At 39.4% G+C, this 47,198-nt stretch carries 20 protein-coding genes (1 of these 20 only partly in view); 6 read left to right on the top strand and 14 right to left on the bottom strand.

Annotated elements, in window-relative coordinates:
- The 4 genes from AC4IF5_RS16855 to AC4IF5_RS16840 all read right to left on the bottom strand — a co-directional run.
- Positions 1-27,113 (bottom strand): non-ribosomal peptide synthetase (locus AC4IF5_RS16855; protein ID WP_490736513.1); only part of this gene is annotated, 27,113 nt, incomplete at its 3' end.
- Between the two features lie 340 nt (positions 27,114-27,453).
- Positions 27,454-29,217: a phage tail-like protein gene (locus AC4IF5_RS16850; protein WP_490736511.1), complete on the bottom strand. Its 1,764-nt coding sequence runs from the start codon at positions 29,215-29,217 to the stop codon at positions 27,454-27,456.
- Between the two features lie 263 nt (positions 29,218-29,480).
- Positions 29,481-30,053 carry a phage tail-like protein gene (locus tag AC4IF5_RS16845; protein ID WP_490736509.1) on the bottom strand — a complete coding sequence of 191 codons (573 nt, stop codon included), beginning with the start codon at positions 30,051-30,053 and terminating at the stop codon, positions 29,481-29,483.
- Positions 30,054-30,225: 172 nt separating this feature from the next.
- Positions 30,226-30,816, bottom strand: a complete 591-nt coding sequence (locus AC4IF5_RS16840; RefSeq protein ID WP_490736507.1) for a 4'-phosphopantetheinyl transferase family protein — start codon at positions 30,814-30,816, stop codon at positions 30,226-30,228.
- Between the two features lie 303 nt (positions 30,817-31,119).
- On the opposite strand from AC4IF5_RS16840, the gene AC4IF5_RS16835 reads away from it, so the two are divergent.
- Complete coding sequence (locus AC4IF5_RS16835) at positions 31,120-31,623, top strand: superoxide dismutase family protein (RefSeq protein ID WP_490736506.1); 504 nt, start codon at positions 31,120-31,122, stop codon at positions 31,621-31,623.
- Between the two features lie 51 nt (positions 31,624-31,674).
- Here the strand turns inward: AC4IF5_RS16835 and AC4IF5_RS16830 are convergent, their stop codons facing one another.
- Positions 31,675-33,804 (bottom strand): carboxy terminal-processing peptidase, encoded by a 2,130-nt coding sequence (locus AC4IF5_RS16830; protein WP_490736504.1) that lies wholly within the window; start codon positions 33,802-33,804, stop codon positions 31,675-31,677.
- A gap of 419 nt (positions 33,805-34,223) precedes the next feature.
- Between AC4IF5_RS16830 and AC4IF5_RS16825 the strand changes: the two genes are divergently transcribed.
- On the top strand, positions 34,224-34,394 hold the full coding sequence (locus tag AC4IF5_RS16825) for a lmo0937 family membrane protein (protein ID WP_490736502.1): 171 nt from the start codon (positions 34,224-34,226) through the stop codon (positions 34,392-34,394).
- A 168-nt stretch (positions 34,395-34,562) separates the two neighbouring features.
- On the opposite strand, the gene surE is transcribed toward AC4IF5_RS16825, so the two are convergent.
- From surE to AC4IF5_RS16805, 4 genes are all read right to left on the bottom strand, one after another.
- Positions 34,563-35,351 carry a 5'/3'-nucleotidase SurE gene (gene surE / locus AC4IF5_RS16820; protein WP_490736500.1) on the bottom strand — a complete coding sequence of 263 codons (789 nt, stop codon included), beginning with the start codon at positions 35,349-35,351 and terminating at the stop codon, positions 34,563-34,565.
- Positions 35,352-35,557: 206 nt separating this feature from the next.
- Positions 35,558-36,961, bottom strand: coding sequence for a radical SAM protein (locus AC4IF5_RS16815; protein ID WP_490736498.1), 1,404 nt, complete (start codon positions 36,959-36,961; stop codon positions 35,558-35,560).
- A gap of 18 nt (positions 36,962-36,979) precedes the next feature.
- Positions 36,980-37,207 carry a hypothetical protein gene (locus AC4IF5_RS16810; RefSeq protein WP_490736496.1) on the bottom strand — a complete coding sequence of 76 codons (228 nt, stop codon included), beginning with the start codon at positions 37,205-37,207 and terminating at the stop codon, positions 36,980-36,982.
- On the bottom strand, positions 37,204-37,959 hold the full coding sequence (locus AC4IF5_RS16805) for a prolipoprotein diacylglyceryl transferase (RefSeq protein WP_490736494.1): 756 nt from the start codon (positions 37,957-37,959) through the stop codon (positions 37,204-37,206). The genes AC4IF5_RS16810 and AC4IF5_RS16805 overlap by 4 nt, the downstream gene beginning before the upstream one ends.
- A gap of 61 nt (positions 37,960-38,020) precedes the next feature.
- Between AC4IF5_RS16805 and AC4IF5_RS16800 the strand changes: the two genes are divergently transcribed.
- Positions 38,021-39,061 (top strand): GMP reductase, encoded by a 1,041-nt coding sequence (locus tag AC4IF5_RS16800; RefSeq protein ID WP_490736493.1) that lies wholly within the window; start codon positions 38,021-38,023, stop codon positions 39,059-39,061.
- A gap of 46 nt (positions 39,062-39,107) precedes the next feature.
- On the opposite strand, the gene AC4IF5_RS16795 is transcribed toward AC4IF5_RS16800, so the two are convergent.
- From AC4IF5_RS16795 to AC4IF5_RS16775, 5 genes are all read right to left on the bottom strand, one after another.
- Complete coding sequence (locus AC4IF5_RS16795; protein ID WP_490736491.1) at positions 39,108-40,424, bottom strand: hypothetical protein; 1,317 nt, start codon at positions 40,422-40,424, stop codon at positions 39,108-39,110.
- A gap of 4 nt (positions 40,425-40,428) precedes the next feature.
- The gene (fabG, locus tag AC4IF5_RS16790) at positions 40,429-41,172 is read right to left on the bottom strand and encodes a 3-oxoacyl-[acyl-carrier-protein] reductase (protein ID WP_490736489.1); all 744 of its coding nucleotides are present in this window, start codon (positions 41,170-41,172) and stop codon (positions 40,429-40,431) included.
- 319 nt (positions 41,173-41,491) lie between these two features.
- Complete coding sequence (locus AC4IF5_RS16785; RefSeq protein ID WP_490736487.1) at positions 41,492-41,647, bottom strand: WG repeat-containing protein; 156 nt, start codon at positions 41,645-41,647, stop codon at positions 41,492-41,494.
- A gap of 14 nt (positions 41,648-41,661) precedes the next feature.
- Positions 41,662-42,336: a 16S rRNA (cytidine(1402)-2'-O)-methyltransferase gene (gene rsmI, locus AC4IF5_RS16780; protein ID WP_490736485.1), complete on the bottom strand. Its 675-nt coding sequence runs from the start codon at positions 42,334-42,336 to the stop codon at positions 41,662-41,664.
- Positions 42,337-42,338: 2 nt separating this feature from the next.
- Positions 42,339-43,820, bottom strand: coding sequence for a DUF8457 domain-containing protein (locus AC4IF5_RS16775; RefSeq protein WP_490736483.1), 1,482 nt, complete (start codon positions 43,818-43,820; stop codon positions 42,339-42,341).
- Positions 43,821-43,881: 61 nt separating this feature from the next.
- On the opposite strand from AC4IF5_RS16775, the gene AC4IF5_RS16770 reads away from it, so the two are divergent.
- The 3 genes from AC4IF5_RS16770 to AC4IF5_RS16760 form a co-directional block, all read left to right on the top strand.
- The gene (locus AC4IF5_RS16770; RefSeq protein ID WP_490736481.1) at positions 43,882-44,469 is read left to right on the top strand and encodes a thymidine kinase; all 588 of its coding nucleotides are present in this window, start codon (positions 43,882-43,884) and stop codon (positions 44,467-44,469) included.
- Positions 44,470-44,678: 209 nt separating this feature from the next.
- Positions 44,679-47,126, top strand: a complete 2,448-nt coding sequence (locus tag AC4IF5_RS16765; protein ID WP_490736479.1) for a bifunctional UDP-N-acetylmuramoyl-tripeptide:D-alanyl-D-alanine ligase/alanine racemase — start codon at positions 44,679-44,681, stop codon at positions 47,124-47,126.
- A gap of 2 nt (positions 47,127-47,128) precedes the next feature.
- A protein-coding gene (locus tag AC4IF5_RS16760; RefSeq protein ID WP_490736478.1) for a patatin-like phospholipase family protein crosses the window boundary here: on the top strand, positions 47,129-47,198 show its 5' end (the start). The gene runs 2,090 nt beyond the window's last position; only the first 70 of its 2,160 coding nucleotides appear in the window; it begins with the start codon at positions 47,129-47,131; its stop codon lies off the right edge, out of view.

Below are 47,198 nucleotides of genomic sequence, written 5' to 3'. Positions count from 1 at the left end.
AGGCTGATCCTCTTCTCTCCGATGTATTGCTGTAATGCGGACAGATCAGTCTGGGTTTCTTTATCCAACAAATAGATGCTGTGACCGTGAGTGATCACAGGATACAATTCCCAGACATGCGCATCAAATACATAGTTCGCATACCATAAGCAGTTCTTATGGACTTCTCCGGTAAGACCAAATTCTTTTGCTTCCTGATAGATCAGATTCGAAACATTTTGATGCTCGATCATTACTCCTTTGGGAAGGCCTGTTGTTCCACTGGTGTAAATAACATAAGCAAGATTATCAGGTCCTGCTTTGGTAACAGGATTATTAGCGTCAACTGTTTCAAGCAATGCTTGAAGCGTAATTTCATCTAAGGAAATCACTGCCAGACCTGTATCTTTTAACTTTTCCAGTGTACTTTCCTGACCAAGAATCAGGCGTGCTCCGGTATCACGAAGGATGTGCTCTATCCTTTCCAAAGGATAGGATGGATCCATGGGAACATATGCTGCTCCGGATTTTAACACAGCAAGCATCGCTACCAGCATATTTTCCGAACGATCCAGACATAAAGGAACCAAATCATCGGGCCTAAGATCATACGTCTGAAGAAAGTAATTCGCCAAACGGTTGGATCTTGCATTTAACTCGCTATATGAAAGCTTAATGTCCTGATACACTAATGCGATAGCATCCGGTGTTCTTTCAACCTGATCTTCAAATAACTGATGAATCGTTTTATCCGATGGATATGTTGTTTCTGTTGTGTTCCAGTCTTTTATTAATTTTTCACTGATGGCCGTAGAAATCAGATCAAGGCTGCTGAGCTTAGTGTTTTCCAGCCTTAATTTATTTTCTCCAAAAATCTGCTCAAGAAGGTATAGATAAGTTTCGATCATATCATTGACCGTTTGTTTTGAGAAAACTGCTTTGGCATAATTGAACATTCCTCTGATGGTTTCCCCACTATCATCAAACATGGTTGTCAGGTCAAATTTTGCCACCTGATAATCTACCTCATCACCGAAAGGATAAAACATTGCTTCGTCATGATCAGGCTCGCTGCCAAAACTCTGAAGTCCAAACATCACCTGAAAAACAGGGTGACGGGACATATCCTGCTCCACTCCCAATTCTTCCACCAACTTCTCGAATGGCAGATCCTGATGGGATTGTGCTTCTGTTACCGATTGTGAAACCTGAAAAATGAAATCTTTAAGATTTTGTTCTGGATCTAACTTTTCTCTTAAAGCTAATGTATTGACAAAGAACCCTATGAGCTCTTCAAGGCCTGGATGATGACGGTTGGCAATAGGGCTTCCTACTACGATATCATTCTGGCCGGAATAGGCTGAAAGCATCAGATAATAGCCACTCAACATGATGCTGTACAGGCTTACCCCAAGTTCTCTGGAAGCTTCTCTGAGTCCCTGGACTACTTTTGGATCCATTATAAAGTTGATGGTTTCTCCTTCGTAAGATATCTGGGAAGGCCTTTTGAAATCTATAGGCAAATCCAGATTCTGGAAGTCATCAAGCTTTTCTTTCCAGTATCTGATCTGATTATTGAGACGGTCTCCGGTAAGGTAGTTTCTCTGCCATAAGGCAAAGTCCTTATACTGAATCTTTAATTCCGGAAGCTGGTGTACTTCCCCTTTAATTAGCGCTTCATAAATCGCTTGTATTTCTTTTAAGAATATATCTGTAGACCAGCCATCAAAAGCAATATGATGAATCACCACTGAAAGATACCTGTTGATTCCCAGCTTAAAGATATTAACGGCTATCGGAAGTTCTTCATCCAGACGGAAAATTTTATTTGATATGCTGTTGACAGCCTCAATGAGCTCTTCTCTTGTATCTACTTCATGCTGATGCATATCAGGTCCGTTATTGAGTACTAACTGGTATCCTTTTCCTGAGCTTGAAGTACGGATAACACTGCGTAATATTTCATGACGCATGATTATAGTTTCAATCGCATTGCACAATACTGAAATATCGATGTTCTGATTCAGGCGAACTGCCATAGGAACATTATACGCATTGCTTCCGCCTTCATATGTTTCAATAAACCATAGTCTTTCCTGAGCAAAAGATAAATATTGTTCTTCAGGGGAAGATACAGGTACAGGAGCAATTACAACCTGTTCGCTGATATTGTTTTCATCTGCTAAGGCGTTGGCTAAAGATACCACTGTTTTATGTCCAAATACTGTTGCTACGCTGGCCTGTATGCCTAGAACTTTCCTGATGCCACTGATCAGTTTGATCGCCATAATACTGTTTCCTCCGAGTCTGAAGAAATCATCATGAATGCTGATCGAATCACTTTCTAATCCTAATATTCCACTATAGATTTTTACCAGCTGCTTTTGCAGTTCATTTTCAGGAGCTGTGTACGCTCTTCTTCCGGTAAATCCGGGCTCGGGAAGCTGCTTTCTATCAAGCTTTCCATTGATCGTCAATGGAAGTTCCGTCACATGAACAAATGCCGCAGGTACCATATATTCAGGAAGTGTTTCTGACAGATATTCTGACAGGAAAGAAGAGTCTATATCAACATCAGACACGTAGTAACCCGCCAGATATTTCATTCCTGCATTATTTTCTTTAGCCAAAACTGCCGCCTGCTCAATTCCCGGATACTGAAGCAGCCTGTTTTCAATCTCTCCAAGCTCAATTCTATACCCTCTGATCTTCACCTGGAAGTCATTTCTGCCAATATATTCTATATTTCCGTCAGGAAGGTACCTCACCAGATCTCCTGTTTTGTAGATGCGGTTGTTTTCCCCGGCATCTTTTTGTTTTGGAGTCTGGAAAGGGTTATTGAGAAAGCGCTCCTGCGTCAGTTCTGTCCTGTTCAGGTAACCACGGGCTACACCAGCCCCACCGATGTAGAGCTCGCCTACCGCCCCTACAGGTACCGGATTATGCCATTCATCCAATATATACACACTTGTATTCCTGATCGGGAACCCAATTGTATTGATTTCGCTGTTGGTATTAATCAGGGAAGTAACCGTTGTTTCTGTAGGACCATAGGAATTCACAAACCTGAACCTACCTGCATTCAGTTTTTCATGTAAATCTTTGGTTAAGGCTTCTCCTCCTGAGTTTAATATCCGCAGGCTTTCAATCCGTGCAAGATCTATATTTTGTATGACTGAAGGGGTAAAATGTAAATAAGAAGCTTTATGCTCTGTCAGTTCTTTTATAAATCCTTCTTCATCTACTATTTTTTGCTTTTCTACAAAAAGTAAGGTATTCCCGTTTAATAGAGCCAAGAATATCTGTTCTACTGAAGCATCAAATACATAATTGGCAAACTGAAGAACAACGTCTGTCCCGTGGAGTCCATATTTAAAATATAAATCATCAATTAAGTTAGCCACATTTTTGTGCTCGATCATTACTCCTTTTGGAAGACCTGTTGTTCCACTTGTGTAAATAACATAAGCGAGGTCTCCTGCCTTTACTCCGGTAACAGGATTACCTGAAGATGCTGTTTCGAGTATACTTTTAATTTTAGTATCATCCAGTAAGAGCCTACCTACATTCTCTTTTGCTTCTATCTTAGCTGCTGATTGTTCTTCGGTAAGTATTATTTTCGCCCCTGTGTCTTTCAGGATATGTTGTATTCTGTCTGACGGATATGACGGGTCCATCGGAACATAGGCTGCTCCGGCTTTTAATACCGCCAGAATAGCGATCAGCATATTTTCGGAACGTTCAAGACATAAAGGAACCAAATCATCCGGCTGAAGACCATAGGTTTCAAGAAGATAGTTCGCCAGACGATTTGATCTCTCGTTCAGCTCTTTATAAGAAAGCTTAGCATCCTGATAAATCAAAGCCGTGTGGTCCGGTGTTCTCAAAACCTGGGCTTCAAATAATTCATGAATGGTTTTATCTGATGGATATTCGATCCAGGTATTATTCCAGTCTTCTGTAAGTTCCTTATATTGTTCCTTTGAAAGATGAGACAGGTCAGCCAATCTGATTTCAGGGTTTTCAAGCAGTTGATTTAATACTGTCTGCATTCCTTTGATCAGCTGATGTATTGTTTTTTCTTCAAATAAAACTCCTTCAAAATTGATGTTTACTGTGACCTCATCTCCGCTTTCATAGGCAACGATCCCCAATGGGTAGTCAAGCCGTTCTACAGAACCTTTAAAGACAATAGACAATTCATTGTCATCATCCCCTTTTGGAGTAGGATAATTTTCGTAAACAAATAAGCTGCTAAACATGCGTCGCCCGTCATGCTGAAGGCTGGCCAGGTTTACATTGCTATGGGTATTAAGCTCACTGATCCGTTGCTGAATGTCTGCTATGGTCTCTTTAATTTTTCCATCTGTATGACTGACAATCAATGGAAGCGTATTAATATAAAGTCCCACAGAAGATTCTATATCATCTACCGGAAGGCTGCGTCCCGATACCGTCATTCCTACCACAGTTGTTGCCACACTGCTGTAAATGCTTAGTTGTTTGTGCCACAGATATTGGAGTACAGCATTGATGGTAAACCCATTTTCCGAAGTAAAGTTTTTCAATTGCTGATACTGCTCTCCGGTTATCAGCATTTTTAAGGTCCTGTGATCTGTAATCTGTTTATATTCTGACAGATCAGTTTGTTTTTGGGTCTCTTTGAGCAGGCTGCTCAGGTCTTCACGGTCTTCAAGAAGTCCTATATAATCCTGCCAGAAACTGCTATTGTCGTCTTTATTTTCCTGGAGGTATTTCTGAGCTTTTGCATAGGCTGTATCCGGAGCAGGCAAAAGGGGCTGCCCTTTTAACAACTTAAGATAGGCCTCATGAATAAGAGTCAGGAATACAGGCATACTCCATCCGTCGAGAATGGCATGGTGATTACTGAAAAGGCAACTGTAATGCTTCTCTGAACGCTTGAATAGATAAATTCTGAACAGGCTTCCTTTTGCCAGGTCATAGACTTCGAAACGGTCTTTCCGGGTAGCTTCACTGATGATGCTCTCCTGAGTTTCTCCATCCATTTCGCTTAGATCAAGATAACGCCAGTCAAGCGTTCCTTTTCTGTCTATGACCTGAACGATTTCTTCGCTCCAGTCAAATCTTAATCTTAGAGAAGGCAGCTGATCCTGTGTATAGAACCATGCCGCTTTGAGCTGATCCCTATTCATTACGGAAAAATAATCCCACATCACCTGCACTCTGTACGCATCATCTGTTTCCCCCTGATTCAAAGCATGATATATAAATCCTTCCTGTAAACTATTTGCCAAATAAACTCCTTCTATTTCTCCTGTCCTCTGAATATTGTATAGTTGGTCCTGACTTACAATAGAGTCTACATCAGATGGGGTAAGGAAACTTCTGCTTTCTTCTGACAGATTGTCAATAAGGGCTACCAAATGTTCCTTAAAGCTTTCTGATAAACGGGTAATCTGGTCCTGGGACAAGTAACCCGATAATCCGAAACGAAGCTGCCCATCTACCACAGCCCCATTGATACTGATCGTATAGCTGTCACGGTTTGATTTTCCAATGGTCGTTCCACTATTTTCAGCTGCGATAACCCAGCTTTTCTCTGCTCCTTTTTCTTCCTGATCAAGCTGCCCAAGATAGTTGAAACTGATCTTTGGCAAGGAGTTTTGTGTATAGCCTACAAGACTACCATACCCGATTCCGTTGTTTGGGATGCTCCTTAATGCTTCTTTGGTCAGAATGAGGGTATTTTCTGCATTGCTTCCTCTTTCCAGCAATAATGGATACATGGATGTAAACCAGCCTACAGTCCCTGTAATATCCATATTATCAAAAACGTCTTCACGACCATGCCCTTCAAGAAGAACAGCGTGCCGGGATTCTCCTGTAAGATCTGACAATGTGGAAGCCAGTGCTGCCAGTAATATATCATTGATCTGAGTATGGTATACGTGATGCACTTCCCTGATCAGCTTTTCTGTATGTCCTTCCTCCAGAATAAGGTTGGCAAAATGATAATCCGGAATGGATAATGATTCCAGAATAGTATTGCTTTGCGCAATGATATCCTTAGTATTATTCCAGTAGGTCAGTTCTTTTTCTCTGGATTCCGGATTTTCCTGCTTATATCCTTTTATAGCATTAATCCATTGACGGTAGCTGCTTCCTTTCGGAGAGGCTTTAAATTCTCCTTCCTTTTCAAGGGTCTGGTAGATATTTTTAAGATCTTCAGTAATGATTCTCCAGCTTACCGCATCGATGATCAGATGATGGAGAGCAAAGTAAATTCTTGCACTGCCATCCTCATATCCATCAATGTATCCGATCTGATATAACGGTCCGTTTTCTATCTCAAAATGGGACTGCCAGTCTGTAAAGATGTTGGACAGTTCTTCCTGGTTCAATCCGGAAGCGTTCAGGTAATTGATATTTACAGCTGTATTTCCGCTGTATTCCTGAATGTAAGCTCCGGCTTTTTTATGATATTGGAGCCTAAAAGCATCATGTTTGTCAATTAAATAGTGTACAGATTTTTCTAATCTTTCTTTTTCAAGCTCCGGAACGTGGATTAAAAAGGCCTGATTCCAGTGGTTAATATCCCCTATAAAGCCTTCTTCTATCAGATTGAAGAACCACTCCTGGATAGGAAGGAAAGCAAGGTTTCCTTTTAGCAGTCCCTGCTCTGTCAAAATATGGGTCTGCCCTTCTTTTTCTTTGATCTCTATCACTTCGGAAAGCTTCTGTACGGATTTTGACGTAAAGATATCTTTAACGCTTACTCTGATATCCAGACGCTGTCTTATTCTGCTTACCAGCTGGATGCTGATAATACTGTCTCCTCCTAACCTGAAGAAATCATCATGAATCCCGATAGCTCCGGCATCTAAGCCAAGAATTTCTCCATAGATTTGACAGAGTTTTTCCTGCAGTTCATTTTCCGGTGCTGTATATTCTTTTCCACCTGTAAACTCAGGTTCCGGCAGTTGTTTTCGGTCAAGTTTTCCATTAATGGTTAATGGAAGTGCTATCAAATGAACAAATACTGCAGGGACCATATATTCCGGTAGTGTCTCTGACAGGAACTCTGTAAGCTGGCTCTGATCCAAAGATCTATCGGATACATAATAGCCTGCGAGATATTTCATTCCTGCTTTATTTTCTTTGGCCAGAACTACGGATTGTTTCACTGCTTCAAATTCCTGAAGTCTGTTTTCAATTTCACCCAATTCGATTCTGTAGCCTCGAATCTTTACCTGAAAGTCATTACGCCCGATATATTCTAATTCTCCATTAGCAAGATAGCGGACAAGATCTCCTGTTTTGTAAAGGACGCCGTTTTTGTTTTTATTTTTTTCTTCTACGGTCTGGAATGGATTGCTGATGAAACGCTCTGCTGTCAGCTCCGGTCTGTTCAGATATCCTCTTGCAATTCCCGCCCCACCGACATACAATTCTCCGACAGCTCCCACAGGAATAGGACGAAGATTTTTATCCAGAATATACATTCCCTGATCCGGAATATTTTCTCCGATCAAAGAGGCTTTATCCAGATCTTCAACGCTGAGCTTTTTATAGGTTACGTGAACGGTTGTTTCCGTAATCCCGTACATATTGATCAATTCCGGCGCGGAACTGTAACGTTCATACCAAGGTTTTAATGAAGCCAGATTCAATGCTTCCCCGCCAAATATCACATAACGAAGGGCGTTCAGCTGTTCTTCCCGATGAAGTGCCGTGTCTATAAACTGATAGAAGGCTGTGGGAGTTTGATTCAGTACGGTAAGTCCTTCTTTAAGGCATAAACTGAAGAATAAATGGGTATCTTTTGTCTGCTCATATGATGGGATCAAAAGCTTTCCGCCATAGAACAATGCCCCCCAGATCTCCCATACGCTAAAATCAAATACATAGGAATGAAATAAACTCCATACATCCTGATCATTAAAGTGATACCAATGGTCTGTAGCACTAAAAAGGCGGGCCACATTACGGTGTACCTGCATCACTCCTTTAGGAAGACCCGTAGTACCGCTCGTATAAATTACATAGGCAAGATGATCAGGAGATATTTTGGTAACAGGATTGGAGCTCTTACTATTTTCGAGGATTGTTTTAAGTTCTGAATCGTCCAATGCAAGAACGGATGTTGCTGTCTGACCGCATGCTTCACGAACAGAAGATTCTGAGCTTCCCTGGGTCAGCACTATTTTTGCCTCCGTATCTTCAAGGATGTGTTTTATTCTGTCTACAGGATAGGAAGTATCCATAGGAACGTAAGCTCCACCTGCTTTTAATACCGCCAGAATAGCAATAATCATATCCCCGGAACGCTCAAGGCATAAAGGAACTAAATCATCCGGTTGAAGATCATACGTTTCAATAAGGTAGTTTGCCAGACGGTTTGACCTCTCATTAAGTTCACGATAAGACAGCTTTATATCCTGATATACGATGGCAGTATGATCCGGCGTTCTTTCAACCTGAGCTTCAAATAGGCTATTGATTGTTATATCATCCAGATAGTTGGCATCCGATGTCCATAATTTTGACACTTCTTTTTGCTGTTCCTGAGGAATAAGGTTAAGTTCGGATAAGGTAAGATATTCCTGCTGATCAATTTCTGCGATCTGCCCGAGTATGAACAGATACGTATTCATCATATTTCCGGTGGTCTCTTTTGAAAATACCGCTTTGGAATAGTTGAACATTCCCTGCAACGCATCACTACTATCGTCGATCATAGTGGTGAGGTCAAATTTAGCAACCTGATAATCTACATTTCCATTAAAAGGATGAAGTATCGTATTGTTTTCCTGTGAGAACCCGCCGAAATTCTGAAGCCCAAACATGACCTGGAAAATCGGATGGCGGGAGGAATCCTGCTCTACATTCAATTCTTCTACGAGCTTCTCAAACGGAAGGTCCTGATGGGATTGTGCTTCTACCACCGACTGAGATACCTGAACAATAAAATCCTTTACTTTTTGCCCCGGATCACTCATATTTTCTCTCAATACCAGGGTATTGACAAAAAATCCTACCATATCTTCAAGCCCCGGATGGTGTCTGTTAGCAATCGGGCTACCCACGACAATATCCTCCTGTCCGGAATAAGCAGAAAGCATAAGGTAATACCCGCTTAATAATATACTGTATAAGCTTACTCCCAGATCTTTAGACAGATCTCTCAGTTTTTTAGTATGATCCACATTCAGGTCAAAGTAAATACTTTCGCCTTCGTAAGATATCTGAGACGGCCTTTTGAAGTCTGAAGGCAGATCAAGATGCTGAAATCCATTCAATTTACTTTTCCAGTAACTTACCTGGGTATCAAGACGTTCTCCGGTAAGATAATTCCGTTGCCATAAAGCAAAATCTTTGTATTGGAATGCCAAAACAGGAAGTTCGGGAGTTCTCTCTTCTGTAAGTGCGTTATAAATATCGATCAACTCTTTTAAAAAAACACCCATAGACCATCCATCGAATGCAATATGATGGATCACAACAGACAGATAGTACTCCTCTTTCATCCTGAAAATATTGATGTCTATAGGAAACTCCTCTTCCAAAAGGAATACTTTACCTGCAAGACTGTTTATTCTTTCTTCAAGTTCAGCCGTTGTCGTGACATGATGTTGATGTATTTCAGGAACGTCATCTATAACAGACTGCCAGCCTAAACCTTCATCTGTGGTACGGATAACGGTACGGAGTGCTTCATGCCGGATCACAATAAGATCCAATGCTTTACAAAGTACCGACAGATCTGTTTTTATATCCAGATGGAAAACCATTGGAATATTATAAGCACTGCTTCCTCCTTCATAGTTTTCTATAAACCAAAGTCTTTCCTGAGCAAAAGATAATCTCTGTTCTTCAGGAGTGTTTACTTGTTGCGGACTAATGACAATCTGTTCTTCTGTATGGGCTTCATCAGCCAAAAAATGTGATAAAGAAGCGATCGTTTTGTGGCTGAAGATCATGGCCACTCCTATCTGTACATCTAAGATCTGTCTGATCTTACTGATCAGTTTCATCACCATGATACTATTTCCACCCAATTTGAAGAAATCATCGTGAATACTAATGATTCCCGGGTTAAGCCCAAGCACTTCACTATAAGCAATGCTCAGCTTTTCCTGAACATCATTTTCAGGGGCTATATATTCTGATATTCCTGTAAATTCAGGCTCAGGAAGCTTCTTCTTATCAACTTTACCATTGATTGTCAAAGGAATAGAATGTTGATGTACAAATATGCTAGGGATCATATAATCCGGAAGTGTTTCCTGCAAAAACTCAGAAATCATATGAGGATCTATTGCGGATTCGGAAACATAATACCCAATAAGGTACTTCATCCCACCCAGACTTTCTTTGGCAAGAACCACAGCCTGCCTTATCCCTGGATATTCGATGAGATTATTCTCGATTTCTCCAAGCTCAATTCTATAGCCACGAATTTTCACCTGGAAATCATTTCTGCCGATATATTCAATATTGCCATCAGAAAGACAGCGTACCATATCCCCGGTTTTATAAATGCGGCTGTTGTATCCGGTTTCTTTTTGTTCCGAAGTCTGGAAAGGATTATTAATAAAACGCTCCTGTGTCATTTCAGGATTATTCAGGTATCCTCTTGCAATACCTGCTCCACCTACATAGAGCTCTCCGACACCACCCGGAGGAATCAGTCGAAGATGAGCATCTAAAACATATACTGTAGTACTGGTAACAGGAGTTCCAATCGGTATCGTTACGGTTTCCGCAGAAGGAAGTTCCTTACAGTCGTATCCCGTAGCATATGTAGTGCTCTCACTAGGTCCATACATATGTAATAACTGAACATGGCTGTATTCGGATTTAAATTTATGTACATGGGATACGGAAACCTTTTCTCCGCCAAACAAAACACATTTTAATCCTGATATCCAGTCTCTTTTCTCTTCAACCAAAGAATTGAAAAGTGCTGTCGTTACAAAAAATATAGAAATATTTTGCTCTGTAATTGCCTTTCCTAAGCTGTCAACATCTAATACGGTTGCAGCTGGTTGCAGCACCAGAGTTGCTCCGTTGCAAAAAGCACCAAAAATATCAAAAACAGAAGCATCAAATACAAAGCTGGATACATTCAGAAACCGATCGTTCTCCCGAATAGAAATATAGTTGGTATTTTCTACCAGCCTGTTTATGTTTTTATGCTCAATCATTACCCCTTTAGGCTTTCCTGTAGTTCCACTGGTATAGATTACATAAGCAAGGTTGTTGACTGTAACTTTTGTGAAAGGATTTGTTTTGTTATTGTTTTCGTTGATTTCCTGCTGTATTATAGGATTATCCAAGGCAAAAATGTTGACTTTCTTATCTCTCAGGCAACTAAGAAGATGAGCGCTATGTTCTTCATTACAGATCACAATATCAGCATTGGTATCTTCCAGCATATGAATTATTCTGTCTGAAGGATATGACGGATCTACGGGAACATATGCCGCCCCTGTTTTTAGTACAGCAAGGAGGGCTATCAGCATATTTTCGGACCTATCTATGCATAAAGGAATCAAATCATCAGGTTGAATATCATACTGTTTCAGCAGATAATTAGCCAGACTGTTGGCTTTTTCATTAAGCTCTCTGTAGGAAAGTTCCGTTCCCTGAAATACTAAGGCAATATGATCCGGATTTTTTTCAACCTGATGTTCAAACAAGCCATGAATGGTCATCTCTGACTGGCTTGCTCTATATTTATCGTTCCATTCTTCTGCAATTTCTTTCTTCAGATCTTCCGGGATGAATTTTAATCCTGAAAGCTCAATATCCTGCTGCCCATCATACATGGCTATCTGACCAAGTAAAAACAGATAAGTATTCATCATACTATTGGCCGTCTCTTTTGAAAAGATAGATTTAGCATAATTAAACATTCCCCGGATTGTATCTCCGCCATCATCGATCATGGTAGTGAGGTCGAATTTAGCTACCTGATACTCTACTTTGCCATCAAAAGGATAGAATAAGGATTCTTCATCATCTGCAGACAAAATGTCTCCAAAGTTCTGAAGTCCAAACATAACCTGAAATAAAGGATGTCTGGAAGAATCATGCTCTATACCAAGCTCATCAACCAATTTTTCAAATGGAAGATCCTGATGCGACTGGGCATCAGTTATCGATTTTGATACCTCCAGAATGAAGTCTTTCAGATTCTGCTGTGGATCTATTTTTTCCCTCAAAGCAAGCATATTCACAAAGAAGCCGATCACATCTTCGAGACCTGCATGGTGACGGTTAGCAATCGGGCTGCCTACCACAATATCATCCTGCCCCGAATAAGCGGATAACATCAGGTAATATCCACTCAGCATCACACTGTATAAACTTACCCCAAGGTTTTTAGAAAGGGTTCTCAGTCCATTTGCCTGATCTGTATCCAGATCAAAGTATAAATTCTCTCCTTCATAAGATATCTGAACCGGTCTATGAAAATCTATAGGTAGCTCAAGGTTCTGGAAGTCATCCAATCTATTTTTCCAGTAGCTGATCTGCTTGTCAAGACGTTCTCCCGTAAGGTAATCACGCTGCCATAGCGCAAAGTCTTTATATTGAATCTTTAAGGACGGCAGCTCCGGTATCTCTTTTCCGGTTAGCTTCTCATAAACTGTAGTAATCTCGTTCAGGAAAATATCTGTAGACCAACCATCAAAGGCGATGTGATGGATGACAACGGATAAGTAGTAATGCCTTTCAAACCTGAAAAAATGGACATCTACAGGGATTTCTTCATTCAGACGGAAGATTTTGCCTGCCCGCTTATTGATATATTCTTCTAATTGTTCTCTGGTCTCTGCTTCCGTCATTCTGAATTCCGGAATACTATCAATAACCAACTGATAGCCAATACCATCCCCTGTAGTTCTGATGATAGAACGCAATATTTCATGCCGTCTTATTACCGATTCTAACGCCTTTTGAAAAAGTTCCAACTGTATATTTTCATTCAGTTTCAGGGTTACCGGCACATTATACGCACTGCTTCCCCCTTCATAAGACTCTATAAACCAAAGCCTTTCCTGTGCAAATGACAATCGTTGTTCCTCCTCGGAATTCACCTGTACCGGAGCAATATGTATTTCTTCTTCAGCAGTGATCCCACTGCTCAGAATACCTGCAAGAGAAGCAATTGTTTTATGATTAAATACCATAGAAACATTTACCTGAATATCCAGAACCTGTCTGATCTTACCGATAAGTTTGATCACCATGATACTGTTCCCGCCCAATCTGAAGAAATCATCATAGATACTTATATTACCTGCATCAATATTCAATACTTCTCCATAGATCGTACAAAGTTGTTGCTGAACTTCATTCTGCGGTGCAATATATTCTTTGTTGCCTGTAAATTCAGGTTCCGGTAAAGCTTTTCTGTCTAATTTACCATTGATTGTTAATGGTAAGGATATTAAATGAATGAAGATATTGGGTATCATATATTCCGGCAAAACTTCTGCAAGGTGATCTGATAAGAGATTTGAATCTATTACCGAATCGGAAACATAGTATCCCACAAGATATTTTAAGCCAGATTTATTTTCTTTTGCAAGAACTGCTGCCTGTTTTATTTCAGGATATTCCAAAAGTCTGTTTTCGATCTCACCCAATTCTATCCTGTAACCCCGGATTTTGACCTGGAGATCATTTCTGCCAATATATTCCAGTTCACCATTGGATAGCCAACGGACCAAATCTCCTGTTTTATATAAGCGTCCGTTCTCACCTCGTTTCTTCTGCTCTTCTGTCTGAAAGGGATTGGCTATGAATCGTTCTGCCGTAAGCTCTGCCCTATTGAGATAACCTCTGGCGATTCCCGCTCCACCGATATAAAGTTCTCCGACAGCTCCCATAGGAACCATAGACTGATGGGTATCAAGAACATATAAAGCCATATTGGACACAGGTCCACCAATATTTAATGGATTATAATCGTTTTTGTATTCATGAAAGGTAGCGCATACGGTTCCTTCAGTAGGACCATATTCATTGATAAGAATAAGATCTTCAATATTTTTATCCAGGGCCGGGAAACTTTCCCCACCGGCAAAGATCAACTTCAATGAGGAGCCCTGGTCAACGACCTCCCGCAATAAAACCGGCGGAATAAAGGAAACTTCAATATTGTTGTCTTTAATATATTCATTCAACTCTCCTACTGAAGTTCTGAGATCATTGCTATACAGCCATAAGGTATTTCCATTGCACAGAACCGGGAAAGCTTCATACACAAAGGCATCAAATACATAATTTGAGTAGCAGCCCACTTCCTGATAATCTTCAAGCCGGTGTGCTTTAATCATTGATTTAATGAGGTTTACCACTCCGTTATGTTCAATCATAACTCCTTTCGGCAAACCTGTCGTTCCGCTCGTATAAATAACATACGCCAGATTATTGGAGGTAACTCCGGTTGCAGGGTTATCTGATTCTACAGTTTCAAGGAAAGCTTTAAAAGCAACAGCATCCAGGGATATACATTCTACTCTTTCTATTTTATCTGCTGTACCTTCTTCTGTAAGCACTATTCCTGCTCCAGAATCTTCCAGAATATGACTTATTCTGTCTGCAGGATATGACGGATCCATCGGAACATAGGCTGCTCCGGCTTTTAATACTGCCAAAATAGCAATCACGATATTTTCGGAACGCTTAAGGCATAATGGAATCAGATCATCCGGCTGAAGGTTATAGGTTTCAAGGAGATAGTTGGCTAAACGGTTGGCCCTCTCATTCAACTCTTTATAGGATAATTTAACATCCTGATAAACCAGAGCAGTACGGTCTGGACTTATGGCTGCCTGAGCTTCAAACAATTCATGGATGGTTTTATCGGAAGGGAATTCATTCCGGGTATTATTCCATTCTTCTGTTATTTGTTTGTATTGTTTTTCTGAAAGATAAGACAGGTCACCCAATCTGATGTCAGGATTTTCAAGCAATTGGTTGAGTACTGTTTCCATTCCTTCGATCAGCTGCTTCATCATGGTCTCTTCAAATAAAAGCCCTTCATAATTTAGAATGAGTGAAACCTGGTCACCCCGCTCATAGGCAACTATTCCTAATGGATAATCCAGTTTTTCTACAGCATCTTTAAATACAAATCCCAACTCAACATGGCTATCTTTTCCTTTAGAAACAGGATAGTTCTCATAAACAAACAGACTGCTGAAGATCCGGCGTGCATCATGATGAAGTCCGGCAAGGCTTATATTAGAGTGTGTATTGAGTTCACTGATCATCTCCTGTAATGCTATGATCTGATCTGATATTTTTCCTTCTTTATGGGTAACTATCAAGGGTAAGGTATTGATATAAAGCCCTGCAGAAGATTCTATATTATCTATCGGCAAACTTCTTCCGGATACCGTAGTTCCTACAACAGTGTTGTCTGAGCCACTGTAAAGGCTCAACTGATTATGCCACAGATACTGAAGTACAGCATTGATGGTAAAGCCATGGTCTTTGGTATAGTTTTTTAAAGCATTATACTGCTCACCAGTGATCAGCAAGGTTACCTTCTGATGGTCTTTAATCTGACGATAATTTCCCAGATCAACATGCTTTTGAGAATCTTTGACAAGGCTGCCCAGATCTTCCTGATCTTCCAGCAACTTCATATAATGATCCCAGAAACGGCGTCCATTTTCTTTATGATCCTGGAGGTACTTTTGGGTATTGGCATAGGCATGGTCTACTGCTAACTCCGGCTTCTCATTTCTGGTGAGCGAAAAATAAGTATCATGGATACTGTTTAATATGATAGGCAAGCTCCACCCATCCTGTATGGAATGGTGGTTACTGAATAAGCAGCTGTACTGTTTTTCGTCCCGTTTGAACAGATATACTCTGAACAGGCTTCCTTTTGATAAATCATATCCTTCAAAGCGGTCTTTTTGGGTGATTTCCCGGATCTGTTCTTCCTGATCTCTCTGATCTAAAGTACTGATGTCTTCATAGCGCCAGTCTACATTTCCTGTTTTATCAATAACCTGAACAATCTCTCCGTTCCAATCAAACCGGAGGCGTAGTGACGGATATTGATACTGGGTAAGTTCCCATGATTGCTGAAGCTTCTGAACGTCTATGGCGCTGTGGTAATCCCACATCAACTGTACACGATAAGCATCATCAGTTTCACCTTGTTTTAATGCATGATATACAAAACCTTCCTGCAAGCTGTTGGCAAGATATACTCCTTCTATTTCACCCCGTTCCTGAATGTCAGATAACTGATCCTGACTGACAATATAATCTACATCAGATGGAGTAAGGTAGCTTCTGCTTTCTTCAGACAGATAGGTAATGTGTGCGTCTAAATGTTTTTTAAAGCTTTCCGATAAAAATCTGATATGATCTCCTGACAAATAGCCTGAAATTTCGAAGCGAAGCTGTCCGTTGGTCACAGCTCCGTTGATACTGATCAGATGACTGTCTTTATTAGAAATCCCAATTCCTGAGCCACTGTCTTCAGCTGCAATAAACCAATTTTTATCTATTCCTGTTTCCTGATCCAGCTGGCCTAGGTAATTGAAGGCAATTCCTGGCAATGAACGTTGTGTATAGCCAATAAGGCTTCCATAACCAATACCATTGTTTGGAATGTATCTTAATGATTCTTTTGTCAAAACAACAGTATCTCTGATGTCTTTTTCTGTTTTCAACAATAACGGATACATGGAAGTAAACCAACCTACCGTTCCGATAATATCAAGATTGCGGAATATTTCTTCCCTACCATGTCCTTCCAGCAATATGGCATGATGCTGCTCTCCGGTAAGATCTGTGAGAGCAGAGGATAAGGCAGATAATAATACATCATTGATCTGGGTTCTATAAACATGATGACTTCCTCTAATCAAGGTTTCTGTCATTTCTTTATCCAGTATCAGACTGCTATGATGATAGTCTTCAGTAATCACAGTGCTCAGAACACCGTTGTTTTCTTCCACTTTATCTGCGATATTGTTCCAGTAAGCACGTTCTTTTTCTCTGGAATCCTGATGTTCAGATTGATAGTTTTGTATAGCATTTACCCATTGACGGTAGCTGCTTCCTTTCTGAGAAGCTTTAAACTCATCTCCCTGTTCAAGAGTTTGGTAAATGTTCTTCAGATCTTCAGTAATGATCCGCCAGCTTACTGCATCAATGATCAGATGGTGCAGGGCAAAATAAATCCTCGCACTGCCATCCTGATAACCGTCAATATATCCAATCTGGTATAAAGGTCCCGTTTCTATATCAAAATGAGACTGCCATTCTGTAAAGATTCTGGATAAATCATCTTTACTCAGCCCGGAAGCATCAAGGTAGTTGACCTTTACTGTCGGAATTCCATCATAGTGCTGCGTATACCCTTTCTCAGTTTTTTTGTACTGAAGCCTGAAGGCATCATGTCTTTCTATTAAATGGTATACGGATTTCTCTAAAATTCCTTTCTGAAGCTCAGGAACATGGATCAGGAATGCCTGGTTCCAGTGATTGAAACCTGGTAAATAACCTTCTGCTTTCTGATTAAAGAACCAATCCTGAATAGGGAGTAATGGTACTTCTCCTTGCAGTAATCCTTGCTCAGATATATTTACTTCTGTTTCTTCGTTTTCTCCTTTTTCTTCTATTAAAAGGGACAATAAAGCGATGGTTCTGGAGCTGAAGATCTCTTTAACGCTTAGTCTTATACCTAATTGCTGTCGGATTCTTCCTACCAGCTGAATGCTGATAATACTATCTCCTCCAAGTCTGAAGAAGTCATCATAGATACCAATATTTTCTGCATCAATTCCTAAAACATCTCCATAAATAGCACAGAGTTTCTGATGAAGTTCTGTTTCCGGCGCAACATATTCTTTACTACCTGTGAACTCCGGTTCCGGCAGGGCTCTTCGGTCCAGCTTTCCATTGATCGTTAACGGCAAGGATATTAAATGTACAAAAGCGCCTGGGATCATATATTCCGGTAAAGCTTCTGAAAGGTATTCCGATAGTTGGATTGAGTCTATCTTTGAATCAGAAACATAGTATGCTGCAAGGTATGGTAAGCCGGATTTATTTTCTTTGGCTAGTACCGCGACCTGTTTTATTGCAGGATATTCCAGCAGTCTGTTTTCTATCTCTCCCAGCTCTATCCTGTATCCTCTTATTTTTACCTGAAAATCATTTCTTCCAATATATTCCAATGCTCCGGAAGGTAACCAACGCACCAGATCTCCTGTTTTATAAAGTCTGTTATTGTGACCCAGCTTCTTCTGATCCTCTGTCTGGAAAGGATTACTGATGAAGCGTTCTTTTGTCAGATCTCGCCTGTTCAGATAGCCTCTGGCAATCCCGGCCCCACCTATATACAGCTCGCCTACAGCTCCTATTGGAACCGGACGATGGTAACCATCTAAAACATAAACGGTCATATTACCGATCGGGCCACCAATATTGATGGGATTATGGTCTTCATTATAATGATGAAGTGTAGCACATACCGTACTTTCCGTAGGGCCATATGCATTGATGACATCTATTCCGTATTCTTCGTATACCGCCATTACCTGTGGGTTGGTAATATCTCCGGCTACGACAAGCTGTTCTAACGGAAGAATATGTTCCCGGGTCAAAAGTACCGGCGGAATCGTCGCTATACTGATTTTATTTTCCCAGATGTATTGTTGTAAAGAAGAAAGATCAGTCTGAGTTTCTTTATCCAACAGATAAATACTTTGTCCATAAGTAATAACAGGATACAATTCCGCAACGTGGGCATCAAACACATAATTGGCATACCACAACGCATTTTTGTGCTGAGAAGCATCAGGTTCTTCGGAGGTAAATCCATATTCTTTAGCATGTTGCTGTATCAGGTTGATTACTCCTTTATGCTCTACCAGTACTCCTTTGGGAAGACCTGTGGTTCCACTGGTATAGATCACATAGGCAAGGTTCTCAGAGGTAACTTTTGTAACCGGATTGTCTGATTTTGTAGTTTCAAGAAGTGCTTTAAAAGCAACCTCATCTAAAGAAATTTTATCTAAAGCTGAATTCTGCAGTTTTTCTATGGTACTTTCCTTACCGATTACCAATCTTGCACGGGTATCCTGAAGGATATGTTCTATTCTTTCTGCAGGATAGGACGGGTCCATCGGTACATATGCTGCACCGGATTTTAATACCGCTAAAATAGCAATCAGCATATGTTCGGAACGATCCAGGCATAATGGAACCAGCTCTTCCGGTTGAAGGGAATAAGTCTGGATCAGATAGTTCGCCAACTGGTTAGCCCGATCATTTAATTCTCTGTAAGACAACCTAATATCCCGATATACCAAAGCGGTCTGATCCGGTGTTTTTTCAACCTGATCTTCAAATAATCTATGAATGGTCTTATCTGATGGATATGCTGATTCGGTAAGGTTCCAGTTTTCTGTAATCTCTTTCTGACTGTATTCATCCAGAAGACTAAAGTTACTGATTTTAAAAACTTTGGATTCTTCCATCCCTATATTCGCAATCTGTTCCAAAAGCAATACATAGGTATTCTTCATCCTCAAAACAGTCTCTTTATTGAAGAGAGACACTGCATAGTTGAATATTCCTGTAATAACTTCCTGCCCATCATCAATCATTGTCGTCAGATCAAACTTAGCCGCATGATAGTCTATTTCCCCATCAAAAGGAGAAAATATAGATTGTTCACTGCTCATTTCTCTTCCAAAACTCTGAAGGCCAAACATCACCTGAAATACCGGATGACGGGACATATCCTGCTCTACTTCAAGCTCCTCGACCAGTTTTTCAAAAGGAAGATCCTGATGGGACTGAGCTTCTGTTACTGAATCCGATATCTGTACAATGAAATCTTTAAGGTTCTGATCACCATTCGTATTTCCTCTCAGCGCCAATGTATTGACAAAGAAACCGATAATATCCTCAAGACCTGCATAGTGACGATTGGCAATCGGGCTTCCTACCACAATATCATCCTGTCCCGAATACGCTGATAACATGAGATAATATCCGCCAAGCATCACGCTGTATAAGCCAACTCCAAGCTCTCTGGAAATTCTTCTCAATCCTGAGGCTACATCGGGAGAAAGACTGAAATAGATTGCAGCTCCCTCATAAGAAATTTGAGCAGGACGTTTGAAATCCAGTGGTAGATTCAGTGATTCAAAGCCCTCCAACACATTCTTCCAATAGCCAATCTGTTTTTTAAGAGTTTCTCCGGTTAGATAATTTCTCTGCCATAAAGCAAAATCTTTGTATTGAATTTTGAGTTCCGGAAGCTGGTGTGCTTCACCTTTCATTAAACTTTCGTAAACAGACTGTACTTCTTTCAGAAATAGATCTATCGACCAACCATCAAAAGCAATATGATGAACAACAACAGACAGATAGCTCTGTTCTTTCAGCTTAAATATGTTTATCTCTATAGGAAGTTCATCTTCCAAACGGAAAACCTTATTGGCACAGCTGTTTATTAAATTTTCAAGCTCTTCTCTTGTTTCTGCTTCTACCATGTTCAATTTCGGAATAAGATCTGTAACAAGCTGATAACCTATTCCTTTTTCGGAAGAATGAATTACGGAACGAAGCACCTCATGACGCATGATTACCGTTTCCAGTGATTGCTGAAGTAGCTCCAGCTCTATATCCTTTTTCAGGATGAATGCCATTGGAACGTTATAGGCATTGCTTCCGCCTTCATACGCTTCAATAAACCAGAGCCTTTCTTGGGCAAAAGATAAGCGCTGCTCCTCTGGCGAAGAAACTTCCACAGGAACAATACTGATATTCTCACCACCTTCAGTTTCAGTTTCCAGAAAAGAAGACAAAGAGGCTATCGTTTTATGGCTAAATACGGATGCCACCTGGACATGCAGATCGAGCTGATTCTTGATTTTACTGATCAGCTTTATAGCCATGATGCTGTTTCCACCCAGTCTGAAAAAATCATCATGGATACTGATAGATTCCGGATCAAGCCCCAATATTTCTCCATAGACCTGAGACAGATTTTTCTGCAATTCATTTTCAGGGGCAGTATATTCACTGATCCCGGTAAATTCCGGTTCCGGTAAGGCTTTTCTGTCCAGTTTTCCATTGACAGTCAACGGAAGATTTTCAAGATGCACATATACATTCGGAATCATGTATTCAGGTAAAGCCTCTGCCAGGAATGCCGAAAGCTCTTGTTCCTCTATTACAGTATCAGATACATAATACCCGGCAAGGAAAGCCATACCGGCTTTATTTTCTTTGAGAAGTACTACAGACTGTCTCACCTGAGGATATTCCTGTAACCTGTTCTCTATCTCTCCCAATTCAATTCTATAGCCCCGGATTTTAACCTGAAAATCGTTACGTCCGAGATATTCGATATTTCCATCCTGAAGCCATCGGACAAGATCACCTGTTTTGTACAGCCTTCCATTTTTTCCATTGATCTTCTGTATTTCCGTTTGGAAAGGATTCAAAAGAAAACGCTCCGAAGTCAGTTCCGGCCTGTTCAGATATCCTCGTGCAATCCCATCGCCTCCTATATAGAGCTCACCGATAGCGCTCACAGGAACCGGACGAAGACTGGAATCCAGCACATAAGCGGAATCATTGCCTACAGGATGTCCTATCAGATGAACATCTCCTTGTTTTACCTGCTTGAAAGTCGCATAGATAGTAGCTTCAGTAGGCCCGTAAAGATTATACAGAGTGGTATATTCTGACCAGTATTTTCCGGTTTCGTAATCGCATGGTTCTCCTGCATACAATAACCCTTTCAGTGAAGGATAATCGATTCTTGGTAATACAGATAACATGACTGGCGGCAGATAGGCATAGGCAATTTCGTTAGATAACAGATATCGGCTGATGGAATCCGCATCTTTTTTAATAGCTTCATCCAGCAGGTGTAACTCGTTCCCATATAATAGCGTGTTGAAAAACTCAGACACGGAAACATCAAATGCATAAGAGGTATAAGCTGTTATTTTTTCTCCTTTACTGAATCCATAAGCTTCCCTTACCTGGGTCACGACATTGATCACATTGTGGTGTTCTATCATCACTCCTTTAGGCATTCCCGTAGTTCCACTGGTATAGATCACATAGGCCAGATTATCTGATCCTGCTTCGGTAGCAGGATTATCAGAAGCTGTTTTTTCAAGGACTGTTTTGAATGCAATATCATCTAAGGATATGACCTCTATATTTTCTACCGCTTCTATCTTATGTAATAAACTTTCTTCTGAAAGGACTACTTTCGCAGCAGTATCATTAAGGATATGTCGGATCCTATCCGCAGGGTATGACGGATCCATAGGAACATAGGCTGCCCCAGCTTTTAATACCGCCAAAATGGCAATCAGCATATTTTCAGAACGTTCAAGGCATAGTGGAATCAGATCATCCGGCTGAGGCCTGTAGGTCTCTATCAGATAGTGGGCAATACGGTTGGCTCGCTCGTTTAATTCATGATAGGACAAGGTAATATCCTGGTATACCAATGCCGTATGGTGCGGCGTTTTTTCAACCTGCTCTTCAAACAGCTTATGGATGGTTTGCCCTTCGGAATAAGGGAGCCCCATGATATTCCAGTCTTCTGTTACGTTTTTATAGGTCGGGTCTGAGATGAGACTCAGACTCCCTATTGATCTGCTTACTTCTTGTTCATCTCTGCTGCCCACAAGCTGTTCTAAAAACAGCAGATAGGTTTCTTTCATCCTTGTAATGGTCTCTCTGTTGAAAAGAGATACAGCATAGTTGAATATGCCTTTAAGTGTTTCCCCATTGTCATAGATCATCATCATCAGATCAAATTTTGCTGCCTGATAATCTATGTTTCCGTCAAAAGGATGAAGTACCACATCATGATGATCAGAAGAATTAGCTTCATCAAAACTATGAAGTCCAAACATTACCTGAAAAATCGGATGTCTTGAAGTATCCTGCTCCACTCCCAGCTCTTCAACCAGTTTTTCAAAAGGCAGGTCCTGATAGGATTGCGCTTCTATGATCGATTGGGATACCTGCAGAATAAAGTCTTTTATATTTTGTTCCGGATTTATTTTCTCCCTTAATGCCAGGGTATTCGCAAAAAAGCCAATCATATTTTCAAGCCCCACATGATGACGGTTGGCCACGGGACTTCCTACGATGATATCGTCCTGACCTGAGTAAGCAGACAACATAAGATAGTATCCACTTAGGATTACACTGTATAAGCTTACTTCCAGATCTTTAGAAAGTTCCTTCAGTTTTGAAACAAGATCGGAAGATAAATCAAAATATTCGGTTGCTCCCGCATAGGAAACATGTGCCGGCCTTTTGAAATCCAGAGGGATATTCAATGTCTGAAATCCTTCAAGTTTATTTTTCCAATATATTTTCTGTTGATCCAGCCTTTCACCTGTAAGATAGCTTCTCTGCCATAAAGCAAAGTCCTTATATTGAGCTTTCAAAACAGGTAATTCCGGAGTTTTTTCTTCTTCAAAAGCATTATAAATACTGCTCAGTTCCTTTACAAAGATTTCTGAAGACCACCCATCAAATGCGATGTGATGGATAACAACTGACAGATAATATTCATTTTTCAGCTTTAAAATTTTCCCTTCTACCGGAAGCTCTTTCTCCAGATGAAAAACTTTATTGGCCATGCGGTTGATCACCTTGTCAAGCTCTTCTCTCGTAAACACTTCTCTCATATGAAGCTCAGATTTTTGTTCAGTAACTTCCTGGTATCCCACACCGTCATCCGTTGTACGGATAATACTGCGCAGTATTTCATGACGCTGCATTAATAATTGAAAGGATTTTTCAAGAATATTGATCTGAACATGCTTACCCAACCTGAAAACCATCGGAATATTATATGCACTGCTCCCCCCTTCATAAGATTCTATAAACCAAAGTCTTTCCTGAGCAAATGATAATCTGTACTCTTCAGGAGCATTGACTTTTGCCGGGGTAAGACCGATCTCTTCTTCAAGGGTGCTTTCTGGTAAAACATTCACCAAAGAGGCAATCGTTTTATGGTTAAATACCATGGATACATTGACAGGAAATCCTAATTCCTGTTTGATTTTACTGATCAGCTTAATGGCCATGATACTGTTTCCGCCTAATCTGAAGAAGTCATCATGAATGCTGATGTAAGCAGAATCAAGTCCCAATATTTCACCATAAATCCTGGCAAGTCTTTCCTGCAGCTCATTTTCAGGTGCCACATATTCCCTGTTTATCTTAATCTCAGGTTCAGGTAGCTGCTTTCTATCTAATTTACCGTTAATAGTAAGCGGCAATGCTTTTAAATGAACAAAAGCGGTAGGTATCATATACTCCGGCAAGGTTTCGGATAAAAACGTTGTGAGTTTCTCTTCATTTTGTTCGGTATCGGATACATAATATCCGACAAGGTATTTCATGCCTGCGGCATTGTCTTTGGCCAGAACTACCGCTTGTTTTATACCGGGATAATGTACCAGTCTGTTTTCGATCTCTTCCAGCTCGATACGATATCCTCTTATTTTTACCTGAAAGTCATTACGCCCGATGTATTCGATATTTCCATCTCCCAGCCAACGGACAAGATCTCCGGTTTTGTAGAGTCTCTCATTTATTTTTTCATTCTTCTGCTCTTCCGTTTGGAAAGAGTTATATATAAACCGCTCTGCTGTAAGATCAGGTCTGTTCAGATAGCCTCTGGCAATATTGTTTCCTCCAACGTAAAGCTCTCCAATAGCTCCTACAGGTACAGGGATGAGGTTTCCATCCAGTATATAAGCTGTGGTATTTCCAATCGGGCGTCCGATCAGATGTACATCTCCGTGTTTTACCTGTTTGTAAGCCACATAGATCGTAGCCTCCGTAGGTCCATAGAGATTATAAAGAACCATATGCTCTGACCAATATTTTCCAGTCTCATGATCGCACGGTTCTCCTGCATACAGCAGCCCTTTCAGAGAGGGATATTCTATCCGTGGTAAAACGGAAAGCATTACCGGCGGCAAATAGCTGTAAGCAATCTCATTGGACAGCAGATATTGGCTGATAGAATCTGCGTCTTTCTTGGTAACCTCATCCAGTATATGAAGCTCATTGCCATACAGCAAAGCATTGAAAAATTCTGATACCGATACATCAAACACATAAGATGTATAAGCCGTCATTTTTTCTCCCTCACTAAAACCATAAGCCTCTCTAACCTGATCTACGGCATTCACTACGTTTCTGTGTTCTATCATGACACCTTTGGGAAGCCCTGTGGTTCCGCTGGTATAGATCACATACGCAAGATTCTCAGGACTTACTCCTGTCACAGGATTTTCTCCATCCTGCATTTTGAGGACATTTTGAAAAGAAGTATCATCTAAAGAAATAGCATTTATCTCTTTATCTTGTAATAAATTTATCGTTTTTTCCTGCGCCAGGACAATTTTTGCTCCGGTATCCCTGAGAATATGCTCAATCCTGTCTGCAGGATAAGATGGATCCATAGGAACATAGGCTGCTCCTGCTTTTAATACTCCCAGAATGGCAATAACCATATATTCGGAACGCTCCAGGCATAATGGCACCAGATCATCCGGCTGAAGATGATAATTGCTGATGAGATAGTGAGCCAGACGATTTGATCTCTCGTTCAGTTCCTGATAAGAAAGCCTTGTATTCAGATATACCAGCGCAGTCTGCTCCGGCGTTTTAACGACCTGCTCTTCAAAGAGCTCATGAATGCTTTTTTTCAAATGATCAGGAGCCATTCTGGAATTCCAATCATGAACTATGGTCTGATAGGTATGATGATCAATCAGTTTATAATCGGCTATTAAACGATCTGTAGATCCTGCCAAAAGATCTTCAAGGATATTGATAAATAGTTGTTTAAATAGCTCTGTAAAATTGGAGACCAGCTCATAATCAAGCTCATCGTTGTTGCTCTTGATCCTATAGTTGAGCTGTTCATTTCTTATTTCCTGTTCAAAAGCCAGTTTCCCGATCAGATCTACATTAAGGGCTTTATTAATGACTACTTCATCCACTCCTTCGTATTGAATGGGTCCGTCTTTAAGATTGGTCTGGACAAATGCCAATTCAAATATATTCAATTCCGGAGCATAGCGAATAATCTCCCCTATAGGGAGGTATTTTGCTTTACTGGACTTGGATTCATTAATGTATTCTATACCATCATTTATAAGATCCTCGAGTGTGGTTTCCGCAGTAAATCTATAGTCTTTTAGAATCGTATTGATATGGGCTCCAAAAATAAAAGCCTGCCCTTCTTTAATTCCAATAGGATAATTAAGTGCTAAATTATTGACTCCCGAAAGCCTGTGTAATAAAATCGCAAATACCAATTGCCCAAAACTATAGGGTGAAAGTTGATACCCTTTATCCAGTTGTTTTAGTTTTTGAAAAACTACCTTTGAAAAAGTAAACCGAAACTCAGCGATAGGAAGAATATCAGAGCTCTTCTGATCATCTTTGTATGAAAATTGGGAAGCTTTTAAAAAACTCAGATCTGTATTTTCTATTTCCCTAAGGTGCTTTTCCCAGAAATGACGCATTTCTGATCCTTTTTCTTCCAGAATACCACTGAAGTAATGATTCAGTTTTTCATGTAAATTTTTCTGTTCCTGCAGATCGATTTTATTTTTGTGACCGGGATCATTATAATAAAGCCCCAGCTCTATTGCCATTTCATCAAGGCTCAATCCGTCCAAAAGAATATGAGGTAATATATAGACAATCCTGTAGCTCTCTTCATCCAGCTTGATCACATAAAATCTAGCCAGAAAATCATTTTCCAGATCAAAGGGTTGTAAAGCGAGCTTTACAATTTCTTCAGGATTTGTTTCATGAGAAATACCCGTTAAAATCTGAGCACTTTCAGACAATTGCGGTCTCCGTTTCCAGTACAGATTTTCTGGTTCACCTGCCACATTACAATTGAGCAACAGATTATTGTTAACAAATCTTACTAAGCTTGAATTCAGTCTCTCAATATCTATTGAGCCGGACATAGTTTGATCAAAAGTGATATTATAATCGCTTCTGGAAGGATTCAGCATCCATTCGTTATAAAAAATTGATTGATATGGAGTGAGCTTCATAAAAAATGTTTCCATGATGATAGAGGCGTATTAGGTTAGGGTTGAGTAGTTTTTATTATTCACTACATATTGAAATAATTGTTTATAACAATAATGTATGCTTTAAAAACAACAGCATCTGAAAAGCTTTTGCTCTGTAAAGCATGTCTTGAATAACATCTGAGTTTTGGAATTGAAAGAAGTTTGCGCTGATGTGCAGTTGGCGGGCAATCACTGTCTATTAGAGTTCAGGTTTTATCTTTACCTTCAATAGAAATGAAAGCGCATCATTAGTTTTTACATGATTTTTAATCACTTTGGGTAGCCGCCAACAAAGTCAAGGGCTACCCTCTGGTGATTGATGATTATAATTTTTTTATTCTTTAATACAACGAACAGTTTGTCCTAATGCTTTATCTCCTCCGGACGAGCTTACACCTCCTCCAAATCCTGGAATCGTTATCATAAAAGATGATGGGGCCGGTGGCGTGGTTGGACTTGTACTGGTCCAATATCTACCCGATTTCGCTGCTGAAAGGGAATTAACGGTTCCAAAATTGTTATTACGAAATCCCGTAGCAGGTAGTGCCAGTTTACTAGCTGCAGCAGCATCAGCACCAGAGGTACCTACTGCAATATTAAAGAAGTTTTGCCATTCTGCTTCTGAAGGAACCTTAAAGCCAACAGGGCATGGATTATTGGCTGAAGAACCATCTTGCCATAATGTTCCGCTTTGCGTTTGTCTCCAATCAGCACCCAGGATAAACAAAGGATTTGCAGGATTATCAGCTGCTACATTTGTCGTTCCGTAAACTCCTGTACCCGTATCTGCATTGGTCCATGTGATCAGGTCATGCCCGTCCGGCTTTCTTCCCCATTGGAATAACGAACCAAATGCTTTGAAATCAACTGCTGAAGCGGCTTGCTGTGCAATATTGAAAGAAGGGCTTTGCGTATTCGTATAATCCGCTCCAAGATTGTTATTCAGCCATACCTTTCCATCCTCCGCCTGTACCGGAAGATAAAGGAAGTTATGGTTAAAAGCTCCCTGATTGTCAGGCTGGTTAAACATTCTGTCCGGAATTCCGGCAATAATACGAACTTCATATCCTTTCTGTGTTCCCTGATTAGGCATCAGGAATCTTCCCAGCAGTACTCCGAGATAGTCATTTCCTATTCCGGCATTGATATCCAGTTTACGGGCATTCAATGTTGCTACTTCAGATTTAAGGGTTGCTGTAATTGATTTTGTTGAAGTATTATAAGACTGAGAACTCCATGAAAGGGTAATATTTCTGGAAATACCATCTTCTGTAAGATTAGCAGGCACATTAATAGTCTGGCTCCATGCTCCGATAGTCCCATTTCCTGTTGCTGTTGCCGGAATATGAACCGTTAACCCAGAAGTAGGAATAACTCCCTGAAGATCAACCAATGTTTCATTTATTCCATCTGCCGGTACAGGTCTGGCAGTAGTAGCAGGGCCTGTAGGTGTTGTAAATGGAGAATAATCCTGATCTAATATAGAAGCTATAAAATATCTTCCCTCCAGCGTAATATTAGATGGGATGATCGGAGTTCCAGGATTTACAGGAATAGAAATGGTAGAACATGTACTTCCATTCACAGTGATACTAAATACTGCTGTTCCGGAAGCAATAGGGAAACCCGTAACTGAGAATTGCAAGCTTCCGTTTCCAACTGCAAAAGTACCTGGTGCCAATGTAGCAGTCAATCCATTAGACTGAATCGTCTGTCCTGGATATGCGCTTCCATCCCCACCAGTATAAGGAATTGTTAAGGTTCCGGTATAAGATTGCCCCTGAGTTGCAGTAGGAGGAGCAAATACGGCAGAGGCACATGTTAAAGCGAACTCAGGATTGTCTTTCCAGAAACACTGAGACCAGGCACCTCCTTGAAATGCCTTTACGCATTGTTCTTCTACATCATAAATTAGCATTCCGTTAACTGGATTGGCAATAGCCCCTGTATTAGGAACTCTGTTCAATAGTAAGCTCTTGTTTGTAGAACCCAATTCCAGGTCTGCACTTAGATTTGGATTAGGTTGATTAATCCCAACCTGTGCTACTGCAAATGAGCACAAACTAAAATAGATGGGTAATAATAATTTTTTTTTCATTTTTTAATTTGTTGTGGTTTAATAAAATTGTCAATAAAATAGGCTTGCCTTTTCAATTGCAAAAGCATAATGATATAGTAAAGATTCTGGTAAATCAATCCGTGAAGCTTTAATCTAAATGAAAAGTTCTTATCCCTACCTAATCAAAATTGAAGGTATACCATCAATTTTTAAATGAGTTTATACAGAGTATTCCTTATTTAGATTTAGATTGATATTGAAGAAATTATCAGAATTTACCGGAATTATTTATTTTATATACATTATTTGGCAGCAGCTGAGCATGTATTTCCCGCAATATTCACATTAAATGTTATATTATCAGTTTTGTCCGGTGTCCCGGTAACCGAATATTGAAGATTTCCATTCCCTGTTGCCAATTTTCCGGCAGGTAAAACAGCTGTCAATCCGTTGGTTTTAATGGTTTGTCCTTCATAAGGATTCCCTGATCCCCCAGTATAAGGAATAGTCAAGGTGCCTTTATAAGCCTGTCCTGCTACTAAATTGGGGGACAGTATCGCTGACGCACATGAAAATGAAAAAGAACCTGAGGATGCTTTTGCACTTCTGGAATTCAGGCCTTTACCCAAACATTTGGACCATTTATCAGATTGATAAGCTTTTACACATTCTTCAGATTGGTCATAGACCATCATACCATTGACAGGATTTGGGACAGCATTTGTGTTTGGAACCCTGTTCAACAGTAAGGTTTTGTTAGTTGACCCTAATTCAAGATCGGCGCTGGCATAGGGATTGTCTTTTTTTATACCTACCTGTGCAAAGGATAGCACACTGAAACCGCAGGTAATCAGCAGAAATACATTTTTTTTCATTGTTGTATTAGTGTTTAAAATAATTTTTTTTCTCCGAGTAAAGATATATGTTAATTTTGGATTCTCAAAGGAAAAATGAAGAAAAAAAACAACATTAATCACCAACACAGGATTTTATTAAATAAAAAAAATGCTGTAAATCAGCTATATAACTTAATAAAATTTAATTAACTCAAATTTTAACAGTTCCAATAAAAGGTACCACATTATTGATGTTCCTATCACCAGAAGCGATACAACTACAATAATTTTTATCAATAAAAATGTCTTTTGTGAAGAATTTTTCTCCGTTGATATCCGTTTCGTTATTCAGGATTTCAAAAGAGTCTAAAGGGATCATCATTCCTGCTCCATGAGCTTTTATAACAGCCTCTTTAGCTGTCCAGTAAGTAAAAAAACTTTTGACCTTATCTTCTGAGCCATGAATTTTTTCAAATTCTCCAGGTGTCATTTGAAACTCAAAATCCTGGTAGCTTATAGAAGCATCAATAAATTCAACATCTATTCCTACAGGAAATTCAGCGATGACGCAGACAACAAGGTCTTTGGAATGGGATATATTAAAATGTACGGGATAGCCTTTTAAATAAGGCTTATTGTTGGGAGTAACACTAATTTCTGTTTCGAAAATATCATAATACGTTCTCAGCCCATGCTGTAGCAGAACCTTTCCAAGCAATGAAAGCTGGGCATCCTGCCATCTTCTGAATTTCAGGATATCCTTTTTCTGATCTTCAGAAAAAACATCTAGATATTGATCCAAAAGATCCTGATGTTTTTCTTCGCGTATACGTGTATATAAAATAACCATTTCCAGCTCTTTCCGGTTGTGTTTTTACAGTAAAAGACATGATGCAGTGTAAGAGCATCACGCTAAAAATAAGCATTTTTTCGGCTTATTTCAAAGTAATAAATCTTTACGCATTAAAAAAAAGAATCAGGGATACAAAACACGGCAAGTTTCACTTGTGCTTTGCCATGACTTTCGAAAAAAAGACTGGAATCATAAAGTGTTTTGGAAAATCTTTTTTAATTTTATCGTAAAATCACTTTAAATCATTTAAAAATGAGAGTACAAACATTAGCATTATTGGCAGGGTGTGCATTTTTTGCGGCTTCATGCGGAACCACAAAAACGTACAGCATAAATGCCAAAAGCGAAACACAGACAGGAGGAACGGCAAAGTTTACCCAACAAGGAAATGAGGTTGTCATGAAACTGGATGTAACCAACCTTACTCCTGGAATTCATGCAGTACACATTCATGAGAAAGGAGACTGTTCTGCTGCGGACGGAACGTCTACAGGCGGTCACTGGAATCCTTCCAAAAATGATCACGGTAAATGGGGAGCTGAACATTTCCATATGGGAGATATAGGAAATTTAGTTGCTGATCAGAACGGAACGGCAACCTTGACCTTCAAGACCGATAAGTGGTGTCTTGGCTGTACAGACGAGTCTAAAAACATCATCGGAAAAGGTCTGATTGTACATGCAGCCGCTGATGATTTCCATACTCAGCCTACCGGAAATGCCGGAGGAAGAGTAGGATGTGTAGAAATTAAGTAAACCGTTAATATAAAAAACGCCGCTAATTAAAATTAGCGGCGTTTTTTATGTTTATGATTTTGCTCCCATATCTGATACAATATTCATTGCTTCCTGCAGATAAAGATCCTTTTTCAGATTCTTGATCCACATTTCAGATTTTTTCTTGAAAGCTTCATCTTTTTTCTCTCTTTCAATTTCACTAGGATACATGATAAACTGTAGTCCGTTCTCAAATTTCGTCAAAACTTTGAATTTTTCAATCTGAGATTTTCTCTGTTTCATCACTTCATTGAATTTATCGATATTAAGCGTAATACTTCCTTCTTTATCCAGCTTTTCTCTCCATTGAGCAGATTCCAGCAGCAACTGATAATTGCTGTTTTTAGCCATTCTGTCCGCGCTTGCCTTTTCAAGAGCCTGGATGTTGAAATAGTTCAGTTTCTGGAATTTTGTAGCCGGAATTTTATCCCATGCCAGGGCAAAATCGTCATATCGCTCCCCTACTTCCGCATACGTAAAGAAATCTTTCATTTGAATATCTGAAACGATTCCTTTCCTCTGCGTAGATTCTCCTGTGACTCTATAGAACTTCTGAATGGTCAGCTTTAAAGATCCGAAATCATCCTCAGTATTCAGGAATCTGTTAAGGTCTACAAAGGTTTGAACCGTTCCTTTTCCAAAAGATTGCGGAGATCCGATGATCATTGCTCTTCCGTAATCCTGCATTACACCCGCTAAAATTTCAGAAGCAGAAGCGGAAAGCTCGTTTTGCATGATCACAAGAGGGCCTGTCCAGATCGGAGCCTCATATTTGTTCTTTAAGGTCTGTATTTTCCCGTTTCCGTCTTTCACCTGAACATAAGGCCCGGCTTCCATGAAAAGTCCCATAATATCCCCTACTTCAGTTAATGAACCTCCTCCGTTATTTCTAAGGTCAAGAATAATTCCTTCGATATTCTGGGCTTTTAGCTTAATGATCTCGTTCTTTATATCATCAGAAGCATTTCTTCCTTTGGCATTTTCAAAGTCAGCATTAAAGCTTGGCAGATTGATGAAGCCGTATTTTTTTCCGTTTGGAGTATTGATGACGATACTTCTTGCAAAAGTATCTTCTATAGCGACTTCTTCACGGATCATCGTTACATCCTTGATCGTACCGTCTTTTTTCTGAACCGTCAGGGTAACCGGAGTTCCTTTCTCTCCTCTGATCAATCTTACCGCTTCATCAGACAGCATTCCTACTACATTCACGGCATCATCCTTCGGCTTGGATTTCACCTTTAAGATCTTATCTCCTTCGGAAAGCTGCTTGGATTTCCATGCCGGAGCCCCTATTGTAAGAGCTCCCAGGTAAAGATTTCCTTTCTTCTCCTGGATCAGTGCCCCGATACCGATTACCTTTCCTGTAAACTGAGTATCAAAGTCTTCTTTATCCTTTGGAGAATAATAGTTGGTATGTGGATCGAACACTTCAGTATACGCGTTCATATACACCGTAAACCAATCCATTTTCTTTCTCTTTTTGAATCGGGTAAAGGTATCTTTTACAAGGTCTTTTACTTCATCCGTAGCCTTTTTAATCTTTTCATCCTGGGTAAGAACCTTAAATTTGATCGTATCTTTTAATTTGTACTTCTGTACGGAATCTTTCTTTTCTTTCTGGGCTTCTTCCTTGCTGTTCATCGACTCAACTTCCTGAAGAATGTTGTATTTGATGAATTTTTTCCACTCATTATACTGTTCCTGTTTATTGGCAGGTACTTTTTTAAGCTTTGGCTCAAGGGTAAGCGTTTCATCTTCCTGAAGGTTGATAGGTTTACTGAAAATATCCTGGGTGATCTTATCGATCTCATCCACTCTTTGGTATAGCCTGTCAATAGTAAGCTTATAGAATGTCAGATCCCCCTGGCTGATATAATCATCAAGCTTCATTTCATGCTTGCTGAATTCATCCATATCAGATTGCAGGAAATATCTTTTCGCAGGGTCTACCAATTCGAAATAATGCTTATAAACGTCCTTCGAATAAGCATCGTTGATAGATTTCGGGCTATAATGCAGATAAGAAAGTGTGTTTTTTACGCTCACCATTATCGTCTGCATCTTTTCATCATCGTTCTTCGGCGAGTTGAAACAAAACATTAGACTGGTTAATGGAATCAGGAGTAAAAATTTATTCAGTTTGAAATTTTTCCACATAAACTGTCTTTAATTTATTAATTAAAAAATATTGTAATAGGTAGCAATAATTTGCGGACCGTTACAAACGATCAAATTTAATACCTTATTTATAAATATCGTATAGAGTTTTAAAGATTTTTATTTAAACAGAACTCAGGTCTTATTTTTCTTATTATTTCTCAACGGAAAATACGGATCGGAAAAAACGCAACAAAGATTCTTCTTTTTATCCGGAAATAAACAGCTGCAGAGAAGTAACCATTGATATTGACCCCGCAAAATACTTTATTTCCATCAGACAAAAATATAAATCATTGGGAATGAAACAAAAAAGATTTCGTTAAATACCCATAAAAATATACCACAAAAAATATTTATAACCGACAAAGGCACAAAATATGCTGATATTTAAACAAATAACTTTAAAATGGAAGGTCATGAGAAGTTTATTATGGTTAGCCGCAGTCATTTGCATCGTCGTTTGGCTTTTGGGAATATTAGGAATTGTACCGGGAATCAGCACGGGATATTTAATACACATTTTGCTGGTCATAGCCATTATAGTTATTCTTTACAACATCATTACGGGAAGAAAACCGTTGGAATAAGGATAAAATAATGAGTAATTGGCAATAACATTACAAATAAAGAGCATGAAATTAATTTTTCATGCTCTTATTAGATTGATAAAATTTTCACTTTATACAAAATTCCAGGTTTCCGGATCTTTTGGAGCGAAACTTTTCACAGAATTCAATAAGTAACTGACCTTCAGATTATTTAACCTCCTTTACCGTGTCAAAAGTCATTACCTCTTCCAGCTTCTTCATGTATTCATATGCTGTAAGATCAAATTTAACAGGTACAATAGAAATATATCCGTTGGCTAAAGCTGTTTCATCAGCGTCCTCAGAATCATCCATATTATTGAAGTAACCGGTCAGCCAATAGTATTTTTTCCCGTGTGGGTTTACTCTTTCATCAAAGCTTTCCTCCCATTTGGCATGAGCCTGCTTGCAGACTTTTACTCCTTTTATTTCTTCAGCAGGAAGTTTCGGGATATTGACATTCAGAACGATTCCCTTTGGCATTGGGTTTTCCAGTGTTTTTCTGACAATATTCTGGATAAATTCCTTAGCCTGGGTAAAATCTGCTTCCCAGCTGAAATCCAGCAATGAAAATCCAATGGCAGGAATACCTTCTACGCCTGCTTCTACAGCAGCAGACATCGTTCCGGAATAGATTACATTGATAGAAGAATTCGCTCCATGATTGATTCCTGAGACCACAATATCCGGTCTTCTTTTCAGGATTTTATCAAGAGCCATCTTTACACAGTCTACAGGTGTCCCGCTACACGAAAAATCAATTTGCGGACCATCAAGGGTCACTTCTTCGTAGCTTAAGGTAGAATTAATGGTAATAGCGTGGCCTTTTCCACTTTGGGGAGAGTTGGGTGCTACAACAACTACTTCTCCGATTTCATTCATAAAATTTACAAGATTTCTGATACCAGGTGCTGTAATTCCATCATCATTAGTAACCAGAATAAGCGGTCTTTCCATAAATTATCTTTAATTTTTTAATACAAATAAGGTGCAGTTTGTCCAGTGATCGAATTGGACAAAAAGAATTTTCAACACATCAAATGTAGTTAAAAATAAGATGTTATAAAACAATATATTTGGTATTCATTGAATAGAATCCCAAAAGAAACTTGCCGCATTTTTATAAGAAATGAAGCTGGAGGCCGGAAGAAGAGCTGAAGGTTTTAAAATAAAACCTTATCTTCTTTTCTCAATTCTTCCAGATAATTTTTCTTGTCATCACGGTAGAAAAGATTCATTGTTTCAAAAGGGATTAGTTTCAGGTCTTTATTAACAATATGAACACATGATTTCTTCACTGCACGAACGTCAAAATCATGAGCATCCATGAAATTCATAATGATAATTCTGAACAGGTTATCATAGTCCAGATCCGGCGCACATACTTCCGGTAAACAGCAAAGTAACTGATTGACCTTAGGCTTCACTTTATCCACGGAAATCCCGGTACTGAAAATATCCAGCAGCTGCATATGTAAACCTTTATCCTGCTCGTAAACAATCGTATTTCTTGATTCATTGTTCAGAAGATCAGCGGGATTGATATAACGGGTCAAAGGAATGGTTTCTCCCTGAAGTTTTAAAATATATCCCATCGCTAAAGCATCCGGATTGCACGGAACCGGAATGATATCGTCAGCATTCAAAAGGGGAAACTGGTTCAGAATCTCCTGTCTTACCTCCGTTAAGGTAATCTTCTCATGAGCAGAGTCTTCCCTGTTTCTTCCGGCAATTTCCACCGGCTGGAAAGTGATTCCTCTTACACATTTCTGTTTCAGGGCAAATTCAATGATTTCTCCGATCTCATCAATATTTTTTTCTTTCTGAAGTACAATGACCAATGTGGTGGAAAGATTGAGCTCGTTCAGCTTCTCAAGTGCTTTCATCCGGACAGCAGTAAGGTCTTTACCCCTGAATTCTTCGAGAACCTCTGATTTGAATGAATCAAACTGAAGATAGACTTCGAATTCAGGAGCATACGTTGCCAGCTTTTCTGCAAATCCCGGATCATTGGCAATCCTTATCCCGTTGGTGTTCAGCATCAGATGTTTAATCGGTTTGGACTTGGCGATATCCATAATTCTGAAAAACTCAGGATGGATGGTAGGTTCGCCACCACTGATCTGAACGACATCCGGCTCGCCTTCGTTCCTAACAATAGTATCAAACATCGCTTCTATTTCTTCCAGGCTTCTGTGACTTCCATAGTGTGGAGATGACATCGCATAGCAGGTAGGGCAGGTAAGATTACACCGGTCCGTAACTTCCACTATTGAAAGACAGCTGTGCTGTTCATGATCCACACACAGACCACAGTCATACGGACATCCATATTCTACCTCTGTTCCGAAATGGAAAGGCATTTCAGAGGCTTTATTATAGTTTCTAATGTTTTTGTAATACTGTACATCAGAGGCTATTTTTGTTTTGAAAAAGCCATGATCAGGACATCTTTTAGTCATGAAAACAGCTTCGTCCTCTATGATGATCTTTGCTCCTACCCTTTTAAGGCATTCCGGACAAAGGCTGATGGTATAATCGTAATAGGTATAATTTCTTACCGGCATAATGTAATTTTAAAATCCTTACCCACAAATGTATCCGCTGATCAGTCCACAGACCAGAAGGCAGATGACAAAGGCTTGTATAAACTGTTTTCTGCTGAGTTTTTTATCTCCTTTTCTTTCGTAGATCAACTTCACAATAAAAGTGACGATAATGGAAAAAAATACTGCCCCCAGGATCATGATACCAATGATCATGATAACTACACCTACCATATTTCCAGCTTCTAAAATGGTTAAAAATTTCATCTTGAATATTTTAAATATAATGAATGGGTGTTTTTAATTGTATAAATGTAATAAATAATTACACAAACACATACAAGCTGAATAGTTCCCAGACTTCCCGCAACCTCTACCCTTGGCTTAATGAAGTCCAATAGAAATCTGAATGTAAAGTAGGCCAGCATAAAGAGCTGAAAAAGAAAACCTGAATGGTACTTTTTCCGGTGCTGAATATACTTTAAACAGCTCCAAAGAATGATTAGAAAAACCATTTCATACAATGCAACCGGATGTCTGAGGTATTGATCCCCCAAATACATTCCAAAGAAGGAATCTGTCGGAAGACCGTAAGTTTCCTCGTAAATTCCGGTAAGGAAACAGCCGATTCTTCCAATAATAATGGCCAGCATCAAGGGAAAAACGATCAGATCTCCCGTACTTTCTTTGTGATTGACTACTTTTTTGGCAAGCTCCACACCTGCCAATCCAAAAGCCAGCCCTCCGACAATCGTATTGCTTGACCAGAATTTCTGAAAGCTAAAATTTTCAAATATCGCATAAGGGTTTTCCAGATTTCCGATCAGTTTTGAACCTATCAAGGCTCCGGCCGTCGCTCCTATCAAAACTGCAGCAGAGGTGTTGAAAGGAAGCTTTTCTTTTGATCTTCTTTTAAGGTAAAAATAATACCGCATTCCCAGGAACATTCCCACCGCCTCAAAAAGAGGATGTGCAAGGACCGTTTTACCGAAAATGTGAAAGGTTACAGGAAAATCCATAGCTTCAAAAATAATCCATTTCAGATTATTTACTACCTTTATTCTGACAAATAATTACAAAATGCGTATAGAATATGACATAAAACTGGGGTTCAAGGATGTAATGTTCCGCCCTAAACGTTCCACATTAAAATCCCGTTCAGAAGTAGATCTCGATAGGGAATTTACTTTCAGGCATACCAAGAAAAAATGGAAAGGCGTCCCTGTGATCGCTGCCAATATGGATACTGTAGGAACCTTTGAAATGGCTGTGGAACTGGCAAAAGACAAGATCATCACTGCGGTTCATAAGCACTATACCGTTGATGAATGGAGCCAGTTTCTGCAAAACCAGCCGGAAAGCATTTATCAGTATATCGCTTTAAGTACCGGTACCGGAAAAGCAGATGAAGAAAAGATAAGACAGATTCTCGAAAAGCACCCGAAAATTGAGTTTCTCTGCATTGATGTAGCCAACGGTTATTCTGAGCATTTCGTTCAGTTTGTAAAGAAAGCCAGAGCTGATTTCCCGGACAAAATTATTATAGCCGGGAATGTGGTGACCGGAGAAATGGTAGAAGAGCTTCTTTTGGTAGGTGCCGACATCATCAAAGTAGGTATAGGTCCCGGTTCAGTCTGTACTACAAGAGTAAAAACAGGAGTTGGCTACCCACAGCTTTCCGCCATTATTGAATGTTCTGACGCAGCCCATGGCTTAGGAGGTCATATCATAGCCGACGGAGGATGTAAAGTTCCCGGAGATGTTGCCAAAGCTTTCGGAGGGGGTGCAGATTTTGTCATGCTGGGCGGAATGTTTGCCGGCCATGATGAAAGCGGAGGAGAAATAATCGAGGAAAACGGGAAGAAATATCGTCTGTTTTATGGAATGAGCTCTAAAACCGCAATGGATAAACACTCCGGAGGTGTTGCAGAATATCGGGCTTCTGAAGGAAAAACGGTGAAAGTAGCCTATAAAGGGCCGGTTGCGGAAACAGTAAAGGATATTTTGGGAGGTGTACGCTCTACCTGTACTTATGTAGGGGCCTCCAAACTTAAGGAACTTTCTAAAAGAACAACATTTATCAGAGTTCAGGAACAGGAAAATCAGGTTTTTAAAGACTGAAAATCATAAAACGAAAGGCTTTAGAGTGATATCTAAAGCCTTTTTATTATTTCGTTCTGATATATTTTTTGTTAAAATATTTTTGAAGCTGGTCATTTACAAAGGTTTCTTCTTCATTTACAGAAGCCATTTCATCAAAGTATAAAACCCTCGGAACCACTTTTATTTTATCTACCACAACAGAATCTTCAGGAGCATTCTTAATGAGCTCTATTCTTTCATCCATCTCTCTTTCATACTCCTTCAGATCCGTTGTCAACACTTCCAACGCTATATGGTCTATGTTAAAATCAGGATTAAAAGAAATATATTTTTCCGGAAAGACTTTCAGCTCAGGAAGAAAAATGATAAGAAGAGCTGCCCACCAAAATTTTTTGATGTTTTCAAGTTTAAAGATCAGTAATACTGAAAGCGTAGCAAAAAAGTAAAATAAAATGCTTTCGAACTGTCTTGCGATGGTATTGAGGATATATCCTGTAAAAAGCAACGGAATCAGCGAAACACTCCAGAATAATAAAGCTTCCTTAAATGTTACTGTATTCCTGATACGGGTAAGTTCTTTCTCAAAAGCTTTCAGAAATAATGGGAGCAACAAAAGAGATTTAATGGCAATATAAACCGTATTAGCTCCAAAAACCCCTATTCTTTTCAGCCATTTTACAATTCCATAATCTACCTCTCCCATCCTGTTAAAATTTCCGGGAGCCAACAGGTTTACCAATAGAAAAACACTTCCTGTAAATAAAAAAAGCAGATTCTGTTTATCCCTTTTCCGGTAACAGGCCAGCAGTAATAAACCTTCAAGGATCAGCGCTAAAATTTCATTGGAACCCATCAGAACTGCAATCAGTACTATTGAGAGGTAAAGCCATATTTTCTCCCCCGTATCTTCCTTTTTTTTAAGGAAATAAAGCAACCAACCTGCTAAAATAACAGGAAGGAAATAAATGTTGGAACCTGTGATCCAGAAATAATGTTCCGAGAGGCTTATCAGCAATACTGTATAAAAGAAAAAAAGGATGAACGCTTTTTTTAAAGCTTCTCCTGATGAATTGTTGAAATAGGTTTTAAAATTGAGTGCAGACACCCCAATAAAAGAAAACATGAGACAAAGCGGATATACTTTTGGAACGATCCCGTTTTCATCGTAGAAAACAGGATTCAGCATACTCAGTCCATATCCGAAGTACCTTCCTCCCCAGTTCAGGTAAGTTTCTTTAAAACTCCCTGCGAATCCCAGCCTACGGGTATTATAAGACCATATATAATCATCGGTCTGATATACATTAAACAAGTTAATATAAATCAGACCGATGCATAGTATAACCGACAAGAATAATACGATATTCTGTACTTTTTTCATCTTCCTAGGTCAGCATTCCTCCGTCCACATTCAGGGTCTGCCCGGTAATGTAAGCTGACATTTCGCTTCCCAGGAATACACAGGCATTGGCAATATCTGCAGGCTGTCCTCCTCTTTTCATCGGAATTTCCTCTCTCCATCCCTGAACTGTTTTTTCATCCAGCACAGCGGTCATTTCCGTTTCAATGAATCCCGGAGCAATAGCATTACATCTGATATTCCTTGATCCCAATTCCAACGCGACGGATTTTGTAAATCCGATCACTCCTGCTTTGGAAGCTGCATAGTTGGCTTGTCCGGCGTTTCCTTTCACACCCACTACTGAGGTCATATTGATAATAGATCCCGATCTTGCCTTCATCATCGGTTTGATCACCGCTTTTGTAAGGTTGAACACTGAATCTAAATTTACCTTGATCACTTTATCCCAATCTTCTTTGGACATTCTCAACAGCAGGTTATCTTTTGTAATTCCTGCATTGTTTACCAAAATATCGATCTGGCCGAATTCCTCCATTACTTCATCCACCAATTTCTGCGCCGCATCATAATCTGATGCGTCAGACTGATATCCTTTGATTTGGGTTACAGAACTTAAAGCCGCTTCTAATTCTTTAGCCTTGTCTACAGAGCCGGCATAGGTAAATGCTACTTTTGCCCCCTGCTGGGCAAACATTTCAGCGATCCCCTTTCCGATTCCTCTTGTAGCTCCGGTAATTAGCGCTACTTTTCCTTCTAATATTCTCATATCTATTGACAATTATTTTCTTTATAACTCATTCAGCTTGTGACAGCTGACTCATTCAATGTATATAATTCCACTCCGGAATTAAACGGTTTGCAAAGATATTATAAATTGTTATTCAACACATTTAAATCATTAAAATACTGAACTTTTTTGATGAATTTCTTTCATATTATTAAAGCTGAACCATATTATTTCTAAATCTTGTGAAATAAATAAAGTCAGATTTTTTATTCTTATCCAGTTTCAGCGCCTCTTTCTGCCACGAATACTGATCGCAGATGATTTTCTTCAGAGGTTCATTCTGAAAGTTAGAAACACCCTATTTTCCTTCTTTCTTCACAACAATTTCATTTTCAGCATTTTCAAATGTGATGATATCTTCGTAAATAAAAGGAACAATTTCCGTTCCTTTTCCATCCAGAATACCGTAAAGATCATCAGAATTTTTACAGACAAGAGGTTTTTGAATATTCATTGAGAAAATGAAAATCAAATAGAATTATTGACAATAAGAACAATTTCTCCTTTTAATGTTTTAGTCTTGGAGAACTCAATTAATTCATTGATCGTTCCCCGCCTGGTTTCTTCAAATTTCTTGGAGATCTCACGGCTCAGGCTCACTTTGGTATTTTCTCCAAAGAATTCCCTGATCTGCTCCAGTGTCGTATTGATCTTGTGCGGGCTTTCATAAAGGACGATCGTTTTTTTCTCTTCTGCAAGCTGCTTCAGCTTTGTCTGTCTTCCTTTTTTCTGTGGCAAAAATCCTGCAAATAAAAATTCATTGTTCGGAAGCCCTGAAACTACAAGAGCAGGAATCAGAGCGGTAGCTCCCGGAAGGCAGATCATTTCAATAGCATGATCTGCTCCGGCTTTTGCCAGTAAATATCCGGGATCTGAAATTCCCGGCGTCCCTGCATCAGTAATAATAGCGATATTCTGGCCATTTTTAAGGTCAGTGATCACTTTCTCCGTTGCCTGATGCTCATTGTATAAATGATATGATTTTAAAGGCTTGGAGATCTCAAAATGTTTTAAAAGTATTCCGGAAGTTCTGGTATCTTCACACAAAATATAATCGACTTCCTTCAGGACGTTTACTGCCCTGAAAGTCATATCTTCCAGGTTCCCGACGGGTGTGGGAACAAAATATAGGATTCCGCTCAAAATTATAAGAATTTATTTTCCACCAATATCCAAAGTCTCTGGGCATATTCATCCACCTTATTCCATTTTCTTTCGTAATAAAGATCGCTCAGGTATTCTTTGGCTTCCTCCAGTGTCCTAAACTGATTCAGCTGATATACCGTATCATTCAGATCCGCCTGGCTTCCTTCAAACAGCATCTTTGAGAAGGCAATCCTGTCATTAAGATCCAGCTTGAATTCAGGTTTCGGTTTTTCCGCTTCCATAAAATGGGTAGGAATATTAGATTTCAGAATGCTTCCGGTATCTTCTTTGGCAATGGAAGGCTGATTCTCTTCAGGAGTCTCTCTTTCCAGAGGGTCATCATCAAAAAGTGACTGAACGGCTTTCAACCCTTTGATATTGGCTAATTTTATTTTTTTCTCCTGATGATAGGCATCTAAATTTTCAAAGCTTTCATCAGAAGGATGTTTTTCTGTTTCTTCCGGAACAGGTTTCTCGATTTCAACAATTTTTCTTCTGTCATAGACTTCAGCAAGGATACTTTCTTCCTTTATATCTTCCGAATGATCATTTTTAATGTCATTCAGAACATTTTCTATATTGGAAGTCTCCGTAGTCATCTCTCCCTGCTCTATCGATGCATTTGAAATGAACTGTTCTTCATTCTCTTCGATCAGCATTTCATCATCCAGCATCTCTGTATCAAAAATACTTGGAATGGTTTCCTTGACCGTATTTTCTTTGGCATCATCATTCACAGCTGCAAAATCAGCTTCATCTTTTGCCTCCGTCTCCGCAATTTGATCATCATTACGGTCTATTTCGTTCAGCTGGTTGTTGAAGATCGCTTCCTCTTCTGTCACTTCATGATAAAACATGTCTTCATTGATATCTTCGTCCGAATCAGGTATAGAATCAGCAAGAATCTTCTCTTCATCCACAAAGCTTAAAATAGCTTCATGAGCTGAATTTTCTTTTTCATCAATTTCATTCAGCTGATTGTTGAAAACAGCTTCTTCTTCTGTGACTTCATTGGGAGAATTTGAATTCCGGATATTTTCAGGATCTTTTTCTTCATACCCCTCTTCTACAAAGCTTACGATATTTTCATGGAATTCATTCTCAATAATTTCATTCAGCTGGTTATTGAAAACAGCTTCTTCTTCAGATCTGTCCGAAAAACGCTCATTTTCATCAATCTCGTTCAGTTCATTATTAAAAATGGCTTCCTCTTCAGTAACCTCATTTCCGGAATCATGGTGTTCCGATTCTCCTGAGGCAAAGGCAAGATGCTGATGCTCCAAATGCAGAGCCGGATCGTCTGCAATGAAGTATTCCATATTTTTTTCCAGCAATTTCAAAAAAGAAATCCTGTTAGCAAGCTCATCTACAAGATCTTGCTTGGAAAGTAATTCGTCTACGTTATTTATTTTATCCAGATTATCAATGATATTCATGGATTCAAAAAAAATCTTTTCCTTTAAATCTTGGATATTCTGCATAATAAGATTCTTATTAAAATTGCTTACTTTTGATGTTAAAAATATACGGCTAATTTAACAAATGTTTTTAGAAAATACAATTAATCATTCCAAACAAAGCGGTTGGATGGAAGTGATTTGTGGCTCTATGTTTTCTGGTAAAACCGAGGAGCTGATCCGCAGATTACGAAGAGCAGAAATGGCAGGACAGAATGTAGAAATTTTTAAACCCAAACTGGATATCCGGTATTCTGAAGAGGAAGTGGTTTCTCATAATCAGAATAAAATACGCAGTACTGCAGTGGATAATCCGAATGAAATTCTACTGTTGGCCTCCAATTGTGATGTAGTGGGAATTGATGAAGCACAGTTTTTCGATGAAAGTATTGTTGATATTGCCAACCAGCTTGCCAACAGCGGCATAAGAGTAGTTATTGCAGGGCTTGATATGGATTTTTTGGGCCGTCCGTTCGGGCCTATGCCCAATCTGATGGCCACTGCAGAATATGTTACAAAAGTGCATGCTATTTGTAAGAGAACAGGTAATCTTGCCAACTATTCTATGAGAACTTCCCAGGGAGATGATCTGGTGGAGCTGGGAGAAACGGAAAGCTATGAAGCAGTAAGCCGCAGGGTTTTTATTGAAGAAGTGCTTTCAAAGAGAAAATAAACCGGCAAAAGGCAAAACAGTGAAATTGCGGAATCGCAAAAGAGCTTGATGCACCAGCCATAAAATATATTCACTTCATATAAATGAAAAGCGGAAAAGCAATATTGAAAAATCCTGAAAAGATGAATCAGCTGAAAATAAGCGATTTTTTAAGTTCTGCGATTTTATTCTTTTGCAGCTTCGCCTAAAATAAAGCAGAAAGGGCACCAATGAACTACACAGTACAGCACATTGCAGAGATCACCAATGCACAGGTTATTGGAGACGGAAGTTTAACGATCAAAAATATAGCGTATGACAGCAGGATCATCTATTCTACGAAGAATGCGGCATTTATCGCTATTAATACGCATAAAAACTCCGGCGAAAAATTTATTGAATCTGCAATAGACAGGGGTATTCATGTTATTATTTCCGAACACCATTATCCGGAATACGAAAATGTGACCTGGATCATCGTGGAGAATTCTGTGGATTTTCTTCAAAAACTAGCAAAGTATCATTTCGAAAATTCTCATTTACAATCTATCGGAATCACAGGAAGCAACGGAAAGACTATTTTAAAAGAATGGCTTTACCAATGTCTGTGGAATGAGTTCCCTACTGTAAAAAGTCCGAAAAGCTTCAATTCCCAGATCGGTCTTCCCCTTTCCCTTCTTCAGATCAACAGCTCTCATAAGCTTGGTATTTTTGAAGTAGGAATTTCAAAACCGGATGAAATGGAAAAGCTTGAAAATATTTTCCATCCTCAGATCGGATTGCTGACCCATATCGGAACAGCTCATGCTGCCAACTTTTCTTCTGAGGAAGAGCTGATCGATGAAAAGATCATACTTTTTAAAGATTCCGGGGTAATCATCTACAATGGTGATCATTCTTTAGTCGATCAAAAAATAAAGGAATCCTATTCTGATAAAAAATTAATTTCTTACGGATTTAAAAAAGAGAACAATGTCTTCATCAAGAATAATATTTCCAAAGATGAAAACATCATCGTCGAATATTTTGGGGAAGAAATCAGTTTTCCTGCCCATCAGAGGGACGAAGCGACATTGACCAATGCTATGGCGCTCATCACAGTCCTTAAGGAGCTGAATATCGAAAATAAAAAGATCGTCGAAAAAATCAACCTTTTAAAGGCCGTCGAAATGAGGCTTGAATCCATCGAAGGAATTAAAGGCAATATTATCATCAACGATTCTTTCAACCTGGATCTTGATTCATTAAAGACTGCCCTGCAGTTTTTAAACGAGTACAATAAATCCAAAAAGTCTTTGGTGCTTACTGACATCGTAGGAGTGAATACCAATTTACAGGAACTGTATGAAGAAGTTTCCGAACTGGTGAATGAGCAACATTTTGATTCCGTCTTTCTGATCGGTGATGAAATTTCAAAGTTTAGTGAATTATTTAAATCTAAAACATATACTTTCATTGATACCAAAGAACTCATTGCAAGTAAACACCTCAATGAAATTGAAAATCAGATCATCCTTCTGAAAGGGGCAAGGAAGTTTGAGATCGAAAAGCTTAAAGATATCCTTGAACTCAGAAAACACGATACCGTCCTTGAAGTAAATCTGAATGCCATCCTTCATAATATCAATTATCACAAATCACTGCTGAAACCAGGGACCAAAATGATGGCCATGGTAAAAGCCAATGCTTATGGCCTTGGAAGTTATGAAGTATCAGAATTTCTACAGCATCATCATATAGATTACCTTGGTGTGGCCTATGCGGATGAAGGTGTTGAACTTCGTAAAAAAGGGATCACCACTCCTATTATTGTAATGAATCCTGAACAGCACAGCTATCAGACCATTATAGAATATGGCCTGGAGCCTGAAATTTATAGCTTCAGGGTACTGGAATTATTTTATGAGGCAGTTCAAAGATCAGGATATGACAAAAAATATCCGATTCATATCAAACTGGAGACCGGAATGCACCGTCTTGGTTTTAAAGATTCTGAGCTGGATCAGCTCAGCGAAACTTTAAGTCAGAAAAACCTGAAGGTCCAGAGTATGTTCAGCCATTTATCTTCATCAGATATGCCTGAAGAAAAAGCATTCACTTTAAAGCAATTGGATGTTTTTGAAAAAAACTCCAGTTACCTGACAGAAAAATTAGGCTACACTCCTATCCGCCATATCCTGAATTCTTCAGGAATTACAAGCTATACCGACCACCAATATGATATGGTAAGAATCGGTATCGGAATGCTTGGAGAGTCGCCGGATAATGAAATACAAAAACAGCTGCAGTCTGTGGTAAGCTTTAAAACAGTAATTTCACAGATATCAATGGTTGAAGGCGGAGAATCTGTGGGCTACAGCAGACGATATAAAGCAGATCATCTTACGAGAATTGCCACCGTTCCGGTAGGCTATGCGGATGGTATCCCAAGATTAATAGGAAACCAGGTAGGAAGTCTGGGAGTCAATAAAACACTCGCACCTATCGTTGGAAATATCTGCATGGATATGATGATGATCAATGTAGACAATATCCCTAATGTAAAGGAAGGTGATACCGTCACCGTATTCAACGCCAAACCAAGTTTAAAAGAATTTGCAGGCTACTGCAAAACGATAACCTATGAAGTATTAACCTCCATTTCACCCCGGGTGAAACGGATCTATATAAAAGATTAACTATGAGAAAGCTCCTGATCCTTTTCTTCGTATTCCAATTGCTTTTGATCCATTCTCAGGTAAAAAAGAATC

This window comes from Chryseobacterium sp. UF-290 (assembly GCF_058245615.1).
This window is presented reverse-complemented; position numbering and strand designations above follow the sequence as displayed.

Bases quoted from the DNA above. Each gene is read 5' to 3' on its own strand.
- AC4IF5_RS16850 (WP_490736511.1), bottom strand. From the start codon at position 29,217: ATGAAAAAAAAATTATTATTACCCATCTATTTTAGTTTGTGCTCATTT.
- AC4IF5_RS16845 (WP_490736509.1), bottom strand. From the start codon at position 30,053: ATGAAAAAAAATGTATTTCTGCTGATTACCTGCGGTTTCAGTGTGCTA.
- AC4IF5_RS16835 (WP_490736506.1), top strand. From the start codon at position 31,120: ATGAGAGTACAAACATTAGCATTATTGGCAGGGTGTGCATTTTTTGCG.
- AC4IF5_RS16830 (WP_490736504.1), bottom strand. From the start codon at position 33,804: ATGTGGAAAAATTTCAAACTGAATAAATTTTTACTCCTGATTCCATTA.
- AC4IF5_RS16825 (WP_490736502.1), top strand. From the start codon at position 34,224: ATGAGAAGTTTATTATGGTTAGCCGCAGTCATTTGCATCGTCGTTTGG.
- surE (WP_490736500.1), bottom strand. From the start codon at position 35,351: ATGGAAAGACCGCTTATTCTGGTTACTAATGATGATGGAATTACAGCA.
- AC4IF5_RS16815 (WP_490736498.1), bottom strand. From the start codon at position 36,961: ATGCCGGTAAGAAATTATACCTATTACGATTATACCATCAGCCTTTGT.
- AC4IF5_RS16810 (WP_490736496.1), bottom strand. From the start codon at position 37,207: ATGAAATTTTTAACCATTTTAGAAGCTGGAAATATGGTAGGTGTAGTT.
- AC4IF5_RS16805 (WP_490736494.1), bottom strand. From the start codon at position 37,959: ATGGATTTTCCTGTAACCTTTCACATTTTCGGTAAAACGGTCCTTGCA.
- AC4IF5_RS16800 (WP_490736493.1), top strand. From the start codon at position 38,021: ATGCGTATAGAATATGACATAAAACTGGGGTTCAAGGATGTAATGTTC.
- AC4IF5_RS16795 (WP_490736491.1), bottom strand. From the start codon at position 40,424: ATGAAAAAAGTACAGAATATCGTATTATTCTTGTCGGTTATACTATGC.
- fabG (WP_490736489.1), bottom strand. From the start codon at position 41,172: ATGAGAATATTAGAAGGAAAAGTAGCGCTAATTACCGGAGCTACAAGA.
- AC4IF5_RS16785 (WP_490736487.1), bottom strand. From the start codon at position 41,647: ATGAATATTCAAAAACCTCTTGTCTGTAAAAATTCTGATGATCTTTAC.
- AC4IF5_RS16775 (WP_490736483.1), bottom strand. From the start codon at position 43,820: ATGCAGAATATCCAAGATTTAAAGGAAAAGATTTTTTTTGAATCCATG.
- AC4IF5_RS16770 (WP_490736481.1), top strand. From the start codon at position 43,882: ATGTTTTTAGAAAATACAATTAATCATTCCAAACAAAGCGGTTGGATG.
- AC4IF5_RS16765 (WP_490736479.1), top strand. From the start codon at position 44,679: ATGAACTACACAGTACAGCACATTGCAGAGATCACCAATGCACAGGTT.